Source organism: Paraburkholderia sp., assembly GCF_035656215.1.
Classification (GTDB): domain Bacteria; phylum Pseudomonadota; class Gammaproteobacteria; order Burkholderiales; family Burkholderiaceae; genus Paraburkholderia.
In genome coordinates this window covers 1-41,179 of sequence record NZ_DASRSY010000345.1, presented here as the reverse complement: position 1 = coordinate 41,179, position 41,179 = coordinate 1, and the positions used below count along the sequence as shown (strand labels likewise).

43 protein-coding genes and 1 pseudogene are annotated in these 41,179 nt (G+C 61.8%); 30 read left to right on the top strand and 14 right to left on the bottom strand.

Annotated features, from left to right (window positions below; genetic code table 11):
* Window positions 1-59: 59 nt before the first annotated feature.
* The 4 genes from gshB to ptsP (VFE81_RS20210) all read left to right on the top strand — a co-directional run bounded on the left by gshB (window position 60) and on the right by ptsP (VFE81_RS20210) (window position 4,313).
* Window positions 60-1,016 carry a glutathione synthase gene (gshB, locus tag VFE81_RS20225; RefSeq protein ID WP_325046286.1) on the top strand — a complete coding sequence of 319 codons (957 nt, stop codon included), beginning with the start codon at window positions 60-62 and terminating at the stop codon, window positions 1,014-1,016.
* A 331-nt stretch (window positions 1,017-1,347) separates the two neighbouring features.
* Window positions 1,348-1,875, top strand: coding sequence for a PTS mannose transporter subunit IIA (locus VFE81_RS20220; RefSeq protein WP_325046285.1), 528 nt, complete (start codon window positions 1,348-1,350; stop codon window positions 1,873-1,875).
* Window positions 1,876-1,985: 110 nt separating this feature from the next.
* Window positions 1,986-2,255 (top strand): HPr family phosphocarrier protein, encoded by a 270-nt coding sequence (locus tag VFE81_RS20215; RefSeq protein ID WP_133650007.1) that lies wholly within the window; start codon window positions 1,986-1,988, stop codon window positions 2,253-2,255.
* A gap of 309 nt (window positions 2,256-2,564) precedes the next feature.
* On the top strand, window positions 2,565-4,313 hold the full coding sequence (gene ptsP / locus VFE81_RS20210; protein WP_325046284.1) for a phosphoenolpyruvate--protein phosphotransferase: 1,749 nt from the start codon (window positions 2,565-2,567) through the stop codon (window positions 4,311-4,313).
* A gap of 84 nt (window positions 4,314-4,397) precedes the next feature.
* On the opposite strand, the gene VFE81_RS20205 is transcribed toward ptsP (VFE81_RS20210), so the two are convergent.
* From VFE81_RS20205 to gpmA, 3 genes are all read right to left on the bottom strand, one after another.
* Complete coding sequence (locus tag VFE81_RS20205; RefSeq protein ID WP_325046283.1) at window positions 4,398-5,156, bottom strand: molybdopterin-synthase adenylyltransferase MoeB; 759 nt, start codon at window positions 5,154-5,156, stop codon at window positions 4,398-4,400.
* A 188-nt stretch (window positions 5,157-5,344) separates the two neighbouring features.
* Window positions 5,345-6,931 carry a S41 family peptidase gene (locus VFE81_RS20200; protein ID WP_325046282.1) on the bottom strand — a complete coding sequence of 529 codons (1,587 nt, stop codon included), beginning with the start codon at window positions 6,929-6,931 and terminating at the stop codon, window positions 5,345-5,347.
* A gap of 304 nt (window positions 6,932-7,235) precedes the next feature.
* Window positions 7,236-7,982 (bottom strand): 2,3-diphosphoglycerate-dependent phosphoglycerate mutase, encoded by a 747-nt coding sequence (gene gpmA, locus VFE81_RS20195; RefSeq protein ID WP_325046281.1) that lies wholly within the window; start codon window positions 7,980-7,982, stop codon window positions 7,236-7,238.
* Between the two features lie 137 nt (window positions 7,983-8,119).
* On the opposite strand from gpmA, the gene VFE81_RS20190 reads away from it, so the two are divergent.
* The 5 genes from VFE81_RS20190 to VFE81_RS20170 all read left to right on the top strand — a co-directional run bounded on the left by VFE81_RS20190 (window position 8,120) and on the right by VFE81_RS20170 (window position 11,104).
* Window positions 8,120-8,545 (top strand): rhodanese-like domain-containing protein, encoded by a 426-nt coding sequence (locus tag VFE81_RS20190; RefSeq protein WP_325046280.1) that lies wholly within the window; start codon window positions 8,120-8,122, stop codon window positions 8,543-8,545.
* On the top strand, window positions 8,542-8,802 hold the full coding sequence (gene grxC, locus VFE81_RS20185; protein WP_028199035.1) for a glutaredoxin 3: 261 nt from the start codon (window positions 8,542-8,544) through the stop codon (window positions 8,800-8,802). The genes VFE81_RS20190 and grxC overlap by 4 nt, the downstream gene beginning before the upstream one ends.
* A gap of 166 nt (window positions 8,803-8,968) precedes the next feature.
* On the top strand, window positions 8,969-9,439 hold the full coding sequence (gene secB, locus VFE81_RS20180; protein WP_054035743.1) for a protein-export chaperone SecB: 471 nt from the start codon (window positions 8,969-8,971) through the stop codon (window positions 9,437-9,439).
* A gap of 21 nt (window positions 9,440-9,460) precedes the next feature.
* Window positions 9,461-10,459 carry an NAD(P)H-dependent glycerol-3-phosphate dehydrogenase gene (locus VFE81_RS20175; RefSeq protein WP_325046279.1) on the top strand — a complete coding sequence of 333 codons (999 nt, stop codon included), beginning with the start codon at window positions 9,461-9,463 and terminating at the stop codon, window positions 10,457-10,459.
* A gap of 96 nt (window positions 10,460-10,555) precedes the next feature.
* The gene (locus VFE81_RS20170; RefSeq protein ID WP_325046278.1) at window positions 10,556-11,104 is read left to right on the top strand and encodes an O-acetyl-ADP-ribose deacetylase; all 549 of its coding nucleotides are present in this window, start codon (window positions 10,556-10,558) and stop codon (window positions 11,102-11,104) included.
* Here VFE81_RS20170 and trmL read toward each other — a convergent pair.
* Complete coding sequence (gene trmL, locus VFE81_RS20165; protein WP_325046277.1) at window positions 11,077-11,547, bottom strand: tRNA (uridine(34)/cytosine(34)/5-carboxymethylaminomethyluridine(34)-2'-O)-methyltransferase TrmL; 471 nt, start codon at window positions 11,545-11,547, stop codon at window positions 11,077-11,079. The two genes, VFE81_RS20170 and trmL, sit on opposite strands and share 28 nt — an antisense overlap.
* 18 nt (window positions 11,548-11,565) lie before the next feature.
* Window positions 11,566-12,360, bottom strand: a complete 795-nt coding sequence (locus VFE81_RS20160) for a ComF family protein (protein ID WP_325046276.1) — start codon at window positions 12,358-12,360, stop codon at window positions 11,566-11,568.
* A gap of 84 nt (window positions 12,361-12,444) precedes the next feature.
* Between VFE81_RS20160 and VFE81_RS20155 the strand changes: the two genes are divergently transcribed.
* The 8 genes from VFE81_RS20155 to VFE81_RS20120 all read left to right on the top strand — a co-directional run bounded on the left by VFE81_RS20155 (window position 12,445) and on the right by VFE81_RS20120 (window position 19,712).
* Window positions 12,445-13,410, top strand: coding sequence for a methyltransferase domain-containing protein (locus tag VFE81_RS20155; RefSeq protein ID WP_325046275.1), 966 nt, complete (start codon window positions 12,445-12,447; stop codon window positions 13,408-13,410).
* Between the two features lie 312 nt (window positions 13,411-13,722).
* Window positions 13,723-14,196 (top strand): DUF2244 domain-containing protein, encoded by a 474-nt coding sequence (locus tag VFE81_RS20150; RefSeq protein WP_325046274.1) that lies wholly within the window; start codon window positions 13,723-13,725, stop codon window positions 14,194-14,196.
* A 67-nt stretch (window positions 14,197-14,263) separates the two neighbouring features.
* Entirely contained in the window at window positions 14,264-15,910 is a 1,647-nt protein-coding gene (coxB, locus tag VFE81_RS20145) for a cytochrome c oxidase subunit II (RefSeq protein WP_325046273.1), read from the top strand.
* A 44-nt stretch (window positions 15,911-15,954) separates the two neighbouring features.
* The gene (gene ctaD / locus VFE81_RS20140) at window positions 15,955-17,568 is read left to right on the top strand and encodes a cytochrome c oxidase subunit I (RefSeq protein ID WP_325046272.1); all 1,614 of its coding nucleotides are present in this window, start codon (window positions 15,955-15,957) and stop codon (window positions 17,566-17,568) included.
* A gap of 120 nt (window positions 17,569-17,688) precedes the next feature.
* Window positions 17,689-17,823: a cytochrome oxidase small assembly protein gene (locus VFE81_RS20135; protein ID WP_211607278.1), complete on the top strand. Its 135-nt coding sequence runs from the start codon at window positions 17,689-17,691 to the stop codon at window positions 17,821-17,823.
* Between the two features lie 42 nt (window positions 17,824-17,865).
* Window positions 17,866-18,480: a cytochrome c oxidase assembly protein gene (locus VFE81_RS20130; protein WP_325046271.1), complete on the top strand. Its 615-nt coding sequence runs from the start codon at window positions 17,866-17,868 to the stop codon at window positions 18,478-18,480.
* A gap of 33 nt (window positions 18,481-18,513) precedes the next feature.
* On the top strand, window positions 18,514-18,723 hold the full coding sequence (locus VFE81_RS20125) for a DUF2970 domain-containing protein (RefSeq protein ID WP_325046290.1): 210 nt from the start codon (window positions 18,514-18,516) through the stop codon (window positions 18,721-18,723).
* Between the two features lie 131 nt (window positions 18,724-18,854).
* Window positions 18,855-19,712: a cytochrome c oxidase subunit 3 gene (locus VFE81_RS20120; protein WP_325046270.1), complete on the top strand. Its 858-nt coding sequence runs from the start codon at window positions 18,855-18,857 to the stop codon at window positions 19,710-19,712.
* A 183-nt stretch (window positions 19,713-19,895) separates the two neighbouring features.
* Here the strand turns inward: VFE81_RS20120 and VFE81_RS20115 are convergent, their stop codons facing one another.
* Window positions 19,896-20,105: a twin transmembrane helix small protein gene (locus tag VFE81_RS20115; RefSeq protein ID WP_007179452.1), complete on the bottom strand. Its 210-nt coding sequence runs from the start codon at window positions 20,103-20,105 to the stop codon at window positions 19,896-19,898.
* A gap of 114 nt (window positions 20,106-20,219) precedes the next feature.
* On the opposite strand from VFE81_RS20115, the gene VFE81_RS20110 reads away from it, so the two are divergent.
* The 5 genes from VFE81_RS20110 (at window position 20,220) to VFE81_RS20090 (ending at window position 24,357) form a co-directional block, all read left to right on the top strand.
* Window positions 20,220-20,936, top strand: a complete 717-nt coding sequence (locus tag VFE81_RS20110) for an SURF1 family protein (RefSeq protein ID WP_325046269.1) — start codon at window positions 20,220-20,222, stop codon at window positions 20,934-20,936.
* 70 nt (window positions 20,937-21,006) lie between these two features.
* A complete protein-coding gene (locus VFE81_RS20105) occupies window positions 21,007-21,669 on the top strand; it encodes an SCO family protein (RefSeq protein ID WP_414695628.1) in 663 nt (220 codons plus the stop codon).
* 31 nt (window positions 21,670-21,700) lie between these two features.
* Complete coding sequence (locus VFE81_RS20100) at window positions 21,701-22,810, top strand: COX15/CtaA family protein (protein ID WP_325046288.1); 1,110 nt, start codon at window positions 21,701-21,703, stop codon at window positions 22,808-22,810.
* A gap of 6 nt (window positions 22,811-22,816) precedes the next feature.
* A complete protein-coding gene (gene cyoE / locus VFE81_RS20095; RefSeq protein WP_325046268.1) occupies window positions 22,817-23,722 on the top strand; it encodes a heme o synthase in 906 nt (301 codons plus the stop codon).
* 5 nt (window positions 23,723-23,727) lie between these two features.
* Window positions 23,728-24,357: an SCO family protein gene (locus VFE81_RS20090; protein WP_325046267.1), complete on the top strand. Its 630-nt coding sequence runs from the start codon at window positions 23,728-23,730 to the stop codon at window positions 24,355-24,357.
* 58 nt (window positions 24,358-24,415) lie between these two features.
* Here the strand turns inward: VFE81_RS20090 and VFE81_RS20085 are convergent, their stop codons facing one another.
* On the bottom strand, window positions 24,416-24,706 hold the full coding sequence (locus VFE81_RS20085; protein WP_325046266.1) for a YciI family protein: 291 nt from the start codon (window positions 24,704-24,706) through the stop codon (window positions 24,416-24,418).
* A gap of 266 nt (window positions 24,707-24,972) precedes the next feature.
* Between VFE81_RS20085 and VFE81_RS20080 the strand changes: the two genes are divergently transcribed.
* Window positions 24,973-25,785, top strand: coding sequence for a MetQ/NlpA family lipoprotein (locus tag VFE81_RS20080; protein WP_325046265.1), 813 nt, complete (start codon window positions 24,973-24,975; stop codon window positions 25,783-25,785).
* Between the two features lie 92 nt (window positions 25,786-25,877).
* On the opposite strand, the gene VFE81_RS20075 is transcribed toward VFE81_RS20080, so the two are convergent.
* Window positions 25,878-26,804 carry a bifunctional helix-turn-helix transcriptional regulator/GNAT family N-acetyltransferase gene (locus VFE81_RS20075; RefSeq protein ID WP_325046264.1) on the bottom strand — a complete coding sequence of 309 codons (927 nt, stop codon included), beginning with the start codon at window positions 26,802-26,804 and terminating at the stop codon, window positions 25,878-25,880.
* A 371-nt stretch (window positions 26,805-27,175) separates the two neighbouring features.
* On the opposite strand from VFE81_RS20075, the gene VFE81_RS20070 reads away from it, so the two are divergent.
* The 5 genes from VFE81_RS20070 (at window position 27,176) to nagE (ending at window position 34,573) form a co-directional block, all read left to right on the top strand.
* Window positions 27,176-27,910 carry a GntR family transcriptional regulator gene (locus VFE81_RS20070; protein ID WP_325046263.1) on the top strand — a complete coding sequence of 245 codons (735 nt, stop codon included), beginning with the start codon at window positions 27,176-27,178 and terminating at the stop codon, window positions 27,908-27,910.
* A gap of 85 nt (window positions 27,911-27,995) precedes the next feature.
* Window positions 27,996-29,099: an N-acetylglucosamine-6-phosphate deacetylase gene (gene nagA, locus VFE81_RS20065; RefSeq protein ID WP_325046262.1), complete on the top strand. Its 1,104-nt coding sequence runs from the start codon at window positions 27,996-27,998 to the stop codon at window positions 29,097-29,099.
* The gene (locus tag VFE81_RS20060; RefSeq protein ID WP_325046287.1) at window positions 29,092-30,099 is read left to right on the top strand and encodes an SIS domain-containing protein; all 1,008 of its coding nucleotides are present in this window, start codon (window positions 29,092-29,094) and stop codon (window positions 30,097-30,099) included. Before nagA ends, VFE81_RS20060 begins: the two co-directional genes overlap by 8 nt.
* 38 nt (window positions 30,100-30,137) lie before the next feature.
* Window positions 30,138-32,702: a phosphoenolpyruvate--protein phosphotransferase gene (ptsP, locus tag VFE81_RS20055; protein ID WP_325046261.1), complete on the top strand. Its 2,565-nt coding sequence runs from the start codon at window positions 30,138-30,140 to the stop codon at window positions 32,700-32,702.
* 95 nt (window positions 32,703-32,797) lie between these two features.
* Window positions 32,798-34,573 (top strand): N-acetylglucosamine-specific PTS transporter subunit IIBC, encoded by a 1,776-nt coding sequence (nagE, locus tag VFE81_RS20050; protein ID WP_325046260.1) that lies wholly within the window; start codon window positions 32,798-32,800, stop codon window positions 34,571-34,573.
* 134 nt (window positions 34,574-34,707) lie between these two features.
* Here nagE and cydX read toward each other — a convergent pair whose 3' ends face one another.
* The 5 genes from cydX to rpoH all read right to left on the bottom strand — a co-directional run bounded on the left by cydX (window position 34,708) and on the right by rpoH (window position 39,150).
* The gene (gene cydX, locus VFE81_RS20045; protein ID WP_325046259.1) at window positions 34,708-34,824 is read right to left on the bottom strand and encodes a cytochrome bd-I oxidase subunit CydX; all 117 of its coding nucleotides are present in this window, start codon (window positions 34,822-34,824) and stop codon (window positions 34,708-34,710) included.
* 28 nt (window positions 34,825-34,852) lie between these two features.
* Window positions 34,853-35,989 carry a cytochrome d ubiquinol oxidase subunit II gene (gene cydB, locus VFE81_RS20040; RefSeq protein WP_325046258.1) on the bottom strand — a complete coding sequence of 379 codons (1,137 nt, stop codon included), beginning with the start codon at window positions 35,987-35,989 and terminating at the stop codon, window positions 34,853-34,855.
* A gap of 34 nt (window positions 35,990-36,023) precedes the next feature.
* Window positions 36,024-37,613, bottom strand: coding sequence for a cytochrome ubiquinol oxidase subunit I (locus VFE81_RS20035; protein WP_325046257.1), 1,590 nt, complete (start codon window positions 37,611-37,613; stop codon window positions 36,024-36,026).
* Complete coding sequence (gene cydP, locus VFE81_RS20030) at window positions 37,603-37,863, bottom strand: cytochrome oxidase putative small subunit CydP (protein WP_325046255.1); 261 nt, start codon at window positions 37,861-37,863, stop codon at window positions 37,603-37,605. The genes VFE81_RS20035 and cydP overlap by 11 nt, the downstream gene beginning before the upstream one ends.
* 351 nt (window positions 37,864-38,214) lie before the next feature.
* On the bottom strand, window positions 38,215-39,150 hold the full coding sequence (gene rpoH / locus VFE81_RS20025; RefSeq protein WP_325046254.1) for an RNA polymerase sigma factor RpoH: 936 nt from the start codon (window positions 39,148-39,150) through the stop codon (window positions 38,215-38,217).
* Between the two features lie 362 nt (window positions 39,151-39,512).
* On the opposite strand from rpoH, the gene VFE81_RS20020 reads away from it, so the two are divergent.
* Together VFE81_RS20020 and VFE81_RS20015 are read left to right on the top strand one after the other, a co-directional pair.
* Window positions 39,513-40,076 carry an acyloxyacyl hydrolase gene (locus tag VFE81_RS20020; RefSeq protein WP_325046253.1) on the top strand — a complete coding sequence of 188 codons (564 nt, stop codon included), beginning with the start codon at window positions 39,513-39,515 and terminating at the stop codon, window positions 40,074-40,076.
* A gap of 43 nt (window positions 40,077-40,119) precedes the next feature.
* Window positions 40,120-40,503, top strand: a complete 384-nt coding sequence (locus tag VFE81_RS20015) for a nuclear transport factor 2 family protein (protein WP_325046252.1) — start codon at window positions 40,120-40,122, stop codon at window positions 40,501-40,503.
* 102 nt (window positions 40,504-40,605) lie between these two features.
* Here the strand turns inward: VFE81_RS20015 and VFE81_RS20010 are convergent.
* Window positions 40,606-41,179: pseudogene (locus VFE81_RS20010) on the bottom strand (2-isopropylmalate synthase); the annotation flags it as partial.

Genomic DNA, 41,179 nt, shown 5'->3' with positions numbered 1-41,179 from the left:
CATTTTCAGCGACTATATTTACGATCAATGCCAAGCCCTAAGGGCGCACCGGAATCCCCATGGACATTCTTTTCATCGCCGATCCGCTTACGCAGTTCAAGATCTACAAAGACTCGACCTACGCGATGATGGCCGAAGCCGCGCGCCGCGGTCACACGCTTTACACGTGCGAGCCGAAGCATCTGGCGTGGACGGGTGGCGATGTCGAGGCGAATGTGCAGCGCTTTGCGATCGTCGGCGACGTGACGGACCTGCATCGCGACACCTGGTACGCCGCTGAAGCGGCCGCGCCAAAATCGCTGAAGCACTTCAGCGCGGTGGTGATGCGCAAAGACCCGCCGTTCGACATGGAATACGTGACGTCGACGTGGCTGCTGGAAATGGCCGAGCGCGGCGGCGCACGTATCTTCAACAAGCCGCAGGCCATTCGCGATCATTCGGAAAAGCTGGCGATCGGCGAGTTCGCGCAGTTCGTCACGCCGACTCTGGTGACGCGCGACGCCACCCGTCTGCGCGCCTTCCACGAAGAACACGGCGACGTGATTCTGAAGCCCCTCGACGGCATGGGCGGCATGGGCGTGTTCCGCGTGAAGGCTGACGGCATGAACCTCGGCTCGATAATCGAGATGCTGAGTCACGACGGCGCGCGCTCTGTCATGGCGCAAAAATTCATCCCCGAGATCAAGGACGGCGATAAGCGCATCCTGCTGATCGGCGGCGAACCCGTGCCGTTTTCGCTGGCGCGGATTCCTCAGGGCAATGAAGTGCGCGGCAATCTGGCTGCCGGTGGCCTGGGCGTGGCGCGCCCGCTCACCGAGCATGACCGCAAGATCGCCGACACAGTCGCGCCGGTGCTCGCTGCGCGCGGCCTGCTGCTGGTTGGACTGGATGCGATCGGCGACTGGCTCACCGAGGTGAACGTGACGAGCCCGACGTGTTTCCGCGAAATCATGGACCAGACCGGCTTCGACGTCGCAGCGATGTTTATCGACGCACTGGAGCGCGCGGCAGCTTGAGGCGCAGCCCTTGAATGGCCGCCATGGCCCCCAAACTATGTAGTAAATCCGCATCAAGCGAAACACCGGCTTTGGCGCGAAAATGGGCCTGATACAATGCCCGCTCTCCCGCGCCAAGCCGAATCGATGGCGTCTGTCGGACGCTACAGGCATGGATTGCGGACTGTAAGCGAGCAGTTTTCCGCTGGTGCCGCTGCGATATCCGGCAGCGCGGGCCGCTCGTCAAATGATGTGTTCCGGTCCTCACGACCCACGGCCGGTCGAGGGCGCTTGCGAATCGGGCTTCGTCCCGGTTCACGGTTCGGGGCCGTTCTTTTGCAGTAAGGCTGACATGGCAGGCATTCTGATCATTGCGCACGCTCCGTTCGCCACCGCGTTGCGCGATTGTATTTCGCACATTTACGGTGGCTTGCCGGCTCGTATCGGCGTGATCGACGTATCGCCGGATTGCGATCCCGCACAGCAGGTCGCGTTCGCGCATTCGGAAATCGAGCGGCTCAAGGAAGAAAACGGGGCACTTGTGCTCACTGACATGTTCGGCGCCACGCCGGCGAATATCGCCGGGCGGCTCGCTTCGTTGCCGAACGTCCGCGTGCTGTGTGGCGTCAATCTGCCGATGCTGGTGCGCGCGGTCTGTTATCGCGCGACACCGCTCGACACGCTGGCCGACAAGGCGCTCGCCGGGGCCACCAAGGGCGTGCACGCAATCGGGCCTGCCACGCCGGCGCCGGTTGCGCCTCGCGCGGGGTCTGGCGACTGTTTGCCGGCTTTGCCGCCCGCTGCCGCTTCCGCAGACTGTTTGCCCGCGTTGCCGCCCGAGGCCGACCTGACTCAGAAGGCCGGCTCGAGCGGATTGTAAGCGGATCGCACAGCTTTAAACGGTTGTGATCGGGTTGTATACAACCCGTTTGCCTCTGCTTTGCAGTTTCATCTTTCACCACAACACTTACCCGCGCTTCGGACCATCACATGCTGCAACAGGAAACGACTATTGTGAACAAGCTGGGGCTGCACGCGCGCGCGTCGGCCAAGTTGACGCAACTCGCGGGCAACTACCAGGCGGAAATCTGGATGAGCCGCAATGGCCGCCGTATCAATGCCAAAAGCATCATGGGTGTGATGATGCTGGCCGCGGGTATAGGCAGCACGGTGCTGATCGAAACGGAAGGCACCGACGAAAAAGACGCGATGGACGCATTGTTGAAACTGATTGCCGATAAATTCGGCGAGGGTCAGTGAAGTCACGCGGTCCTCTTGCCTGGAGCAAAATGCCGCGGCTGTCCGCGGCATTTTTTTTAGCGCATGACAATCGGCGCATGAGAATCTCTCAGGGCGCACGAGCCGGCAGCTCACGCGACGCGTGAAGGATTCGCGTTGCCGGAATGCAAGCTCGAAGAAGGCGCATTGTTGTGGTCGCTTACGATATTTCGTGCTGCGGTGCACACAGCCCTGGCGTACTTGTAAAGTGCGCGGAATTTATAATGACGAAGATAGTCTGAGAGCATTGCAGCGGTTTGCCGCGGCATCACACAACTAGAGGAGGTGCGCGTGTCCTTCACGCTGCATGGAATTCCCGTGTCACGCGGTATCGCCATCGGGCGGGCTTATCTGATCGCCCCGGCTGCACTTGACGTAGACCACTATTTGATCGAACCGGCCCAGATCGAGGGCGAGGTCGAGCGTTTTCGCACGGCCCAGCAACTGGTGCATCGGGAACTCGACGCGTTGCGCGCCGATCTCGCGGCAGACGCGCCCAGCGAAATGGGCGCGTTCATCAACGTTCATTCAATGATCCTGAACGATGCAATGCTCGTGCAGGAAACTATCGACCTGATCCGCACGCGCCGCTATAACGTCGAGTGGGCGCTGACCGAACAACTTGAGCGCCTGTCGCGCCATTTCGACGATATCGAAGACGAATACCTGCGCGAACGCAAAGCCGACATCGAGCAGGTGGTGGAGCGCGTGCTGAAGGCGCTCGCCGGCGCATCGGTGGCGCTGGTGGACGGTGTGCACGGTACCTGCGAGGAGATGATCGTGGTCGCGCACGACATCGCGCCGGCCGACATGATGCAGTTCAAAACGCAAACGTTTCAGGGTTTCGTCACGGATCTCGGCGGACGTACTTCGCATACGGCGATCGTCGCGCGCAGCCTTGGCATTCCGGCTGCGGTCGGCGTGCAGCATGCGAGCCAGTTGATCCGTCAGGACGACCTGATCATTGTCGACGGTGATCATGGCATTGTGATCGTCGATCCCGCGCCGATCGTGCTGGAAGAGTACTCATACCGTCAGAGCGAAAAAGCGCTCGAGCAGCGCAAGCTGCAGCGGCTGAAGTTTTCGCCGACGCAAACACTCTGCGGCACGCGCATCGAACTCTGCGCGAACATCGAACTGCCGGAAGACGCGCGCGCCGCAATCGATTCGGGCGCAACCGGCGTGGGCCTGTTCCGCACCGAGTTCCTGTTCATGAATCACAAACACCATTTGCCGGAAGAGGAGGAGCAGTTTGCCGCCTATCGTCGTGCGGTCGAGTTGATGAACGGCTTGCCTGTGACGATCCGCACGATCGACGTCGGCGCCGACAAGCCGCTCGATTCGATGGGCGGGGGCGACGGCTATGAAACCGCCGCGAACCCCGCCTTGGGGCTGAGAGCGATTCGCTGGAGCCTCTCGGAGCCGCAAATGTTCCTGACGCAACTGCGCGCCATTCTTCGCGCGTCGGCGTTCGGTACGGTGAAAATTCTGATTCCGATGCTCGCGCACGCGCAGGAAATCGATCAGACGCTCGATCTGATTCGCGAAGCCAAGCGTCAGTTGGACGATGCCGGCATAGCCTACGATCCGAACGTGCAGGTCGGCGCGATGATCGAGATTCCGGCCGCCGCGATTGCGTTGCCGCTGTTTCTCAAGCGGCTGGATTTCCTGTCGATCGGCACCAACGATCTGATCCAGTACACGCTGGCGATCGATCGCGCGGATAACGCGGTCGCGCATCTGTACGACCCGCTGCATCCCGCGGTGCTGCATCTGATCGCGTTCACGCTGCGTGAGGCGAAGCGGGCGGGGGTGCCGGTGTCGGTGTGCGGCGAGATGGCGGGCGATCCGGCGTTGACGCGTCTGTTGCTCGGCATGGGCCTCACCGAGTTTTCGATGCATCCGAGCCAGTTGCTGGTGGTCAAGCAGGAAGTCCTGCGCTCGCATCTGAAGACGCTCGAGAAGCCGGTGGCCGACGTGCTGGCATCGTTCGAACCGGAAGAAGTGCAGGCGGCGCTTAAGCGCGTGGTGCTGGCTTGAAAAAACTGAAACTCTGGATCGGGTTCAAATGAATGAGAAACGCCGCACATGTGCGGCGTTTCTCATTCAGCGTTTTGTCTAGGCTCAGGCCTGATGTCGTTGCCCGCATACCGGGCAATCCGGCTGACGCGCAATGCGCATCGTGTTCCATTCCATTCGCAGCGAATCGAGCATCGTGAGGCGGCCTACCAGCGGCGTGCCGATTTCGCCGATCACTTTTAGCGCTTCAGCCGCTTGCATCGAACCGATGATGCCAACCGTGGGGGCGAACACACCCATGGTCGAGCACGCGACTTCCTCGAATGGTTGATCTTCTGGGAACACGCACGCGTAGCAGGGCGACGCCGCGTCGCGAAAATCAAAGGTGCTGATCTGGCCGTCGAAGCGCAGCGCCGCGCCCGACACCAGCGGCACGCCATGTTTCACGCACGCCCGGTTGATCGCGTGGCGCGTGGCGAAGTTATCCGTGCAATCCAGCACGACGGTGGCGTGCGGCACCTCGCGGTCGAGCCATGCATCGTCGACGCGTTCGGCGACCGCATTCACCACCACCTCGGGATTGATCTGGGCGATTGCGTCGCGCCCGGACTCCACCTTCTTGCGCCCGACCGACGCGCTCACGTGCAGAATCTGCCGCTGCAGATTGGTCAGGTCGACCGTATCGGCATCGACCAGCGTCAAGCGGCCGACGCCTGCCGCCGCCAGATACATTGCTGCAGGCGAACCTAGCCCGCCCGCGCCGACGATCATCGCGTGTGCGTCGATAAAGCGCTGCTGCGCCTCGATGCCGATTTCGTCGACGAGGATGTGGCGGGAATAGCGGAGGAGTTGATCGTCATTCATGGCGGGGCGCGTGGAGTGTCGCGCAATGAGATGCAGGACCGGTGGCCTGCCATGCGCGTTTTCGTTATTTTAATCGCGCGGGGAGTGGGTGTTCGTGCTGGTACCGATGCCGGGGATTACAGCAACAGCATGTACTGCCACGTGTCTTCGCAGCATGTTCGGCTGCGAAGACACGTCAGGTTTGAGGCTTAGTTGCTCTGCGTAGCAGGGGCCGAGGCCGGAACCGGGCCCGATGCGCCGGGCACCGGTTGCGTCGGCTTCACCGCGACCGGCGCGGACGCCGACGTTGCCGGCTTGTTCTGCGCCAGACGGCGCTCGGTCAGCGACTTCGATTCCTGCACCGGCTTGCCTTCCAGCTTGTTCAGAGCCTGTTGCAGCATGAAGTCGTCGGCCGAACCGAACTCAACCGGCTTGCGCTCACGATCCTTCTGACGCTGTTCCGGCGTCTTCTTGTCGTTCTGCTCTTCAAGCTGGCGCAGTTGGTCCATGCGTTCCTGTTCGCGCTGATCCGCTTCCTTCTTCTCGTTTGGGTCTTGCGTGTTCGCAAGGTGGTTCGAGTAGTCGACTTCGCGGGTAACCAGTGCGTCGTCCGGATCGCCTTCTGCGTATTGATCGACCGCGATGTCAGGACGAATGCCCTTGTTCTGGATCGAACGGCCGCTCGGCGTGTAGTAGTACGCCGTGGTCAGGCGAAGCGCGGTATCCGCCGTCATCGGCCGGACAGTTTGCACCGAGCCCTTGCCGAAAGTGGTCTTGCCGACAATCAGCGCACGATGCTGATCCTGCAGCGCGCCCGCGACGATTTCCGAAGCCGACGCCGAGTAGGCGTTGGTCAGCACGATCATCGGCACAGTCTTGAAGATCGGTGCTTCATCTTTCAGCGGATCGCTGTCGAAGGATTGGAGGCGGTAGTTGTCGTACGTATCGCGATAGACCTGCTTCGAATCCGGGATCTGACCGTTGGTGGACACCACCACCGAATTCGCCGGCAGGAATGCGCCGGCGACGCCGACCGCGCTTTGCAGCAGACCGCCGCCGTTATTGCGCAGGTCGAGCACGAGGCCCTTCAGGTTCGGCTGTTGACGTGCGATGTCTTGCAGCTTGGCGGCCAGATCAGGCGTGGTGCGCTCCTGGAAGCTGGTGACGCGGATATACGCGTAGCCCGGAGCAAGGATCTTCATCTTGACCGACTGGACCTTGATGATCGCGCGCGTCACCGTGAGCGGGAACGTGCGGTCGTCGGTCTTGCGGAAGATGGTCAGCGTGACCTTGGTGCCCGGATCGCCGCGCATCTGCTTGACGGCCTGGTCGAGCGTCATGCCGCGCACGGGCTTGTCGTTGATGCGGGTGATCAGGTCGCCCGGACGGATGCCGGCGCGGAATGCAGGCGTGTCTTCAATCGGCGAGATTACCTTGATCAGGCCGTCTTCAGACGAAATTTCGATGCCGAGACCCGCGAAGCGACCCTTGGTCTGCTCCTGCAGTTCTTCGTAATCGGTTTTGTCGAGATACGACGAGTGCGGGTCGAGGCTCGATACCATGCCCTTGATGGCGGCGGTGAGGAGTTTCTTGTCGTCGACCGGTTCGACGTACTCATGCTTGATTTGCCCGAAGACTTCGGCAAAGAGCCTGAGTTGGTCCAGCGGCAAAGGCGCGACGGCGCTCGAGGCGGCGCCGGCGGGTTGCTGGGCCGAGGCGGAGAGTTGCAGGGTGGCAAATACGCCGGTAGCAAGGCCCGCGGCAATCAGGCCGATATTTTTCAGGTTCTTTCGCATAGAGTCTGTTGCGGTCGGAAGCGCGTGGCAGCGTCGATAGAGATGGGGACGGACAAGTATAACTGCACACCCGCCCTGTCAGGGCGCAGCACAGGCAATCGTGATTCGACAGCACGGGCCGGGCCTGGTTCGTGAGATCGGCGCTGCGGTGGTGAAGTAATGTGCGGTAACAGCAGGATGGCGGCCAGATGGCGCGCCCGGAGGATGCGGGCCACGCCGGCCGGTATGTCTTGCCGGTCGGCGCGGCCCGTCTGCCGTCATTGTGCTGCCTGTCTGACGGCAGGATGGCAGCAAGATGGCAGAATCAGCCCGCCTTGCCTTGCTTGGCCACAGCGGCTTGCGCCTTTGCAATCGCGTCCTGGTCGCCCAGATAGTAGTGCTTGATCGGCTTCAGGTTTTCGTCGAGTTCATAGACGAGCGGCACGCCGTTCGGGATATTCAGGCCGACGATGTCGTCGTCCGAAATGTTGTCGAGGTACTTCACCATGGCGCGGATCGAGTTGCCGTGCGCGGCGATCACGATCTTGCGGCCCGACTTGATGGCCGGCGCAATCGACTCGTTCCACAGCGGCAGAACGCGCGCGACGGTATCCTTCAGGCACTCGGTGAGCGGCAATTGTTCGCGCGGCACTTTGGCGTAGCGCAGATCGTTGTAGGGCGCGCGTTCGTCCGACGGATCGAGCGCCGGCGGCGGCGTGTCGTAGCTGCGGCGCCAGACCAGCACCTGTTCGTCGCCGAATTTGGCGGCGGTTTCCGCCTTGTTCAGACCCGACAGCGCGCCGTAGTGGCGTTCGTTCAGGCGCCAGGAATGCACCACCGGCAGGTACATCAGATCCATCTGGTCCTGCACGTGCCACAAGGTGCGGATCGCGCGCTTGAGCACCGACGTGTAGGCGATATCGAACGTGTAGCCCGATTCCTTCAGCAGCACGCCCGCTTGCTGCGCTTCACGATTGCCCTGCTCGGTCAGGTCGTCGTCGACCCATCCCGTGAAGCGGTTTTCCTTGTTCCACGTCGATTCGCCGTGGCGGATGAGAACGAGTTTGTACATGAGATTGCCGGTCGGTAGTAAGGAAGCGGTAAAGCGTTGCGAGGCTCCTCTAGAGGAGCGCCGCCATCGCGTCAGACGGTTATTTTATAATGGGTGGATTGCCCTTTTCGATTTCTCTCTTTTTCGGCGGATTTTCCGTGAAGTTTTTCACTGATTACACAAACCTTGTACTGATCGCAATCGTCCTCATCTCCGGTGGGTTGCTGCTATGGCCGACGATCAGCCGGCGTGGCCGCGGGGGCCTGTCGGCCGCCGAGGCGACCCAACTGATCAATCGGCGCAATGCGGCGGTCATCGATCTACGTCCGTCCGCCGACTTTGCCAAGGGCCATTTGCCCGCGGCGCGGCACCTTGAATTTGCAGAGTTGCAGGCGAAAGTCGCGCAACTCGCGAAGAACAAGAACAACCCGGTGCTGCTGGTATGCCAGACCGGCCTGCAGTCGAACAAGGCTGCGCGTATCGTGCAAGATGCCGGATACGCCGAAGTCCATGTTCTCGAAGGCGGTGTCGACGCCTGGCAGAAAGCCGGTATGCCGGTTGTGAAACAAGGAGCAGCCAAGTGAACAAAGTCATCATGTACAGCACCCAGGTGTGCCCGTATTGCCAGATGGCCGAACGTCTTTTAAAGTCGCGCGGCGTCGAGCACGTTGAAAAGGTACTGATCGACAAAGACCCGGCCCGTCGTGAAGAAATGATGACCCGGACCGGTCGCCGCACGGTGCCGCAGGTGTTCATCGGCGAGACGCATGTCGGCGGGTACGATGACCTGTCCGCGCTCGATCGCGCGGGCGGTTTGATGCCGCTGCTCGAAGCTGCCTGAACGAAGAAGTTGCCTTACTTATGCGCCGGCCGGCGCGTGAGTGGCGCAAGTGAAATACAAGCCGGCGTTTCGTCTCTTTCAGAGCGGGGCGATACGCCGCAACGATCTGGCGGCCTGTGAAGCCATGGGCCGCCGCCATGTATACCTATCAGGGAATCATTCAATCATGTCCGACGAGAATAACCAGCCGTTCTTCAACATCCAGCGCATCTACCTGAAGGACATGTCGCTCGAGCAACCGAATTCGCCGGGCATCTTCCTCGAGCAGGAAATGCCGTCGGTCGAAGTCGAAGTCGACGTGAAGGCCGAGCGCCTCGCCGACACCGTGTTCGAAATCCTCGTCACGGGCACGGTCACGGCCAAGGTGTCGGACAAGGTTGCGTTCCTGATCGAAGCCAAGCAAGCCGGCATTTTCGACATCCGCAACATTCCGGCTGAACAGATCGATCCGCTGGTCGGCATTGCCTGCCCGACGATCCTGTTCCCGTACCTGCGCTCGAACATCGCCGACGCGATCACCCGCGCAGGCTTCCCGCCGATCCACCTCGCCGAGATCAACTTCCAGGCGCTGTACGAGCAACGTCTCGCGCAAATGGGTGGCCAGGAAGGCGCGGCGCAAAACGGCGTCACGCATTAACGCGTCCGTTCGGTGCCGGCTATGAAGGTCGCTGTCCTCGGCGCCGGTGCATGGGGCACAGCCCTCGCCGGCCATCTGGCTGCGCGGCACGACACGGTGCTGTGGGCGCGCGAACCCGCGCTCATTGCCGATCTCTCCGCATCGCGCGAAAACGCCCGCTATCTGGCGGGCGTTACTTTGCCGCCGTCCCTTCGCTATGAAGCCGATCTGAACGCAGCGCTCGACCATGCGCTCGCCGACAACGCGTTATGCGTCGTCGCGACGCCCGTGGCCGGTCTGCGGGGTCTGTTCCGGGCCATGCGCGACGCCGGCAAAGTGCCGGCGCATGTGGTGTGGTTGTGCAAAGGTTTCGAAGCCGACTCGCAGTTGTTGCCGCATCAGGTGGTCGCGGCTGAACTGCCGGGACATGGCAGCAACGGCGTGCTGTCTGGTCCAAGCTTCGCGCGCGAAGTCGGGCAGGGTTTGCCGGTCGCGTTGACGATCGCGAGTACGTCATTGACGTGCCGTGAGCGTACGGTTGGCGCGTTCCATCATGGCGCCATGCGCATCTATACCGGCGACGATATCGTCGGCGTGGAGGTGGGCGGCGCGGTGAAGAATGTGCTGGCGATTGCCACAGGTATTGCCGACGGCCTCGGCCTCGGTCTCAATGCACGCGCGGCGTTGATTACGCGTGGCCTGGCTGAAATGTCGCGCCTCGGCGTGACGCTTGGCGGACGGGCGGAAACGTTCACCGGTTTGACCGGCCTCGGCGATCTGATCCTGACCGCCACGGGCGATCTGTCGCGCAATCGTACGGTCGGTGTGCAACTCGCCGCGGGCCGTACGCTCGACGATATCCTCGGCGGCCTCGGTCACGTGGCCGAAGGCGTGCGTTGTGCGCAAGCGGTACTGGCGATCGCTCGCGCTCATGCGATCGAGATGCCGATCACGCAGGCGGTCTGTGCCGTGCTGTTCGACGGTGTGGCGCCACGCGACGCCGTCAGCGCCCTGCTGCGGCGCGATTCGAAAGCAGAATAAGTCTTGTCTTTCAGCCGTTTAGCGCGAAAAAGCGCTGAACGGCTGCCCGCCATCGCTGTCCACGTTTTATCGACGCTTCGGACCAGCGAGGTTCCCATGCTCAATTTCAACAATTGCACGCTAGAAGCGCGCGTGGTCGACATCACGACGCTCGCCGTGGATGCGATCGTCAACGCCGCGAATACCTCGCTGTTGGGCGGGGGCGGTGTGGATGGCGCGATTCACCGCGCGGCGGGTAACGAACTGGTGCGTGAGTGCGAGGCGCTCGGCGGCTGTGCGACCGGCGACGCAAAGATCACCGGCGGTTATCGCTTGCCGGCTAAACACGTGATCCACTCGGTCGGCCCGGTGTGGCGGGGCGGCGCGCATGGCGAGGCCGACCTTCTCGCATCCTGCTATCAGCGCTCGCTCGAGGTGGCGCATCAGGCGCACTGCACGAGCATTGCGTTTCCCGCGATTAGTTGCGGGATCTACCATTTCCCCGCTGACGAGGCCGTGCAGATTGCCGTTCGCACCGTGCTCGAAACCTTGCCACGCACGCCGACGATCGGGCGCGTAGTGTTCGCCTGTTTCGATGACGCCATGCTCGCGCGCTACGAAGCCGAACTGGAGCGCCGTCAGGCGCCGCCGTCGAAGCCGGTCTGACGCCACGCTTCGAACACGACCACGGCGACCGTATTTGAGAGGTTCAGGCTGCGGTTGCCCGGCCGCATTGGCAGACGCACGCGTTGTGAATGGGCGAAGTGATCGAGCACTGTGTCAGGCAGGCCGCGCGTTTCGGCGCCGAACAGGAACCAGTCGCCAGATTGAAATGCATGCTCGTGAAAGCGGCCGGAGCCACGGGTGGTGAAGGCGAACATGCGCGCCGGATCGGGCGTTTCCCTGGCGATGAACGCTGCCCAATCGGCATGCACGTTCATTTGCGCGTACTCGTGATAGTCGAGTCCGGCGCGGCGCAACTTGGCGTCGTCGAGCGGAAAGCCGAGCGGCTCGATCAGATGCAGCCGCGCGCCGGTGTTGGCGCACAGGCGGATGACGTTGCCGGTGTTCGGCGGGATTTCCGGTTCGACGAGAACGACATTGAACATGATGGTTTCAGGTAGAGACTAGTTTTTCGGCGTGCGCAGTGCGACGAAGTTGGTGACGCGCCGCGCACCGGCAGCTTTGAGCGTACGCGCCAGCGCTTCGAGCGTCGCGCCGGTCGTCATCACATCGTCGACGATGCCGACATGCAGACCTTGCACCGGTTTGACGACTTCGAATGCGCGGCCCACGTTCAACCGGCGCGCGTCCAGGTCGAGCCGCGACTGTGGCGCGGTGTGGATCACACGATGCAGCAAGGTGGCGTCGCTGCGCACATTCAGCGCGCGTGCCAAGGGCCTCGCAATCTGCCAGGCCTGGTTGTAGCCGCGCTCGGTAAGACGTTTGCTGGCCAGCGGCACGGGCGCGAGCACATCGGGCCGCTCAGATGCTTCTTGCCAGGTGTCTTCAGCGAGACGCGCAAGGCGCTGCGCAAACTCGCGCGCCAGCATCAGCCGGGCGCGGAATTTCAGGCCGAGCGCCAGGGCGTCGAGCGGCTGGCGGTAATCGGCCAAGGCAAAAGTCGCCTCGAAGGGCGGCGGCTCGCCGATGCAATCCGCACAGCGATATTGCGCGCGACCCGCCCAGCGTGTTCCGGACAAAGGAACCGCACAAGTCGTGCAACGCAACTTGCCTTCGTTCCAATATGTCTCGTCGCAACCGGCGCAGAGCGTCTTGTGCGACAAATTGCCGCATAGCGCGCACAGGTTCGGCAGCGCGGCGTGCATCACATGCGGCCATGCCGAATACAAGCCGCGCGTGAAGCGTGCAAAACGTGCGTTCGAGCCGCCGGGAGATGAATAATTTTTTCGGAATGGCATGATTGGACCGCCCGCGAAGGCCCTTCAGGCTGAATGGACGGAAGCGAACGAGTATACTTCGTGCTCTACGCCAGTACGACACTCATGCCCCCAACTTCGTCTCAATCTGGCCGTCCGGCCTATGATTCCCGGCGCCTCAGGCAGATTTTCGACCGCCGTGCGGTGACCTTCGACACTGTCGCGTTCCTGCCGCGCGAAATCGCGCAGCGCATGCGCGAGCGTCTCGACTACATCAAGGTCACGCCCGCAAGCGTGCTCGACGCCGGTTGCGGCGCGGGCGAAGACATCCCCGCATTGCGCGAACGCTTTCCCGAGGCGCCGGTGTTCGGCACCGATCTATCGCACGGGATGCTCGGTCGCGCACTGCGTCACGATTCCGGCGACACGAGCTGGCGACGCTTTCTGCCGGCAACGCTCGGCAAGGCGCTCGGCGCCCGTGGTCCACGTTTCGCGCAGGCCGACTTTTCGGCGCTCCCGTTCGCGGCCGGCGCCTTCGAATTCATCTGGTCCAATCTCGCCCTGCACTGGCACTCGCGGCCCGATCTCGTGTTCCCTGAGTGGCAACGGGTGCTGAAAGTGAACGGCCTGCTGATGTTCAGCACGCTCGGTCCCGATTCGCTGAAGGAATTGCGCGGCGCCTATGCCGAGGTCGAGGCCGCGCACGGCGTTGCTTCGCGCAAGCATGTGATCGACTTTGTCGACATGCATGACCTTGGGGATATGCTGGTCGAGAGCGGTTTCGAGATTCCTGTGATGGATCAGGAAACACTCACTATTACGTATAAGTCGCCCGAGTCGCTGCTCGCGGACGTGCGCCGCTGGGGCGCGTATCCGTTCGAGCGCGAGGCCACTTCGAATGCCGTCGCGCGTAGACTGCACAAGGCTTTGCTGGCGGCGCTCGAAGCCCGTCGGCGCGCCGACGGTACGATCGCGCTGACCTTCGAAGTGATCTATGGTCACGCATGGAAAGCCGTGCCGCGCACCACCGCTGAAGGTCATGGGATCGTGCGGATCGAGGATATCGGACGGGGCTCGTCGAGGAGTCGGTGAGGAATCAATGAAGCGGTAAAGAGGACATCTGTTATGTCTGAAATTACCGCTTCAAAAGACGCGCGAAAGCTGCGTCGAAACGGCGCGGAGGCTTGTCGCACCTGGCTTGTGAGCCGATTGAGGCTTGCTTGTGGATGCTATGGATCGCGCCTATAATGCGTCAGTTTGTCGCCCGGAGTTCCCACATTTGGGGCGGCAGGCCCGAGGCGCAGGGCTGCAATATGAAGTGACGCGGCGGTGATTGAGTGGCCGTTCAGCGGTCGCGAGCAATGGCCGCAGGCGGTGATTGGTGGCGGTCTGCAGGAGGCAGCGATGGAAGCATCAGATCTGCTGGCGGATTCAGAACCAGTTCTCAAAGACTGGACGATGAAACGCAACTGTTCGATATCGCCGCGGCAGTTTGTAGGTTTCTATGTGTCGCTTGCGTTGTTCTCGTTGGCAATTGCTTTCATGCTGGTTCTGGTCGGCGCCTGGCTGGTGTTGCCGTTCACCGGTATTGAATTGCTGGCGGTGGGCATCGCGTTTGCCATATACGCGCGTCATGCTGTCGATTACGAGCGTGTCCGGCTGTTTCAGAACCGGCTCGTGATCGAGCAGGTCAGCGCCGAGCGGCTCACGCAGTTCGAATTCAATCCGCGCTGGGTGCGGATCGAACCGGGTGCAACGCCGCGTGACCAGATCAAACTGGTCTCGCGCGGCCAGACGATCATGATCGGGCAACATCTCGCGCAGTATCGGCGCGCGCAGTTCGCAGGCGAATTGCGTATGTGGCTCATGCGTTGTTAGACGTGTTGAGACGCGCGGCGTTCACGGGGGCGCGCGAGACAGCCTGCCAGCGGGGTCGAGGGTTTGAATGGAAATTTTGGGTAAGGAAGCTATGAAAACAATCAAGCGAGCCCTCATGGGTGTGCTGGCGATGAGCGGACTGCTTTTCGCCGGTGCCGCCCTGGCAGTGGGCGATGTTCCGGGCGGCCCTGCCGTCAACGAGATCAATCTCCAGCCGCCTGCGACAAAAATCGCTGAGGAGCTTTTCAGCCTCCACATGTTCATGCTGGTTCTCTGCCTGGTGATCTTCGTCGGCGTGTTCGGTGTGATGTTCTATTCGATCTTTGCTCACCGCAAATCGAAAGGTCACAAGGCTTCGAATTTCCACGAAAGCACCACCGTCGAAATCATCTGGACGATCGTGCCGTTCGTCATCGTCGTGCTGATGGCGCTCCCCGCCACCAAGACCGTGGTGGCAATGAAGGACACCACGAACGCCGACCTCACCGTCAAGGTTACCGGCTACCAGTGGAAATGGGGCTACGACTACGTGAAGGGCCCGGGCGAGGGGATCAACTTCCTGTCCACGCTGGCCACGCCGCGTGCGGAAACCGACGGCCGTGAGCCGATTTCCACTACGTATCTGCAGGAAGTCGACAATCCGCTCGTCGTGCCGGTCGACAAGAAAATCCGCATCATCACCACCGCGAACGACGTGGTCCACTCCTGGTACGTGCCGGCTTTCGGCGTGAAGCAGGACGCGATTCCGGGTTTCGTGCGCGACACGTGGTTTAAGGCCGATAAGATCGGCACGTTCCGCGGCTTCTGTACCGAACTGTGCGGCAAGGAACACGCGTTCATGCCGGTGGTGGTCGAAGTGCTGTCGGCAGACGACTACGCGAAGTGGGTCGATACGCAGAAGAAGAAAATGGCCGCTGGCCAGGACGATCCGAACAAGACCTACACGATGGCCGAGTTGATGGAGCGCGGCGGCAAGGTATACGCGTCGAACTGCGCGGTCTGCCACCAGCCGACCGGCAAGGGCGCAGGCGCATTCCCGGCGCTGGACGGCAGCAAGATCGCCAATGGTCCGATCGCCGAACACGTAAGCCTGGTGCTGAAGGGCAAGAACGCGATGCCGTCGTGGGCACCGACGCTGAACGACATTGAAATCGCTTCAGTCATCACGTACGAACGTAACTCGTGGGGCAACCACACCGGCGACATTCTCCAGCCGAAGCAAGTGCTGGACGCACGCAACGGCAAGCTGCCGGAAGGCGGCAATCATCTGGCCGACGCGGGCGCAGCAGCTAGCGGCGCGCAAGCGGCTTCGGGTGCAGCGGCAGGTTCGGGTGCAGCGGCAGCTTCGGGCGCAGAAGCCGCTGCGGCCGGTTCTGACAGCGCGGCGGCATCGCAGGCAGCACTCCCGGCAAACGTCTATTTCGACACCGGCAAGAGCACGCTGCCGGCCGACGCGAAAGCGGCGGTCGACGCGGCTGCGGCCTACGCGAAAGCGCACCCGGACGCAAAGTTCACGCTGTCGGGCTTCACCGACGCCACCGGTTCTGCCGAAGTCAACGCGAAGCTCGCGAAGACCCGTGCCGAAGCCGTGCGCGACGCGCTGAAAGCAGCCGGCATTGCCGAAGACCACATCATTTTGAAGAAGCCGGAAACGATCACGGGCGGCGGCGACGCGAAAGAAGCCCGTCGTGTCCAGATCAGCCCGGCTGCCTGACGTGTTCATGGTCAGCATCGCAGTATTCGCATTAGGAGATTGTCATGTCTAGCATCGGACACGATGTAACCGCGGGCCACGAGCACGTGCACGGCGACCATGCCCACGAAACGCCGCATGGCTGGCGTCGTTGGCTGTTCGCAACCAATCACAAGGACATCGGTACGCTGTACCTGATCTTCTCGTTCACCATGTTCCTCTCCGGGGGCGTGATGGCGCTGATGATCCGTGCCGAACTGTTCGAGCCGGGTCTGCAGATCATGCGTCCCGAGTTCTTCAACCAGTTGACCACCATGCACGGCCTGATCATGGTGTTCGGCGCGATCATGCCGGCCTTTGTCGGCTTCGCGAACTGGATGGTGCCGCTGCAGATCGGCGCATCTGACATGGCTTTTGCGCGGATGAACAACTTCAGCTTCTGGCTGCTGCCGGTGGCTGCAGTGTTGCTGGTCGGTTCGTTCTTCGCACCGGGCGGCGCAACCGCCGCGGGCTGGACGCTGTACGCGCCGCTGTCGACACAGATGGGTCCGGGGATGGACTTCGCGATTTTCGCGGTCCACTTGATGGGTGCTTCGTCGATCATGGGCGGGATCAACATCGTTGTGACGATCCTGAACATGCGCGCACCCGGCCTCACGCTGATGAAGATGCCGATGTTCGTCTGGACGTGGCTGATCACCGCGTACCTGCTGATCGCCGTGATGCCGGTTCTGGCAGGCGCGATCACCATGGTGCTGTTCGATCGCCACTTCGGCACGTCGTTCTTCAACGCGGCAGGCGGCGGCGACCCGGTGATGTACCAGCATATCTTCTGGTTCTTCGGGCACCCCGAGGTGTACATCATGATCTTGCCGGCGTTCGGGATCGTGTCGCAGGTGATCCCGGCGTTCTCGCGCAAGCCGCTGTTCGGCTATAGCTCGATGGTGTACGCAACCTCGTCGATCGCGATTCTGTCGTTCATGGTCTGGGCGCACCACATGTTCGCGACCGGCATGCCGGTGACGGGCCAGCTGTTCTTCATGTACGCGACGATGCTGATCGCCGTGCCGACGGGTGTGAAGGTGTTCAACTGGGTCGCGACGATGTGGCGCGGTTCGCTGTCCTTCGAAACGCCTATGCTGTTCGCGGTCGGCTTCCTGCTGGTGTTCACGTTCGGCGGTCTGTCGGGCCTGATGCTCGCTATGGCGCCGCTCGACATCCAGTATCACGGTACTTACTTCGTGGTGGCGCACTTCCACTATGTGCTTGTTGCGGGTTCTCTATTCGCGCTGTTCTCGGGGTGGTACTACTGGGCGCCGAAGTGGACCGGCTGGATGTACAACGAAACGCGCGGCAAGATCCACTTCTGGGCGTCGATGATTTTCTTCAACATCACCTTCTTCCCGATGCACTTCCTGGGCCTCGCCGGCATGCCGCGTCGTTACGCTGACTACCCGGCACAGTTCACGGACTGGAACCAGGTCATCTCGATCGGCGCATTCGGCTTCGGTCTGGCACAGGTCTACTTCCTGTTCGCGGTTGCACTGCCGGCCTATCGCGGCGGCGGCGAACTCGAAAAGGCCGGCGACAAGCCGTGGGACGGCGCAACGGGCCTCGAATGGACCGTGCCGAGCCCGGCTCCGTTCCACACGTTCGAAAACCCGCCGACCGTCGAGTAATCGGCGTTCAGCGAGGTTGCCGGTCCCGGCGGCGTAGTTGCCGTAAGTCGCCGTCAGAACCGGGCAGCCACACGAGCAGTGGCGGCACATGTGGTCACGAAAGTATTCAGAAAGTCGAGCATGACGCGCAATCCTCAAGAAAGACGTACGCCCGAGCAGGTTCGCGCGGGCAACCGGCGGATCGGTATTGTGATGTTTGTCATCGCCGCGGCTTTTTTTGCGAGCGTCATCATCCATCAGAAGTGGTTCACCTGACGCGGTGGTTCGAGCCTGTATGCAGGATTGTTGAGGATTGAGATGTCGACGCAACCGCCGGCTCAGGCCGATCGCTCTTTTAACCGTTCGATGCTGATCAAGCTGTTCGTCGTCGCGTTGATGATGTTCGGTTTCGGTTTTGCGCTGGTGCCGATGTATCGCGCGATCTGCCAGATCACCGGCATCAACAACCTCGTGCAGCGTGATGCCACGGCGCGCGAGGCGAAGAATACGCAGGTCGACATGAGCCGCACGATTTCGATCGAATTCGATGCGAACGCGCGCGGCCCGCTGGGTTTCAAGCCGGAGCAGCGCAGTCTCGACGTGCATCCGGGCGAAGTGACGACAGTGATGTACGAGGTCAGCAACGAACAGGCGCGCACGATTCAGGCGCAAGCCATTCCGAGCTACGCGCCGAAGCAGGCAACCGAGTACTTCAAGAAGATCGAGTGTTTTTGCTTTACGCAGCAGACTTTGACGGCGAATCAGACGAAGCGGTTGCCGGTGGTATTCGTGGTCGATCCGAAATTGCCGAAGGATGTGAAGACGATCACGTTGTCGTACACGTTCTTTGAGTTGAATACGCCGGCAGCGGCAACGGCCGGGAGCGCATCACCCACGGCCAGTACGGCGGCAACCGCCGCCAATCCCGCCTGACGGTGTTTGCTGCAGGCGAAGGAAGAAGACGTAATGAGCGATAACAGCGGCAGCCCGCGCAAGAGCAGTTTTGGCCAGTCGATGAAAGCCGTGTTCTGGTCGTTTTTCGGGGTGCGCAAGCGTCGTGATCTGGAAGCGGATGCAATGCAGCTGAACCCGTTGCATGTAATCTTGGCGGCATTGATCAGTGCGGCCATTTTTATCGGTGTGCTGATCCTGATCGTGCGCGCCGTAGTCGGTTGAGCCGGCAGGCTCACGCGTAGTACGGGGCGAAGCAGAGCCCACGAATTAGAGTGAAGCGGTGCGGTATCGACGCGCCGCCGAAGATACAGCCGGAGATTCCGGAACAACTGGACTGAAGTGGAGAATCAAGAATGAGCGGTCAAAACGAGAGCCCGTACTATTTCGTGCCGCATCCGTCGCGGCATCCGATCAGCGCCGCCGCTGGGTTGCTGGTCATGCTCGGATCGCTTGCGGCCTGGATCAACGACCACGACTGGGCGCCGCTCGGCGTCGCCGTGGGTCTGCTGTGGTTGCTCTATACCTTGTGGCACTGGTTCGGCGACGCGATCGCCGAGTCGGAAGGCGGCATGTACGGCAAGAATGTCGACAAGTCGTACCGCTGGAGCATGAGCTGGTTCATCTTCTCCGAAGTGATGTTCTTCGGTGCTTTCTTCGGCGCGCTGTTCTATGCACGTGAAATCGCGCTGCATCAGCTCGGCAGTCTCGACTACAAGCTGATCTGGCCGGATTTCTCGGCGGTGTGGCCGAACAACGGTCCGGCAGCGCTGGTCTCGACCTTCAAGTCGATGCAGCCGTGGCCGGTGCCGACCATCAACACGGCGCTGCTGCTTTCGTCGGGCGCTACGTTGACGGTTTCGCACCACGCACTGCGCGAAGATCATCGCAAGAAGGCTATCATCTGGCTGGCGGCTACGCTGGTGCTCGGTGTCAGCTTCCTGTTCCTGCAAGGCTTCGAGTATTTCCACGCCTACAACGAACTCAACCTGACGCTGTCCTCGGGTGTGTACGGTTCGACGTTCTTCCTGCTGACGGGCTTCCACGGTTTCCACGTGTTCCTCGGCGGCACGATGCTGGCCGTGGTGCTGGTGCGGATGATTCGCGGTCACTTCACGGCGGAACACCACTTCGCGTTCGAAGGCGCCGCCTGGTACTGGCACTTTGTGGACGTGGTGTGGCTTGGGCTGTACATCGTCGTGTACTGGCTGTAGCGCAGTCTGGCCTGCATACGTACTGGAAACCGGCCGGTTTCCGGAACGGCGCGCAGGCCGTTTGCGCATCGCCATTCAAGGGCGCGGCGCACGAGCAGTACGCAAGTTATGCAGCGCCGCCCTCGACCCTGTCAGGGCGGCGTTTTGTTTGGTGAGTGGGGTGACGAAGTTTTTCCGCCGAGCTCAACGCCCGTAAGGAATGCCGGTCGACTGAATCCAGCCCATCCAGTGAGCGAACAGGATGAACAGGAACAGCGAGATCGACAGACCCACCCGCGTGGCGAGCGACCAGACCATCCGCTTGGTTTTGCCCTTGTCATGCATCATGAAATACAGCGCCGACACCATACTGGCGATGATCAGGACGAAGGCGATGGGAACGAGAATGTGCATGGAACCAACTGAAACCAGAAAGCGCAGAGGCAAGACGTTTATTATCGCACCGCGCGTGGGCGTCTGCCGTACGTTCCAGACGCCGGTGCAAGTGGTGGCGCCGGAGTGCGTTCGATGAAGTTCCGCCTCATTCCCGCGCTGCTGATTCTGCTGGTGATCGTGGTGACGGTGCGGCTCGGCTTCTGGCAGCGCGACCGCGCACATCAGAAGGAAGCGCTCGAAGCGCACATCACGCAGTTCGAAAACGCGCCCGCGCAGCCCATAAGCGCTACGCCGGTGGCACTGAAGGACATCGAATTCCATCGCGTGAAGGCGCGCGGCAGTTTCGTCGCGGATAAAGTCGTCTATCTGGATAATCGCCCGTATAACGATCAGCCGGGCTTTTACGTCGTGATGCCTTTTAAACTGGCCGACGGCGGTTATGTGCTGGTCAATCGCGGCTGGCTGCCGCGCAACATGAACAATCGCGAGACCATCGCGCCGTACACCACGCCGCAAGGCGAGATCGAAATCGAAGGCATTGCGCGTGCCGATGCCTCGCGTGCTTTCGAGTTGGGGCAGGGCGGATCGGCCGCGCATCAGAAGATCCGTCAGAATCTGGATACGGCGGCCTACGCTGCGGAAACCGGGCTGCCGTTGCAATCGTTCGTGATCCAGCAATTGAGCGACGACGGTGACAAACTGGTACGCGACTGGCCGGCGCCAACAACGGGCGTCGAAACCAACTACGGCTACATGTTCCAATGGTGGGGCATGGCAGCCGCGGCACTGGTCTTCGGCCTGTACGCCGCGCGCCGCGCCGCGAAGAAAGAGCACGCCCCGAGCGTGTAACGCATCGCCTGCGGTTTCGTGCCCCCAGCAAGGGGCTTGAAGCCGCGCAATCATTGAAAGAGGTCCTGTAGTGTCGACGCAATCTCCCCGTTCGCCGCAAGCCGGCAAACCCGCAGCTTCGAAAGTGATGCCCGGTCAACCCAATGGCGAGGGATCGTGGAAGCGCGGCCGCTGGATGCTGCTATTGCTGGCGGTCATTTGCGCCGCGCCGATCGCCGTGTCGTACTTCGTTTATTACGTGGTCAAGCCGACCGGCGGTAGCACGAGCTACGGCACGCTAGTCGAACCTCAGCGGCCGATTCCCGATTCGCTCGTCGTCACGGGCGAAGACGGCAAGCCGCTCAAGCTCGCGTCGCTGCGCGGCCGCTGGCTGCTGATCTCCGTCGACAACAGCGCGTGCGACAAAGCCTGTGCCACCAAGCTGTACTTCATGCGACAAATCCGCGCAGCTCAGGGCCCGGAACGCGAACGCGTCGTTGAAGTGTGGCTGCGCACCGATGCAGGCAACGTGTCCGACGTGATACAAAAGGCCTACCCCGACACCGACATGCTGATTGCCAACCCGGCGCAGGTGTCCGCGTGGCTGCCGACCGACTCCGGCACCCAACTCACCGACCACATCTACATGGTCGATCCGAACGGCAATCTGATGATGCGTTTCCCGAAAGATCCGAACCCCAGCAAGATCAAAGGCGACGTGACCAAGCTGCTCAAATGGTCGAGCATCGGCTGATGCCGCAACAAGGGTAAGAAAGATGTCTGCTTTGCAACTCCTGCAACTGGCCCTGATCGGCTTGTGTATCGCGTTGTTGCCGCTGTCCTATGTATGGGTCAAGGCTGACGACAACAAATTCCGCAAGCTGGTTTGGCTCACCACCTTCCTGACGCTGGACCTTGTGATGTTCGGCGGCTTCACGCGTCTCACCGACTCCGGTCTCGGCTGCCCGGACTGGCCGGGCTGTTATGGCACCTCGTCGCCGTTCATCGCCCACGCTGCGATCACCGCGGCGCATCAATTGATGCCGACCGGTCCGGTCAGCATGACCAAGGCCTGGATCGAAATGATCCACCGTTACTTCGCGATGGCGATCGGCGTGCTGATCATTGCGCAGACGTTGATTGCCTGGACGGCTCGTATCAAGCGGCGTCCGCTGCATGTTTCGCCGTGGTGGCCGACGTCGCTGCTGCTGCTGATTCTCGTGCAGGGTGCGTTCGGCGCGTGGACGGTGACCATGAAGTTGCAACCGATCATTGTGACGACCCATTTGTTGCTCGGCCTCGCGTTGCTTGGGACGCTCGGCTGGCTGGCCGCACGCCAAACGCCGCTGCCGGCTTATGAGCCCGAAGCCGCGCGTTGGCGTGCGGCAGCGATCGCCGGTCTCGCGCTGCTTGTCGTGCAAATCGCATTGGGCGGTTGGGTCAGCACCAACTACGCGGTGCTCGCCTGCACGGACTTCCCGACCTGCAACGGCCAATGGATCCCGCCGATGGACTTCGCGCACGGCTTCCACTTGTGGCGCGCGCTCGGCATGACCGGCGACGGCGACATGATCACGCAGGATGCGCTAGTCGCCATCCACTGGACGCACCGCACGTTCGCGATCGTCGTGGTCGCCTATCTGGCGTGGTTCGCGCTGAAAATGCGTCGATTCGAGTCGCTGCGGCGGCCGGCGAACGGCGTGTTGCTGGTGGTGCTGATCCAGTTCATTACCGGCCTGTCGAACATCGTCCTGCAATGGCCGTTGCCCATTGCGGTCGCGCATAACGGGGGGGCCGCAATCCTGCTGCTTCTGCTCGTTATGTTAAACTTTCGGATCGCTTATAGCCGTCCCGGCCGCGTCGTGTTGCCTGCGCGCGATGCCGCGCCAGCGTGACCCCACATGGACAGCACAACTCTCTCCCAAACGCCCGGTAGCCGGGTTTCCCAGTACATCGCCCTGACGAAGCCGCGCGTCACGCAGCTCGCTGTATTTTGCGCAGTCATCGGCATGTTTCTGTCGACGCCCGGCATGGTGCCGTGGACCGTTCTGATCGGCGGCACGGTTGGCATCTGGCTGCTGGCCGGTGCGGCGTTCGCCATCAATTGCCTGATGGAACAGAAGATCGACGCGAAGATGCGTCGCACCTCGTGGCGGCCGTCCGCGCGCGGCGAAATCACTACTCCGCAAATCCTGGTGTTTTCGGCCGTACTCGGCGGACTCGGCATGTGGACGCTTTACACGTTCGCCAATCCGCTGACCATGTGGCTCACGCTCGCCACCTTCGTCGGCTATGCGGTTATCTATACATTGCTGTTGAAGCCCGCCACGCCACAGAACATCGTGATCGGCGGGGCGTCGGGCGCGATGCCGCCGGCGCTCGGATGGGCCGCCGTCACCGGTCACGTGCCGGGCGACGCATGGATTCTCGTGCTGATTATTTTCGTATGGACGCCGCCGCATTTCTGGGCGCTCGCACTGTATCGGCGTAAAGACTACGAAAACGCCGGTCTGCCGATGCTGCCGAATACGCACGGCGAAAAGTACACGCGCCTGCATATTCTGCTGTACACCGTAATCCTGTTCGCGGTCACGATGATGCCGTTCATCTCCGGCATGAGCGGCGTGGTGTACCTCGCGGCGGCCGTATTGCTTGGCGCCGTGTTCCTCGCGTATGCGTGGAAGATCTATCGGGAATATTCCGACGACCTGGCACGCAAGACCTTCCGTTACTCGATCGTTTATCTGTCGCTGCTGTTCGCGGCGCTGTTGATCGACCACTATGCGCGCGTCGTGATCGGCGCGTAACACCCATGCTTACACAACGCTTTGTGCGCACGGCACGTGCCGCCGCGCGTGTCACCGTGATCGCTTGCGCACTCGGCGGCGCGTTGCTGGTGGCGGGCTGCGGCAAGCAGCCGCCCGCGTTCCAGAACCTCGACATTACCGGCAACACGCAATTCGGGAGCGATTTTTCGCTGCCCGACACGTCCGGCAAAAACCGCACAATGGCGGATTACAAGGGCAAGGTGGTAGTGCTGTTCTTCGGCTACACGCATTGCCCGGATGTCTGCCCGACCACGATGGCCGAGCTTTCGCAAGCGCTGCAGCAACTCGGTCCCGAAGACGCGAAACGCGTGCAGGTGCTGTTCGTCACTGTCGATCCCGACCGCGATACGCCGGCCCTGCTCGCGCAATACGTGCCGGCGTTCAACCCGACGTTCGTCGGCTTGCGTCCGGCGGACCAGGCGCAACTCACCAAGATCACGAAAGACTTCCGCGTCTACTACGCGAAAGTGCCGGGCAAGACGCCCGATAGCTACACGATGGACCACACGGCCGCGAGCTATGTGTTCGATCCGGCCGGCAAGCTGCGTCTGTTCGCGCGCGACGGTCAGGGCGCCACGCCTTGGGTGCACGATATCAAGCTACTGCTCGATTGATGCAAACGGGCGCGTGCGTCAGCCGCGCGCCCGTATTCAATTTCCTTCGCTGTAATCCTCAAGCCGGTATCGGCAAATTCATTCCCGGCGCTAGCCGTGTCGCCTTGAACTCCGTCACCTCGTAACGCGCGAGTTTCTGTTCGGCGAACGGGTCGCTGGCGAGAATCTCATCCAGCTTGTCGCGCTCGATGCGCACCGCCAGAATGATGCCGCCGTCGCGCGGCACTTTCGGACCGGCCGCGACGAATATGCCTGCTTCGAACTGTCTGGTCAGAAACGCACGGTGCGCTTCCAGCGCATCGTCGACGCGTTCGAGCGATGCGGTGTAGGTGAGATTGATGACGTACATGGGCGTTCTCGTAAGTGAATGAATGGGCCACCAGGGCTCGCGGCACTGACCTTCAATTATCGGTCACCCGACGATTCGTTGCGCCCGGTCAACGTCGGCACATCTCTCTCCGCGCCATTGCAAGGGTATAACCATATGCGATCGTGATATTTCACATCTCAGCGGGCATATGAGACCATTTACGGTCCAGTTGGCGGCGCGTTCACAAGACGCTTTCCGCCGGCTTCCACCCGAATCTGACATCGATCAGAAAAAGCGAGAATCACATGCAGCGCAGAAACATCCTTAAAGCCCTCTCGGCCGTAGTCGCCAGCGCGGCGATCGTCACGAGCTTCGGCGCACATGCCGACGACAAAGTCATCAAGGTTGGCACCATCGGCGGGCCGGATGCGCAAATCTGGGAAGTCGTTACCAAAGTGGCGAAGCGCGAAGGCCTGAACGTGAAGGTCATCGAATTCAACGATTACGTGCAGCCGAACGCAGCACTGGACGCAGGTGACCTGGACGCCAATAGCTTCCAGCACCAGCCGTACCTCGACAGTCAGGTCAAGCAACGTGGCTACAAGATCGTCAACGCCGGTCTGACGTACATCTCGCCGCTCGGCATCTATTCGAAGAAGCTGAAGTCGCTGAAGGATCTGGCGCAAGGCGCGAAGATCGCGGTGCCGAACGACCCGTCGAACGAGAACCGCGCGCTGCTGCTGTTGCAGGCGCAAGGCGTGGTCAAGCTGAAGGCCGGCGCGGGCACGAACGGCAATAACGCAACGCCGCTCGACGTCGCCGAGAATCCAAAGAAGATCAAGCTGATCGAACTCGACGCCGCACAACTGCCGCGGTCGCTGTCGGATGTCGACGCTGCCGCGATCAACACGAACTTCGCGCTGGCTGCCGGTCTGCAGCCGACCAAAGATGCGATCGCGCTCGAAGATATCCGCAGTCCGTACGCGAACCTGATCGCCGTGCGCGCGCAGGACAAGGACAAGCCGTGGGTCAAGAAGCTGGTTGCGGCTTATCAGTCGGAAGACGTGCGCCAGTTCATCAAGACGCAGTTCAAGGGTTCGGTGGTGCCGTCGTTCTAAGCGACAGCCTACAACCTGAGCCGTAAAACGAAAACGCCACGGTCGCAAGCCGCGGCGTTTTTTGTCCGTGTGTCGCGCACGCGTTGGCAGGGCTACAGTTCCAACTCCCATCGCTCGATCGTCAGATCCTTGCCGAAGCGCCGCTCCGCCGTCGTGCAGACGAGCTGGAAGCCGGCGCGTTCGCATAGGCGTCGCGGCTCCTTGAGCGTGCTGGCAGTGGTCAGTGTGAGTTTGGTATATCCCGCGCGTCTGGCGAACCGCACGCATTCGCTCATCAACTGCGTGCCGATGCCAAGACGCTGCATATCCGGCTCGACCCACAACAGCCGCACGCCGGCTACCGTCGTCGAGACCCCGACGATGCACACCGAGCCGACCACCACACCTTCCTGATCGGCGACCCAGCACATCTCGCGCACCGGATCCCTGCGATGCGCGTAATCGGCGACGACGCGCGCAAGCAAGCCTTCGAACGATTGATCCCAGCCATATTGCGCGGCGAACCACTGCGCCTGCCGGTGCACGAGCCAGCCGCACTCGCCGGCACGCGGTTGCCGAAGGATCACGAGTTCGTGCTGCGGCTTGCTGTCGAGCAGCCGCTCGATCACCTTCATCGCGGCGATCAACTGTTCCTGGGAGAGTGTCGTGAGGCTGTTCAGCAGCGCCGACACTTCTTCGATCGCCGCCGTATCGAGCGGCGCGTAGGCCGCGTGGCCGTTGTCGGTGAGGGCGATCAGCGACTGGCGCGCGTCCGTGTCGGACGGGCGCCGCGTAATCAGATTACGTCGTTCGAAGCTGGTCAGAAGGCGGCTGAGGTAGCCGCTGTCGAGGCCGAGGTTGCGTCCGAGCATCGAGGCCGTCTGCGCGCGTCCGCGAGACAGTTCATGCAGAACACGCACTTCCGTCAGCGAGAAGGCGCTCTTTGCCAGATGCTCATGTAGCGCACCGATGTGCTGGGTGTAGAAGCGGTTGAAATGGCGGACGGCCTGAGCGCGCCGCAGCGCCTCGGAATCTGTCAAATGCTGCTCCACGGGGAATTTTATGGCTTCCTAGCCAGCACTATATTGGAACGTATCTCATTAAAAAAGCTGCGCGACGACGGGACACATCCCGACTGGTATCAGAAAGGTATTGATTCTCGTGAGCTCACTCGTGTAATGAGGACCAGTGTGGACTGCAAGAATGCCTGTCGGTATGCCGGATAGGGGTAAATACCGATCCCTGAAATCAGCCCTTCGACACCGGTAAACCGCCTTCTGAGGCTTATCCGGCAAGGCTTTCAGCGACGTCATACCAGCATGAGGCCAATCAATTGACTGGTATTATGTTGGTTATATAATGGGCTCTCATTTTCGTAGGCCGCATTCTTCGAGACGACCGCCGGAGCCCCATGGAAACTCGCTGGTCCGCACTGATGCCTGACGCTCGCAACGTCACGCCGCTCTATCTGCAGCTCGCGCGCAATCTGGCGACGGCAATCCACTGCGGCGTGTGGTCGGCGGGTGAAGCGCTGCCTTCGGAGCGCACGCTCTCGGATGCGATTGGCGTGTCGCGCATCACCGCGCGCAAGGCGATCGAGCTACTGGTCGAGCAGGGCCTGATCCGGCGGGCGCGCGGCGCGGGCAGCTTCATTACGCCGCGCGTAGAAGATCCGCTATCGCGGCTTACCGGCTTCACGAAGAAGATGCAGCAACGCGGTTTCCGACCGGATTCGGTATGGCTCGAGCGCGATATCCGCGCCGCCAACCGTGATGAACTGGTGCACCTCGGCCTGTCGCCCGGTGCGGCGGTGACGAGTCTGCGACGCCTGCGGCGCGCGGACGGCATCGTGATGGCGGTCGAGCATTCGGCGCTGCCGGCGGCGATCGTGCCCGATCCGCAGGCCATTGGCGTCTCGCTTTACAGCTATCTCGAACAACGTGGCGCCGCCGTCGTGCGCGCCCTGCAGCACTTTCGCGCGGTCAACGCTTCGAGCGAGATCGCCTCGTTGATGGATATCGAACCGCGCTCGGCGCTGCTGGTCATTACCCGTATCGGGTATAGCGCGGACCAGCGTGCGATCGAACTGACCGACACCTATTGCCGCGACGATTACTACGACTTTGTCGCTGAATTGCGCACCTGAGAGAGGCCGCGCGGCCCGCCGTCACGTGCAGCGCCATCGGGCGCAATTCAGTCACACCCCGCATTACGCCTCACCAGAGAGAATCATGCTGACCGGAAACATACTCACCACCGATGGGTGGATTCACGGCACGCTCGAATACGAAAACGGCCGCATCACGGCACTGACCGGCGAACGCGCCGATCCGTCGAAGAACGACGCGCCGTACATCCTGCCCGGCTTCATCGATCTGCACGTGCATGGGGGCGGTGGCTCCGACGTGATGGAAGGCGATGACGCGATCGAAACCATCACCCGCACGCATGCGCGTTACGGCACGACGAGCCTGCTCGCCACCACGATGACCGCGCCGCGCGACGAGCTGATGAGTGTCGTCGCGGGTCTGGGCAACAATGCGCGCATTCGCACGCCAGGCGGTTCGCGCGTGCTCGGCGTCCATCTGGAAGGTCCGTATATCAACCCCGGCAAGCTCGGCGCGCAGCCGGACGCCGCCGTGTCGGCGGTGATGGACGAAGTGCTGAAGTATCTGTCGATCGCGCCGATTCGCGTGGTCACGCTGGCGCCGGAAATCGCCGGCCACATGGAGATCATTTCTGAGATGGCGGCACGCGGCGTGCGCGTGCAGCTCGGCCATTCGCTCGGCACTTACGACGACGCCGTCGCAGCACTCAAGCACGGCGCTTGTGGTTTCACGCATCTGTTCAACGCGATGTCGCCGCTGCATCACCGCAATCCCGGCCTCGTCGGCGCCGCGCTCGCGCACGCCGAATTCGCCGAAATCATTCCCGACTTGCTGCACGTCCATCCGGGCGCGATCCGCGCCGCGTTGCGCGCGATTCCGCGTCTCTATGTAGTGACGGACAGCACCTCGGCTACCGGCATGCCTGACGGCGAATACCGTCTCGGCAGCCAGCATGTGACGAAGTGCCTCGGCGGCGTGCGACTCGCCGACGGCACGCTCGCTGGCAGCACCCTGACCATGGATCAGGCGCTGCGCAATCTCGTATCGATCGGTTTGCCGATCGCCGATGTTTCAAACCGTTTGTCGCGCTACGCCGCCGACTACCTCGGCATCGAAGACCGCGGCCGCATCGCGCGCGGTGCGTGGGCCGATGTGGTCGTGTTCGATCGTGAACTGGCGTTGACCGCAACTTACGTCGAAGGAGAAGCAATTGTCGAATATGCTTAAAGAGGCGCTGGCGTCCGCTGAAACGGTCGCCGCGCAACTCACGGATACCTCGCGCGTCGAGGCGTTGGCGGCGAAGCTCGCCCAGCAGCCGCGCCATGTCGCGCTGACGGTCGCGCGCGGCAGCTCGGACCATGCAGCGAGTTACTTCGCAAGCCTGACGATGAGCCGCCTCGGCGTGCCGGTGGCCTCGCTGCCGATGTCGGTCGCGACATTGCAGCAAGCACCGCTGCAGGTGCGCGATCAGCTCGCGCTGGCGTTCTCGCAATCGGGCAAGAGCCCCGATCTGGTCGGCACGATGGAAGCGTTGCGCAAGGCCGGCGCGTTGACGGTGGCCGCAGTGAATGCGCCGAGCTCGCCGCTGGCAGATGCATGCGAATTTCACCTGCCGCTCGTCGCGGGTCCGGAATTGAGCGTCGCGGCCACCAAGAGCTACATCGCGATGCTGTCGATTTCCGCGCAACTGGTCGCGCACTGGCAGAAAGACGATGCGCTGCTCGGCGCGTTGAACACGCTGCCCGATGCGCTGCAAGCCGCGGGCAAGCTGGACTGGTCGAAAGCGGTGGACGAATTGCGTGGCATCGAACGCATGATCGTGATCGGCCGCGGTCTGGGTCTTGCGATCGCGCAGGAAGCCGCGCTGAAACTGAAGGAAACCTCCGGCATTCAGGCCGAAGCGTTTTCGAGCGCGGAAGTGCGGCACGGTCCGATGGAACTGATCGATCGCGATTACCCGCTGCTGGTCTTCGCACCGCGCGGTCCGGAGCAGGCGGGCTTGCTGCAACTCGCACGCGACATGCAGGCGCGCGGCGCACGCGTGCTGCTCGCCGCACCGGACGACGTGCCGGAAGCGAGCTTGCCGCTTGCCACTACCGCTCATGCGGCGCTTGATCCGATCGCCGCGATCCTGTCCTTTTATGTGATGGCTGCCGGCCTTGCCGCCGCACGTGGGCGCAATCCTGACGCGCCACGCCATCTCAACAAAGTCACCGAAACTCACTGACGAGAAATCAGATGCGACGTGTCGAGGAGTCCCGCTTGATGAGCCAATCTGAAGGCCATATTGTTTTGCTCGCGCCGATGACCGGTCCGGTCGTGCCGCTGGCGAACGTGCCCGACCCTGTGTTTTCGGGCGGCATGTTCGGCGATGGTATCGGCATCGATCCGATCGAGGGGCGACTCGTCGCGCCGTGCGACGGCATCGTCACCCATCTCGCGCGCACCGGTCATGCGGTCACGCTTGCCACGGCCGAGGGCGTGGAGATTCTGCTGCACATCGGCATCGATACGGTCGAGCTGAATGGCAAGGGCTTTGCGCCGATGGTCGCGCAAGGCGCACAGGTGCGCACTGGCGACGTCCTGATCGAGTTCGATCAGGATCAGGTCGCGCTGAATGCGCCGAGTCTCGTCTCGGTGATCGCGATTGCCAATTCGGACGCATTCGAGATTGTCGAGCGTGCGCCGGGCGGCATGCTGAATGCAGGCGAAACGCCATTGCTGGTGCTCCGCGCTCGCGATGGCGATGCGGCGCATGCGTCGCGGCAGGCGAGTGCCACCAACGTAACCGAAGAAGCCCGTCAGCAAGTCACGCTGGTTCACGCAGGCGGTTTGCATGCGCGGCCAGCAGCGCGCGCTCGTGAAGCGGCGCGTGGTTTCGATGCGCGCGTCGAAGTGCGTTACGAAGGACGCAAGGCGGCGATCGAGAGCGTGGTCGGTTTGCTCGGTCTGGGCGCAGGCGTTGGTGCGACTGTCGAGTTGCTCGGTGTCGGCCCGCAAGCCAAAGCCGCGATCGAGGCCATCGCTCACGAATTGACGCGTGAAGCACACGGCGAAGTCGAAGAAAGGCCGGCGCGGCAAAGCTCGCCGGCGCCGCAAGCCGTTGCGCGCGCTGCGGGCGAAGCGCTTGCGCCGAATACGCTCGCGGGTGTGTGCGCGTCGCCAGGCGTCGCGGTCGGCAAGCTGGTGCGCTGGGACGACGCGGACATCGATCCGCCGGAAAAGGCGAACGGCACGTCGGCGGCTGAAAGCCGTTTGCTCGACAAGGCGATTGCTACCGTCGACGCCGACCTCGGCACCACCGTGCGCGATGCGTCGCAACGCGGTGCGGTGGGTGAGGCGGGCATCTTCGCGGTGCACCGTGTACTGCTCGAAGATCCGACGCTGGTCGATGCCGCGCGCGATCTGATCAGCCTCGGCAAGAGCGCCGGCTTTGCATGGCGCGAAGCGATCCGTGCGCAGATCGCCATTCTGACGAATATCGAAGACGCGTTGCTCGCGGAACGTGCCGCAGATCTCCGCGATATCGAAAAGCGCGTATTGCGCGCGCTCGGTTATACGAATGCAGCGGCCCGCACGCTGCCGGACGAAGCGGTGCTGGCGGCTGAAGAGTTCACGCCGTCGGATCTGTCGTCGCTGGATCGCACACGTGTTACTGCGCTGGTGATGGCACGCGGCGGCGCCACTTCGCACGCGGCGATTCTCGCGCGGCAAGCGGGCATTCCGACGCTGGTGGCAGTCGGCGATGCCTTGCACGCGATTCCCGAAGGCACGCAGGTCGTGGTGAACGCCACCACCGGGCGTCTCGAATTCGCTCCGACCGAGCTCGACGTCGAACGTGCGCGTCTTGAGCGTAGCCGACTTGCAGGCGTGCGCGAAGCGAACCGCCGTACGTCGCAACAGGCGGCCGTGACTTCCGATGGCCGCGCGATCGAAGTCGCCGCGAATATCGCTACGCTCGACGACGCGAAAACCGCTGTCGACAATGGCGCCGATTCCGTCGGCCTGCTGCGCACCGAGCTACTGTTCATCCACCGCGCTGCGGCACCGACCACCGACGAACATCGCCAGAGCTACCAGGCCATCGTCGATGCATTGAACGGCCGCACTGCGATCATTCGCACGCTGGATGTCGGCGCGGACAAGGAAGTCGATTACCTGACGCTGCCGCCCGAACCGAATCCTGCGCTCGGCCTGCGCGGCATCCGCCTCGCACAAGTGCGCCCGGATCTGCTCGACGATCAATTGCGCGGTTTGCTAGCGGTGCAACCGCTCGGCGCCGTACGCATCCTGCTGCCGATGGTGACGGATGTCGGTGAATTGATCCGCATCCGCAAACGCATCGACGAATTCGCCCGCGAATCGGGCCGCACCGAGCCGATCGAAGTCGGCGTGATGATCGAAGTGCCGTCGGCTGCGTTGCTCGCCGATCAACTGTCGCAACACGCGGATTTCCTGTCGATCGGCACCAACGATCTGACGCAATACACGCTCGCCATGGACCGTTGCCAGGCCGATCTCGCGGCGCAAGCGGACGGCTTGCATCCGGCCGTGCTGCGCCTGATCGCGGCAACCGTGCAGGGTGCGAACAAGCATGGCAAATGGGTCGGCGTATGCGGCGCACTGGCGGGCGATCCGCTGGCCATGCCGTTGCTCGTCGGCCTTGGCGTGACGGAGCTCTCGGTGGATCCGGTGTCGGTGCCGGGCATCAAGGCGCGAGTGCGCAACCTCGATTATCAGCTGTGCCGCCAACGCGCCCAGGATGCCCTGGCGCTGGAATCGGCGCAGGCGGTAAGAGCAGTGAGCCGCGAAACCTGGCCTTTGGACTGAACCCCACACAGTTCGCAACCAGCTTCGCTCAGTAACCCCGTAAAGCTAGAACTCAACGACGACTGTCGACAACGAGACAAGGATTGGAGGTATCAATGGATGGGAATCCGTTTCTGAAGATTCAGCGCCTGGGACGCGCGCTGATGCTGCCGATTGCAGTGCTGCCGGTTGCCGGCCTGCTGCTGCGCCTGGGCCAACCCGATGTGTTCAACATCAAGATGATCGCCGACGCTGGCGGCGCGATCTTCGACAACCTGCCGTTGCTGTTCGCAATCGGTGTGGCGGTCGGCTTCGCGAAAGACAACAACGGCGTGGCAGGTCTCGCGGGTGCGATCGGTTACCTGATCGAAATCGCAGTGATGAAGGACATTAACGACAAGCTCAACATGGGCGTGTTGTCCGGGATCGTGGCGGGTGTCGTCGCGGGCTTGCTGTACAACAAGTACAAAGATATCAAGCTGCCTGACTACCTCGCATTCTTCGGAGGGAAACGCTTCGTGCCGATTGTCACGGGCGTGGTCTGTCTGGCGATAGGTATTGTGTTCGGCTACGTATGGCAGCCGGTGCAAGCCGTTATCGATACGGCCGGCCATTGGCTGACGACCGCGGGTGCGCTCGGCGCGTTCGTGTTCGGCGTGCTGAACCGTTTGCTGCTCGTCACGGGTCTGCATCACATCCTCAATTCGCTGACGTGGTTCGTGTTCGGCAACTTCACGCCGCCGGGCGGCGCCGCGGTGACGGGCGACCTGCACCGCTTCTTCGCGGGCGACCCGACTGCGGGGACGTTTATGACGGGCTTCTTCCCGGTCATGATGTTCGGCCTGCCGGCCGCGTGTCTGGCGATGTTCCATGAAGCGCCGAAGGAGCGCCGCGCCCTTGTTGGCGGTCTGCTGTTCTCGATGGCCCTCACGTCGTTCCTGACGGGCGTGACCGAGCCGATCGAATTCAGCTTCATGTTCCTCGCACCGGTGCTGTATGTGATCCACGCGTTGCTGACCGGTCTGTCGCTCGCGATCTGCTCGGCGCTAGGCATTCACCTCGGCTTCACGTTCTCCGCCGGCGCAATCGACTACGTGCTGAACTACGGCCTGTCGACCAAGGGCTGGTGGGCGATTCCGATCGGTCTCGTGTATTCGGTGGTGTATTACGGCCTGTTCCGTTTCTTCATCCGCAAGTTCAACATGGCGACGCCGGGCCGCGAACCCGCCGCCGAAGAGGAACAGATCGAGTCGTTCACGGAAAGCGGTTTCGTTTCGCCGGTTTCCGGTGCAGCCGTGCCGCGCGCACAGCGTTATATCGCTGCGCTGGGTGGTGCGTCGAACCTGTCGCTGGTGGATGCCTGCACGACGCGTCTGCGTCTGTCGGTGGTCGACTCCAACAAGGTCTCCGAAAGCGAACTGAAGACGATCGGCGCGCGTGGTGTGCTCAAGCGCGGCTCGACCAACGTGCAGGTGATCATCGGACCGGAAGCGGACATCATCGCCGATGAAATCCGCACCGTAATCGCGCAAGGCGGTGGCGACGCGGTGAAGCCGGTGGCTGCTGCTGCACCCATTGTTGCTGCTGCGCCTGTGGTGGCTGCAAGCGGTGCGGAAGGTGGTCCGCTCGACCCGGATCCGCTGCGTTGGCTCGCCGTGTTCGGCGGCGCAGGCAACGTCGTGTCGCTGGATGCTGTGGCGGCAACGCGTCTGCGGATTGTGGTTCGTGATCCGTCGGCGGTCGACCGTCAACGTCTGGCTACGCTCGATACGGCGTGGGTCTCGGCGGACACGTTCCATATCGTAGTTGGCGACGCAGCCCAGCGTTATGCTGCGCAAATGGCCACGCGTTTGTCGTCAACGGGCGGCGGCGCGACACCTCTGCCTGCGTGATGCATATGGTAATGGAGCGGCCTGCGCCGCTCCATTGCCGCGCTTATCTTCAGATGGCGCGGTAATAAAAAAGCGGCACCTTGATCCAAGGTGCCGCTTTTGCGTTTACCCGCGCGTGGCCGGCAACGGTTACATCAATGCGTCTTATGCTTGCCTGCTTCCAACGGCCGGCGCGATTCCAGCCACATCACGTTGATAATGCCGAACGCTAACGCCACGCCAATGCCGAGAAGCCAACTGAAATACCACATCACAAACTCCTGTTAACCGTGTTCCTGATCAATACATCGAATGGTGATTTTCTTCGAGCGCTGCGGCGGTTACCTTGCCTCGCATCACGCGATACACCCAACCGGTGTAGATCAGGACGATCGGCAGGAAGATGATCACGGCGATCAGCATGATCTGCAGCGTCAGGCGGCTCGAGGTCGAATCCCACACCGTTAGGCTGCTGCGGCCGTCGAGCGAGGAGGGCATGATGAATGGGAACATCGAGAAGCCCGCCGTCAGGATCACGCCGATGATCATCAGCGAGGTCGACAGGAAGGCACTCTTTTCGAAACGCGAGCGTGCCAGCAACAAGGCGAATACGCCGCCGACCACACCGGCCACCGGCGCTGCCACCATCCACGGATAGTTTGCGTAGTTGGTGAGCCACAGGCCGGGTGCGCCGATCACGTTCTTCAGCAACGGATTGGCGACCGTATCGAGCGGCGCTGCGTCGACGATCTGATAGCCGCCGATCATCGTGGCGATCAGTGCGCCGGCGAGCAGGAACAGCACCACGGCGGCGAGCGACGCGATCCGCAGCGCCAGCGAGGCACGTTCGGCGACGACGTCGTCCGCCTTCATCTTCACGAAGGCTGCGCCGTGCGCGGCCAGCATCGACACGCTCACGAGCCCGCATAGCACGGCGAACGGGTTGAGCAGCGCGAAGAAACCGCCGTGATACGTGACACGCAGATCGGTATCGAACGAGAACGGCACGCCTTGCAAGAGGTTGCCGAACGCCACGCCGAACACCAGCGCCGGTACGAAGCCGCCGACAAACAAAGCCCAGTCCCACGCACTGCGCCAGCGCGGGTCTTCACGCTTGCTGCGGTAGTCGAAGCCAACCGGCCGGAAGAACAGCGAGAACAGCACCAGCAGCATCGCGAAGTAGAAGCCGGAGAACGACGCGGCGTACACCAGCGGCCACGCGGCGAACATCGCGCCACCCGCGGTGATGAGCCACACCTGATTGCCTTCCCACGTCGCGCCGACCGTGTTCACGACGATGCGCCGCTCCGCGTCGGTCGTGGCGATGAACGGCAGCAGAATCGCCGCGCCCATGTCGAAGCCGTCGGTGAGCGCGAAGCCGATCAGCAGCACGCCGATCAACACCCACCAGATCAGTTTGAGGGTTGCGTAATCCATGATGATCTTTCCCTTGGAACAGAGTGGCGGCGAATCATGCGGCCGTGTTGGTCGGCAGCGGCTGATTCAGCGGCTGTTCGTGGTGATAGCGCCCGGTGTGCAGCGACGAGGGTCCGAGTCGCGCGTACTTGAACATCAGCATGATTTCGATGATGAACAGCACCGTGTAGAACACGACGAAGCCGGCAATGCTCAGGTAAAGATCACCCGGCGTCAGGCTCGAGGCTGACAATGCAGTCGGCAGAATGCCGGCGATGGTCCACGGCTGACGGCCCACTTCGGCGACGATCCAGCCGAATTCAGCCGCAAGCCACGGCAACGGAATTGCCCACACAGCCCAGCGCAGGAACCAGCGGCGCTTCTCCAGCAGCAAGGAGCGTTGTGCGCAGAACCAGAACGCCAATACGAAGGTTGCGAGGAACAGGATGCCGAGGCCGACCATCAGGCGGAACGAGAAGAACACGGGCGCCACCGGCGGAATCGTCTTCTTGGCGGCCTGCACGATCTGATCCGGCGTGGCGTCGGTAACGTTCGGGGTGAACTGCTTGAGCAACAGGCCGTAGCCGAGGTCTTGCTTGTGTGCGTCGAAGGCGGCTCTGGCTTCGTCCGTGACATCCCCTAGCTTCAGCTTTTGCAGCGCGGCGTAGGCGAGCATGCCGTTCTTGATGCGCACTTCGTTCTGCGCCATCAGGTCTTTCAGACCGACCACCGGTTCGTCGATCGAGCGCGTGGCGATCAGGCCAAGCGCATACGGAATGCGGATCGCATAGTCGGTGCGCTCTTCCTTCTGATTCGGAATGCCGATGATCGTGAACGGTGCGGGTGCCGGCGCCGTTTCCCATTCGGATTCGATGGCGGCCAGCTTGACCTGCTGAACTTCGCCGGTGCGGTAGCCGGATTCGTCGCCGAGCACGATCACGCAGAGCGTCGACGCCAGACCAAAGCCGGCGGCGATAGCGAACGAGCGCAAAGCGAACTCGGTGTCGCGGCGCTTCAACAGATACCACGACGACACACCGAGCACGAACATCGAAGCGGTCACGTAACCGGCCGATACGGTGTGAACGAACTTCACCTGTGCGACCGGATTGAACAGCACCGAGAAGATGCTGTCGAGCTCCATGCGCATGGTCTGGTAGTTGAAGGTGGCGCCGACCGGATTGTTCATCCAGCCGTTGGCCACCAGAATCCACAGCGCCGACAGGTTCGAGCCGAGCGCGACGAGGAACGTGACGGTCACGTGCTGCACTTTCGAGAGCCGGTTCCATCCGAAGAAGAACAAGCCGACGAAGGTCGACTCGAGGAAGAACGCCATCAAACCCTCGACGGCCAGCGGCACACCGAAAATGTCGCCGACATAGTGCGAGTAGTACGACCAGTTGGTGCCGAACTGGAATTCCAGCGTGAGACCGGTGGTGACGCCCATCGCAAAGTTGATGCCGAACAGCTTGCCCCAGAACTGGGTCATGTCCTTGTATATCTGCTTGCCGGTCATCACATAAACGGACTCCATGATGACGAGCAACCAGGATAGCCCGAGCGTAAGCGGCACGAACAGAAAGTGATAAAGCGCCGTGATGGCGAACTGGAGGCGCGACAGTTCTACGACTTCGCTAACGGGCATGTTGATCACCTTGGGACGGATGCGAGGCAGGCACGGACAGCAGCGCCTGCGTGACTTGTTCAGGCGGAAGCGACATATGCTCCGCCTGCGGATGATTGAAGAATGCGTATTTGAGCGCCATCAGCAGTGCGAACTTGATGGCGAGGACGATGGCGATATCCCGCGCCAGCGTCGGACCGCGCACCCAGGCGGCGAACCGTTTGCTCAGGGTCGAGCGGGGGTTGTTATCGGGATTCAGGGCTATGGTCATGATCGGTCGAAGGCGACTTCACACCGGTGATTCCGGCTGGATCCGGGCCGCCTGCGCGGTCTGGCAAGTGCATCCCGATTTTAGGAGCAAGGACCTTGCACGCGTAAGTTCGGCACTGCGGCATTGGGTCGCGAACGTCGTCTTGTGCGGACAGTATTGCTATGAGGGTTGTGATACGTCAAGAAACACGTGTTTGGCGGCCATGTTCTTGGAGTGAGTGCGCATGCGTCTGCGATTGAGCGCATGCGTCGTCCGAGGGGGCACAAAAAAGCCCTGCCTTCTTGCGAGGACAGGGCTCTGCGGCTAAACAGCGCGCGCCGGACCAGCCGGCACAACTGAAGGTTTTAAGCCTTACGCATATTCGGCCAATGCGCCGCGCATTTTCTTCATTGCGCTCGCTTCGATCTGGCGAATACGTTCGGCCGACACGCCGAATTCGTCGGCGAGTTCGTGCAGCGTCGAACCACCCGAACCGTCGTCTTCCACCTTCAACCAGCGAGCCTCGATGATGCGGCGGCTGCGGGCGTCCAGCGCATTCAGCGCGCTCGCGATACCGTCGCTTTGCAGCTTGTCGCGCTGACGCGAAGCCAGCACGGCAGTCGGCTCGCTATGCGAGTCGGCGAGGTAAGCGATCGGCGCGTACGACTCTTCACCGTCTTCGACCTGGCCTTCCAGCGCAATATCGCCGCCGGACAAGCGCGTTTCCATCTCGGCCACTTCTTCCCGCTTTACGTTCAACTCTTTGGCGAGACCTTCGATCTCGTCCGGCGTGAACGCGCCCAAGCCCTGCTTGTGACTGCGCAGGTTGAAGAACAGCTTGCGCTGCGCTTTGGTGGTGGCAACCTTCACCATCCGCCAATTACGCAGGATGTATTCGTGGATTTCAGCCTTGATCCAGTGCATGGCGTACGACACGAGCCGTACGTTCTGCTCCGGGTCGAAGCGCTTCACGGCCTTCATCAGACCGATATTGCCTTCCTGGATCAGGTCGGCATGCGGCAGTCCATAACCCAGGTAATTGCGCGCGATCGAGACGACCAGCCGCAGGTGCGACAGGACGAGACGGCGGGCGGACTCGAGGTTGTCCTGCTCGCGAAATTCAGTGGCGAACTGGCGTTCTTCTGCCGGCGTCAGCATCGGAATCCGATTTACGGCCTGGATGTAGGCGTCGATATTGCCCAGTTGGCCGGGCAGCAGCGAGGAATGCGAGAGCGCCAGTGCACCTGCCGAAGCGGCCTTAGCCGACGACGGGCTCAGAGTACTCGGAAGGGTCATTGCATGGCTCACGTAGGAAACTCCTTTGGAATCAGACAAAAGCGTATTCAGTTAAACGACTCCAGCGTTGGATGTTAGCACTCTGATTTGCCGAGTGCTAATACTTAGAGGCAGTAGGGGCATCCAAGTTCCGCATATTCCTATTGAAATTTAGGTTTTGATAGCCATTTGACGCATCTGCGTGCAGCCCCATACAGGCCGTAGGATTTACCTGACAAAGCACCTTAGCTATTATAAGTGACCGATTTTTTCTAAAATCGAAGTGACTAATTGCGAGAATTTAGGTTTCTTCATACGATCCACCGGATGTAAATTGTCTTTAAAATAACCGGGACAGTGTCCGCTGATCAACGTTCGGCTAGGTCGGGTGCTCGATGAAGAACAAAAAAAGCGCGTTGCGTGGTCTGGCTCTAAAAGGTGCTTCGGCGGCTGTTCTGTTTAGCGTTTCAGGACTGGCAGCCGCTGACCAGTTCGGCGTGCAGATTGCCGGCGGCGTTGGGGATCACCACATTAAAAAACTCGATCTCGGGCTGGTTTGGGATCCGAATCTGACGTGGTGGCAGATCGGCGATTGGCATTTCTCGCTGATCGGCGAAGCGCACGTGGCCTGGTGGCACACCAACGAAGGGAATGTGCACGACAACATCGGCGAAATCGGTGTGACGCCGATCATTCGCTTCATTGACGGAGCGGGTGCGATTCGCCCTTATATCGAAGCGGGCGCCGGTATCCACCTCCTGTCCAGCCCGAGAATCTCCTCCGGCCTCACGCTCTCGACTGCGTTCCAGTTCGCCCCCATGGCGGGCATCGGCGTGCAGTTCGGCAACCATCAGCAGTATCAGGCGGGCTACCGATTCCAGCATATTTCCAACGGCGGTATCAAAGAGCCGAATCCTGGTATAAATTTCAGCCAGCTATATTTGCAATATAACTTCTGACGACCGTGGCCACGTTCGGCTCACCGGTGCGAGGGGCTGAGCAATGGCGGCAAAGATAATCGAAGCGATTCGCGGGCTCGAGCGGGAGCGCTTTCGTGCGATGGTCGACGGCGATGGGCCGTCGCTCGATACCTTGCTCGCGGACAACGTGAGCTATGTCCACACGAACGGCAAGCGTGAAACGAAGCGGCAGTTCATCGACGGTATTACCGCGGGGCGCCGCCGCTATCGGCAGATCGAGGTGCAGTCGCAAGAGGTGCTGCCGGTGGGGCGCGAGACTTGCATCGTCACCGGGCGCGCGCTGATCGAAATGGAAGCGAATAACGGGGCGCTGCTGTTTCCGATCGCGTACACGGCGATTCATACGCAGGAAGACGGGCAATGGCGTCTGATTGCCTGGCAGGCGACGCGTTGCGCGATCGAGTGAGCCTTTTGAGCTCACTCCGTTTCGCGGGTTGCGCCTTGTGAGCGCTTAAGCAGCTACGCGCTGCAGATCCTCCTCGTCCTGCATCGCCCGCTGCGCCGCAACACCCGCATACGGATGCCGCGGATGCACCGGAATCTGATTGCAGCGTTCCACCACGTGCCGCACCGTATCGATATCGGAGAAGTCGAGCCCCGGGTCGACGCCCTGCGCGTGCAGGTTCATCGCGACCGTCACCAGGTCCACGTTGCCCGTGCGTTCGCCGCTACCGAACAGACAACCTTCGACGCGATCCGCGCCCGCCAGCAGCGCCAGTTCCGTAGCGGCCACGGCGGTGCCGCGATCGTTGTGCGGATGCACCGACAGCACGATGCTGTCGCGATAGCCGAGATTGCGGTCCATCCATTCGATCTGGTCGGCGAACACGTTGGGTGTCGCGGCCTCGACGCTCGCGGGCAGGTTGATGATCATCTTGTGATCGCGTGTGGGCCGCCACGTCTGCGCAACGGCGTCGCATACTTCGCGCGCGTACGGAAGCTCGGTCGTATTGAAGGTTTCGGGCGAATACTGGAACGTCCAGCGCGTATCGGGCCGCGCCTGCGCATGTTCCTTGATGATGCGCGTGCCTTCCACCGCCAGCGCCTTGATTTCGTCCTTCGACTGGTTGAAGACGATCTTG

Bases quoted from the DNA above. Each gene is read 5' to 3' on its own strand.
- VFE81_RS20085 (WP_325046266.1), bottom strand. From the start codon at position 24,706: ATGTACGTCATCAATCTCACCTACACCGCATCGCTCGAACGCGTCGAC.
- VFE81_RS20205 (WP_325046283.1), bottom strand. From the start codon at position 5,156: ATGAATGACGATCAACTCCTCCGCTATTCCCGCCACATCCTCGTCGAC.
- VFE81_RS20060 (WP_325046287.1), top strand. From the start codon at position 29,092: ATGCTTAAAGAGGCGCTGGCGTCCGCTGAAACGGTCGCCGCGCAACTC.
- VFE81_RS20020 (WP_325046253.1), top strand. From the start codon at position 39,513: ATGAAGAACAAAAAAAGCGCGTTGCGTGGTCTGGCTCTAAAAGGTGCT.
- VFE81_RS20080 (WP_325046265.1), top strand. From the start codon at position 24,973: ATGCAGCGCAGAAACATCCTTAAAGCCCTCTCGGCCGTAGTCGCCAGC.
- VFE81_RS20200 (WP_325046282.1), bottom strand. From the start codon at position 6,931: ATGCGAAAGAACCTGAAAAATATCGGCCTGATTGCCGCGGGCCTTGCT.
- VFE81_RS20220 (WP_325046285.1), top strand. From the start codon at position 1,348: ATGGCAGGCATTCTGATCATTGCGCACGCTCCGTTCGCCACCGCGTTG.
- cyoE (WP_325046268.1), top strand. From the start codon at position 22,817: ATGGACAGCACAACTCTCTCCCAAACGCCCGGTAGCCGGGTTTCCCAG.
- ptsP (WP_325046261.1), top strand. From the start codon at position 30,138: ATGAGCCAATCTGAAGGCCATATTGTTTTGCTCGCGCCGATGACCGGT.
- coxB (WP_325046273.1), top strand. From the start codon at position 14,264: ATGGAAATTTTGGGTAAGGAAGCTATGAAAACAATCAAGCGAGCCCTC.
- VFE81_RS20175 (WP_325046279.1), top strand. From the start codon at position 9,461: ATGAAGGTCGCTGTCCTCGGCGCCGGTGCATGGGGCACAGCCCTCGCC.
- VFE81_RS20170 (WP_325046278.1), top strand. From the start codon at position 10,556: ATGCTCAATTTCAACAATTGCACGCTAGAAGCGCGCGTGGTCGACATC.
- VFE81_RS20155 (WP_325046275.1), top strand. From the start codon at position 12,445: ATGCCCCCAACTTCGTCTCAATCTGGCCGTCCGGCCTATGATTCCCGG.
- VFE81_RS20135 (WP_211607278.1), top strand. From the start codon at position 17,689: ATGACGCGCAATCCTCAAGAAAGACGTACGCCCGAGCAGGTTCGCGCG.
- gpmA (WP_325046281.1), bottom strand. From the start codon at position 7,982: ATGTACAAACTCGTTCTCATCCGCCACGGCGAATCGACGTGGAACAAG.
- gshB (WP_325046286.1), top strand. From the start codon at position 60: ATGGACATTCTTTTCATCGCCGATCCGCTTACGCAGTTCAAGATCTAC.
- secB (WP_054035743.1), top strand. From the start codon at position 8,969: ATGTCCGACGAGAATAACCAGCCGTTCTTCAACATCCAGCGCATCTAC.
- VFE81_RS20115 (WP_007179452.1), bottom strand. From the start codon at position 20,105: ATGCACATTCTCGTTCCCATCGCCTTCGTCCTGATCATCGCCAGTATG.
- VFE81_RS20015 (WP_325046252.1), top strand. From the start codon at position 40,120: ATGGCGGCAAAGATAATCGAAGCGATTCGCGGGCTCGAGCGGGAGCGC.
- nagA (WP_325046262.1), top strand. From the start codon at position 27,996: ATGCTGACCGGAAACATACTCACCACCGATGGGTGGATTCACGGCACG.
- VFE81_RS20160 (WP_325046276.1), bottom strand. From the start codon at position 12,360: ATGCCATTCCGAAAAAATTATTCATCTCCCGGCGGCTCGAACGCACGT.
- cydX (WP_325046259.1), bottom strand. From the start codon at position 34,824: ATGTGGTATTTCAGTTGGCTTCTCGGCATTGGCGTGGCGTTAGCGTTC.
- VFE81_RS20130 (WP_325046271.1), top strand. From the start codon at position 17,866: ATGTCGACGCAACCGCCGGCTCAGGCCGATCGCTCTTTTAACCGTTCG.
- VFE81_RS20090 (WP_325046267.1), top strand. From the start codon at position 23,728: ATGCTTACACAACGCTTTGTGCGCACGGCACGTGCCGCCGCGCGTGTC.
- VFE81_RS20120 (WP_325046270.1), top strand. From the start codon at position 18,855: ATGAGCGGTCAAAACGAGAGCCCGTACTATTTCGTGCCGCATCCGTCG.
- VFE81_RS20110 (WP_325046269.1), top strand. From the start codon at position 20,220: ATGAAGTTCCGCCTCATTCCCGCGCTGCTGATTCTGCTGGTGATCGTG.
- VFE81_RS20215 (WP_133650007.1), top strand. From the start codon at position 1,986: ATGCTGCAACAGGAAACGACTATTGTGAACAAGCTGGGGCTGCACGCG.
- VFE81_RS20150 (WP_325046274.1), top strand. From the start codon at position 13,723: ATGGAAGCATCAGATCTGCTGGCGGATTCAGAACCAGTTCTCAAAGAC.
- VFE81_RS20070 (WP_325046263.1), top strand. From the start codon at position 27,176: ATGGAAACTCGCTGGTCCGCACTGATGCCTGACGCTCGCAACGTCACG.
- cydP (WP_325046255.1), bottom strand. From the start codon at position 37,863: ATGACCATAGCCCTGAATCCCGATAACAACCCCCGCTCGACCCTGAGC.
- nagE (WP_325046260.1), top strand. From the start codon at position 32,798: ATGGATGGGAATCCGTTTCTGAAGATTCAGCGCCTGGGACGCGCGCTG.
- VFE81_RS20125 (WP_325046290.1), top strand. From the start codon at position 18,514: ATGAGCGATAACAGCGGCAGCCCGCGCAAGAGCAGTTTTGGCCAGTCG.
- ctaD (WP_325046272.1), top strand. From the start codon at position 15,955: ATGTCTAGCATCGGACACGATGTAACCGCGGGCCACGAGCACGTGCAC.
- VFE81_RS20035 (WP_325046257.1), bottom strand. From the start codon at position 37,613: ATGCCCGTTAGCGAAGTCGTAGAACTGTCGCGCCTCCAGTTCGCCATC.
- cydB (WP_325046258.1), bottom strand. From the start codon at position 35,989: ATGGATTACGCAACCCTCAAACTGATCTGGTGGGTGTTGATCGGCGTG.
- trmL (WP_325046277.1), bottom strand. From the start codon at position 11,547: ATGTTCAATGTCGTTCTCGTCGAACCGGAAATCCCGCCGAACACCGGC.